We start from the raw sequence: 55634 nt of genomic DNA, 5'->3' as shown, positions 1-55634 counted from the left end.
TCGGGACGATCATGAGCGGACGGCCTTTCGGGCGAGTGGGCTGGGACGCCGGCACATTCCCCGCGCCCATGCTGCGGCGCAACGCTGCTTTCGTCGCAGCGGCGCTAGCGCCAGCGGCCCATGCTCCACATCCACTGCTCGGGCCGCTCGCGGATCCAGCGTTCGAACAGCGCCGCCACCGCCGCGGTGGTCGCCAGCACGTCGGCGTCGCGGTCCCCGGTCCGGACCACGTCGATCCGCTCGCACAGCATCTCGAAGCGCACGCCCTTCGTCCGGACCACGCGGCCTGCGATCAGGGGCGCGTCGAGCAGCCGCGCGACGATTGCGGGGAAGGGGGTGGAACGCGAAGGGCGCCCGAGGAACGGGACCTCGACGCCGCGTCCGTCGCGCAGGTCCGCCATGATCACCACCGCCTCGCCCGACCGGGCGTGGCCGATCAGCCTGCGCGGCGCCTCGGGGCCCTTCGCCACGAGCCCGCCGAGGTAGAGCGGCTCCCGCATCCTGCGGACCAGCGCGTCGACGTGCGGGTTTTCGATCGCCCGGTAGACGCCCATCGGCCGGAAGCCGGCCTCGACCACGGACTTCGCGCCGAGCTCCCAGTTGCCGTAATGGGCGGAGACGGCGACGAGGCCGCGCCCCTCGGCGCGCGCGGCGGCGAAGATGGGGACGGCGCGGTCGTCGAAGCGCTCGGGCGAGGCGAGCAGGCGGTCGAGCAGGAAGCCTTCCGCCATGTTGCGCCCGAGGTTCTCCCAGGCGGCGCGGGCGATGCGCTCGCGTTCGGCCGGGGTTTTCTCGGGAAACGCCTTCGCGAGATTGTCGAGCGCGCGCCGGTGGCGGCGATTGAACGGCCCGAGCGTGCGCCAGACCGCGCCCGACACGGCCGACGCGGCGTCGAGGCCGAGCAGCCGGCACAGGCCTGCGATCAGCCGCACGCCGGCGGCCTCGAGCGCGTTGCGCAGGCGGCCGCGACGCTTCCGGCGCGTGCGCCCGCGGGAGCTCTCAGGCGAGGACGGCGGGAGCGCGGGGGGCTGGATGTCTGACATTCGTCTCGCGGCGTTGACCCCTCTTGGCAAAGGCGTTAGCCGCACGTCAAGCGGCCCGCCGGGCCGCACCGAGCCCTGTTGGACCGCATGGCGGACGTCGCCGGCCTCGCCCTGCCGTTCTTCGGGCTGATCTTCCTCGGCTTCGCCTGCGGCCGCCTGCGCAAGGCGCCGGTCGAGGGGCTGGAGTGGTTCAACGTCTACATCGTCTATGTGGCGGTCCCGGCGCTCTATTTCGTCCTGATCTCGCGCACGCCGTTCGAGGAGCTGGCGAACGTCGGCTTCATCGTGGTCACCACGACCTCGACCTTTCTCGCCTTCGCGCTGTCCTTCGGCGTCGGGATGATCGCCGCCCGCGGCAAAATCCCCGAGGCGACGATCCAGGCCATGGGCGGCAGCTACTCCAACGTCGGCTACATGGGGCCGGGGCTCACGCTCGCCGCGCTCGGACCGACCGCCTCGGCTCCGACGGCGCTGATCTTCGTGTTCGACTGCATGCTGTTCTTCACGCTCGTCCCCTTCCTGATGTCGGTGGCGGCGAGCAAGCGAGAGAGCCTATGGGCGACGGCGGCGCTGGTTGTTCGGCGGGTCGCGCTGCACCCGTTCAATCTGGCCACGCTCGCCGGCGGGATCGCGGCCTACCTGCACTACGTCCCGCCCAAGCCGATCGACGAGATCGTCCGTCTGCTCAGCGGCTCCGCCGCGCCCTGCGCCCTGTTCGTGCTGGGCGTCACCGTCGCCCTGCGGCCGCTGAAGCGCATCCCCGGCGAGCTTCCGGCGCTGCTTGCGATCAAACTGCTGGTTCACCCGCTGATCGTGTTCACGCTGCTGACGCTGGTCGGCGGCTTTGATCGCATCTGGGTGTCGACGGCGGTGCTGATGGCCTCGCTGCCGCCCGCGCTCAACATCTTCGTGATGGCGAGCCAATACCAGACCTACGTGGAGCGCGCCTCGAGCGTGATCCTCGTCGGCACGGTGCTGTCCGTGCTGACGGTGACGGGCATGCTCTACCTCGTAGTCCACGGCATGCTGCCGTAAGCCCTCACGCCGCGCCGCCGATGCCCTGGCGCATGACGAAGCGCCGGAGCGGGCCGATCGCCTGAAGCGCCGCGAGCCCTGCGCCGCGCAGCGCGTGGAGCGAGGGATGCGCCGAGGTGAGGGTGCGGTTCAGCCCCTCGGTGGCGAGCGTGCGGGACCAGACATCCGCCGCCCGGTCGCGCATGTAGCCGGCGAGCGTCGGAAGGCCGCCGACGTCGCGGCCTGCGGCTATGGCGCGCCGGACCTGATCGGCCGCGGAGACCGCGTCGCGGACGCCGAGGTTCAGCCCCTGCGCGCCGATGGGCGGCAGGGCGTGGCCGGCTTCGCCGACGAGAAGCGTGCGGCGGGCCGCGAGCCGTGTCGCCGCGCCGACGGCGATGGGGAAGGCCCCGACCCGGCCGACCGGCGACATCGCGCCGAGCAGCCGTCCGGCGCGATGGGTGGCGGCCTCGCCGAAGGCTTCGGGCGACAGCGCCTGAAGGTCCCCGGCCTCAGCGGGGCGGACGACCCACACCACGCTGGAGCGGACGCCGCCCGGCATCGGCACGAGCGTGAACGGGCCTTCCTCGAAGTGGATCTCGGTCGAGACGCCGCCGTGGTCCCGCTCATGGTCAGCGGTGAAGGCGAGGGCGGTCTGCGGCCGCGGCGTCAGCGGCAGCGCAAGACCGGCCGCCTCCCGCATCAGGGAGCGCTTGCCGTCGGCGGCGATGGCGAGAGCGGCGCGCACCACGCGTCCGTCGGCCAGCTCGATCTCGACGTCGTCCTCGCCTGGGCGGCTGGCGACCGCCGCGGCGTCGATCAGCGTCGCGTTCGGTTCGGCGGCGAGCGCCTCCCGGAGCGCGGCCGCGAGGGCGACGTTCGGCACGTTCCAGCCGAAGGCGTCGAGGTTCAGCTCCGCCGCGTCGAACAGCACTTCCGGCGCGCGCACCAGCCGCCGGCCGCCGTCGATGACCCGGAGCTTCCGGAGCGGGGCCGCGACCGCCGCAAGCGGCTCCCAGAGCCCGGCGTCGCGCAGCGCGGCCACCGAGCGGTCCAGCAGCGCGGTGGTTCGGGCGTCGGAGGGAAGCGGGGCGGCGATCAGCGCCGTCGAAGCGCCGGCGCGGGCGCAGAGCAGCGCGGCGAGCAGGCCTGCGGGACCGCCGCCGACCACGGCCACGTCGGCTGTCATGGCGTCTTTCATGGCTGCGTCCCGTCCCTTCGCGCGTCGCGCGGTTGCCCCACTTAAATGGCGCGGGGTCGGCCGAAAGTCTCGCTCGCCGAGTTGTCGGACGAGAAATTTCGCGTCCGGTCCGAGGCCCGTCGACGCCGTTGTGATCGGCCGACGTGTCCCTCTTCGCCTTGCGCTGGGTCATGGCGGGTGTATGTCGCTCCACGACGGCGCGTCTGCGCCGCGCGATACCCAAGGAACGTGAAGAGCGAAGCCGCTCGCGACGTTCGGCAAAGGCGAGGGCGCTGCAGTGAACGACCAAGGTAAGGTGTTGATCGTCACCGGCGGCGGCCGCGGCATCGGCGCGGCGGTCTGCCGGCTCGCGGCGCGGGACGGCTGGGACGTCGCGGTGAACTACGCCCGCGACAAAGCGGCGGCCGAGAAGGTGGCGGACGAGGTTCGCGCCTTCGGCCGCAAGGCGACCGTCGTGCAGGGCGACGTCGCGATCGAAAGCGACGTGCGCAACCTGTTCGACAGGGCGCAATCGGCGCTCGGGCCCGCCAGAGGCGTCGTCAACAACGCCGGGATCACCGGCGCGCCCGCCGGAAAGCTCGCGGACGCCGCGGCGGACATGCTGAAGGACGTCGTGGCGCTGAACGTCACCGGCGCGCTGCTTGTGGCGCGGGAGGCGGCCCGGACGCTCTCCACCGCCCGCGGGGGGCAGGGCGGCTCCATCGTCAATCTGTCGTCGGCGGCGGCCAATCTGGGATCGCCCGGCGAGTTCGTCTGGTACGCCGCCACCAAGGGCGCGATCGACAGCCTGACGATCGGGCTGTCACGGGAGCTCGCCGCCGAGGGGGTCCGCGTGAACGCCGTGTCGCCCGGGCTTATCGAGACCGAGATCCACGCCGCCGGCGGCCAGCCCGACCGCCTCCAGCGCCTCGCCTCGAGCATCCCGATCGGCCGGGCCGGAACGGCGGAGGAGACCGCCGAGGCGATCGTCTGGCTGCTGTCGGACGCGGCCTCCTACGTTACCGGCGCGAACATACGGGTCACCGGCGGCCGCTAAGGCGCGCTATAGCTTTCAACCGACGACACCTGCCGGAGATTTCGACGTGCGCAATCCGAAGGGCGGCCTCGCCGCCGTGATTCTCGCGCTGTGGAGCGCGGGCGTGGCCCTCGCCGCGCCGGCCGCGGCCAGCGACGCGCGGGCGCTGGTCGAGAACCGCAGCCATCCCACCCAGTGCGCCGAATTCGACAACGTCTACTACACGATGACGAGCGCAGACGTGCGCCGCTTCGCCATCGAGGTCACGCCTCCGGTCTATCTCGACGCTCTGGAGAAAGACGACACCGCGCCGAACTTCGACCACTGCGACGCGATGAAGGACGACCCGAAGTTCAAGTTCGAACCGAAAACGCTGACGCTCTACGAAGACGCCGACACCAAGATCCTGGGGTTCACCCACGAGGTGAGCTGGCGCGCGCGCGGCGCGGAGGTCGTCGTCGGCGGGGTGGACGAGAGCGACATCCACCTGATCCAGGCGCTGAAGAAGGTCGACGGCAAGTTCGTCGAATATCTCGTGTTCTACCCCTTCGACGGCTACTGGCGCGCGAAGCCGATCCCGCCGGTGAAGTTCCCCGAGGCCGCCTACGGCACCTCGTTCCTGCTCGGGCCGATCGAGGAGCAGCACCGGCCGATCGTGGACGTCTCGAAGCTCGAGATCGATCCCAAGACGCTGACCTTCCGCATGACCTACGCCCGCGGCGGCGTGGGCGAACTCAAGGTCGCGAAGGCGGAGCGGGACGGGGTCACGCTCGAGGTCAAGCTCGACGGGCTGCCGGCCGGCGACAAGCTCGCTCCCTTCGCCGGCATCCGCTCGATGTTCGTGACGTCCGACAACGCCGACACGGCGCGGGTGAACTGGCGGATGGAAGGCGGGCTGTTTGTGGAGCCGGTGATGGACTTCAAGAGCGCCAGCACCACCGAGGTGCGCTTCGACCGCGTCGAGCCCTCGAAGCACAACACCAGCGCCCCCGACGTGACCTTCAAGGGCTTTTCGGACGGGAAGTGACGACGCTCAGGCGAGCAGGGCCGCCAGCCAGTCGGGGATGCGTCGCGCCGCGCGCGGCGCGCTCCGCTGGTCGGCCCGGAACGCCTCCGCCGGCGGCTGGCCGAGGAAGAACTTCGGTTCGAACAGATAGATCGCGTCGAGCCGGGCTGGGTCCTCGTTCGCGATCGTGATCCAGGCGTGGTGCCACAGGCCGACCCCCGGCGTGCGCTCCGCGCCTTTCCGGCGCAGCGCGGCGAGGTGCGGCAGGAGCGCGTCTTTCTCGGGCACAGCTCCATGGCCGGCCGATGCGTTCACGATCTCAACGTGGTCGCCGGCCCAGCCCACGGAGAGCGTCGTCACGTCCCAGGGCGCCGCCGAAGCCGGAGGCCGGTAGCGTTCCAGCAGTTTTGTTATCGCCTGCGTATCGGGATCGTGCGCGAGATCCGTCTCGGGCTCACGCGCACCCGTCAGATACCAATCCCGAAACGCGTCGGGTTCGCCCGGCCGCGGCCGCTTCAGCCGATCTGCGCCGGACGCGCCCAGCCGCGCGCCAAGCCACGCGGCGAGGTCTCCGCGGAGGTTCGGATCGGCGTCGTCCGGGCTCGGCATCAGGTCGCTCGCCGGGCCGCTGTCGTCGAAGTCGGCGGTCGCGAGCCGCACCAGAAAGCTCGGCAGATCAGGGGCCCAGGTCTCGGCCTCGCCCTCCGAGCCGAGCAGCACGATGGGCGCCTGCTCCAGCGGTCGGTCGTCGCGCAGCCAGTAGCCGGCGCGGGAGCCGTCCGGCAACCGGACGACGAACGCGAACTGGCGGAAGAAGCGTTCGCCGCCGAAGATCATGTGGTCCGACCAGCCGGGCGAGAGGTCGAAGGCGCCGACCGAGCCCCAGGGACGCGCCGCGAGCCAGTCCGCGAAGGCGAGCAGAAGCGCGGGCGGCGTCGAGATTCGCTCCGGAAAGGCCTTGATGAGTTCGTCCGTGCGCGGGGAATAGTTCGTCATGCCGTCTCCCTCGTGGTCGCGTCAGCCGTCCCGCCAGTCGTAGATCCAGTCCAGCCCGCGGAGCAGCGCGCTCGTCGGCGCCGCGGCGAGCGCGAGGTTGCGCGCGCGCGCCGCGAGGCCGCCCATGTGGTCGATCGCGATCTGGCGGCGGGAGGCTTCGGGCAGGCGCATGGCGCGCATGATCCGGGCGGTCTCGTAGGCGGCCAGCGGATCGGGTCCGCCTTCGCCGATCACGCGGGCGAGCGTCGCGGCGTCTTCGATCGCGAAGGCGGCGCCCTGGCCGAGCGAGGGCAGCGTTGCGTGGGCGGCGTCGCCGATCAGCGCGACCCGCCCCCGCCGCATGCGCGCCGCCGGAGCGCGGTCGAACAGCGGCCACTCGGTCCAGCGCGGGGCGGCCGCGACCAGAGCGCGGGGGGGGGCCGCCCAGCGCGCGACCCGCTCCCCCGGCGTCGTCGCGCCGAGCGCTCCGATCAGGACGACATTGGCCTCCCGACCCGCGCGGACGGGATAAACCACCATGTGCGCCCCGGGCGCGAGCCAGACGCTGACGTGCGTGAGCGGGAAGGCGTCCGGCAGCGCCTCGGCGGACAGCACGGCGCGAAAGGCGACCAGGCCGGTCTCGCGGACGGCCTCGGGAAGCTTCACGGCCTGCCGCACGACCGAGCGGAGGCCGTCCGCGCCGACGACGAAGGAGCCGTCGACCGTCCTGCGCTCGCCCGCGGTCTCGACCGCGAGGGACGCGCCGGCGGGGGCGTCGTCCGCCCTCAGAACCCGCGCGGCGAGCGTCATGCGAATGGACGACGTCGCGCAGACGGCGTCGCGCAGCGCCGCCTGCAGATCCGCGCGATGGATCACGCGGTAGGGCGCCCCCCACCGCCGTTCGGCGGCGGCTCCGAGCGGGATCGTCTTGAGAGCGCGGCCGCTCGGCGCGTCCGAGATCACGACGCCCTCCGGCCGACAACATACGGCGTCGAGCGCCGGCCCGAGGCCCAGTTCGTCGAGGATGCGGCTGGCGTTTGGCGCGAGCTGAACGCCGGCGCCGACCTCGTCGAGCGCGGAGGCGCGTTCGAAGACCTCGCTGGCGAGGCCGCGCTGCGCCAGCGCGAGCGCGAGCGTCAGTCCGCCGATGCCCGCGCCGGCGATCAGGACCGGGCGCGTCACGGCCGCGTCAGGCCGCGGCGGGCGCCTTCCACAGGCAGGCCGCCGGATCGGACTGGTCGGCATGCAGGTCGGCGCGGAGCTTGTAGAGCGTCGAGCAGTAGGGGCAGATGATCTCGTCGTCCGAGCCCATGTCCAGGAAGACGTGCGGGTGGTCGAACGGCGGCTTCGCGCCGATGCACTGGAACTCCTTCGCCCCGATGTGGATGACGCTCACGCCGGCGTCGTTGGCGAAATGCGGGGTTCCGTGGTCGGCCATGGGCGCGGGTCCTCGATCGTCGTGCAGCCTGCGCTTCGGATTAGGCCGTTTGCGCGGCGCGGACAAGCGGTCCCACGGCTTTCGTCTAACCTCGGCTGCGGTTAGGGTCGCGGCCCCTCGACGCCTCGCTCTCCCCCCGCACGACCGGAGCCGCCATGCCGACCTTCTCCTCCGACGGGCTCGACCTCGCCTACCGCGACGAGGGCGAGGGCGATCCCATCCTGCTGATCCACGGCTTCGCCTCAAACCTCGACGTGAACTGGGTCGGCCCCGGCTGGTTCGACCTGCTGAAGGCCGACGGCCGCCGCGTCATCGCGATCGACAACCGCGGCCATGGCGCGAGCGAGAAGCTCTACGACCCGGCGTTCTACAGCTCCGACCTGATGGCGGAGGACGCGCTGCGGCTGCTCGACCATCTCGACATCGCCCGCGCGGACGTCATGGGCTACTCCATGGGCGCCCGCGTCACCTCGCTGATGGCGATCCGGAACCGGGAGCGGCTGCGGAGCGCGATCATCGGCGGCATGGGGGAGGGGCTTCTGCGCGGCGCGCCCTCGGCGGACGAAATCGCCGAAGGCCTGCTCGCCGACAGCGTCGACGACATCGTGAACCCCACCGCCAAGATGTTCCGGCGCTTCGCGGAGGCGACCAAAGCGGATCGCCGCGCGCTCGCCGCCTGCATGCGGGCGCAGCGTTCGCTGGTCGACCCGGAGAAGCTCGGGACCATCACCACGCCGGTGCTGATCGCGGTCGGGACCGAGGACGACGTCGCGGGCGATCCGCACGCGCTCGCCAGGCTGATCCCCGGCGCGGAGGTGCTCGAAATCCCGCGCCGGGACCACAACCGCGCGGTCGGCGACAAGGTCTACAAGCAGGGCGTGGTCGACTTCCTGTCGAGGCGCCCCTGAGGCGCATGGGCGGCGCGCCCTTTCTTCAGCGCGCGCCGAGACCATGTGTGGTAGAGAACCGCGATACGGAACGACGGTCCCCCGGAGTTTTACGCCATGGCCAAGCTCGCGCGCGCCGAGAGCCATAACCTGCTCACCCTCGATCCCGTCTGGGCGCGTGTGCGCTCCGAGGCCGAGGAGGCTCTGCGTCGGGAGCCGGAGCTTGCGAGCTTCCTGATCGCGACGGTGATCAATCAGGAAAAGCTGGAGCAGGCGATCGGCCACCGCATCGCTTCGCGCCTCGGCCATGAGGACCTGTCGTCCTCCATGATCTCCCAGACCTACGACGAGGCCGTCGCCGCCGATCCCACGATCGGCGCGGCGGTGCGCGCCGACCTTGCGGCCGTCGTCGAGCGCGATCCGGCCTGCACTCGCGCGCTGGAGCCGCTGCTCCACTTCAAGGGTTTCCACGCGATCCAGACGCACCGGCTCGCGCACTGGCTCTGGACGCAGGGGCGGCATGACTTCGCGCTCTATCTGCAGAGTCGCTCGTCGTCGATCTTCCAGGTCGACATCCATCCGGCGACCCGCATCGGCCGGGGCCTTTTCTTCGACCACGCCACCGGCGTCGTGATCGGCGAGACGGCGGTGATCGAGGACAACGTGTCGATCCTGCACGGCGTGACGCTGGGCGGCACGGGCAAGAGCACGGAAGACCGGCACCCGAAGATCCGCCACGGCGTGCTGATCGGCGCCGGCGCGAAGATCCTCGGCAACATCGAGGTCGGCCATTGCTCGCGCGTCGCGGCGGGCTCCGTCGTGCTGCAGGACGTGCCGGCCAACACCACCGTCGCCGGCGTCCCCGCTCGCGTGGTCGGCGCGTCGCCCTGCAAGGAGCCGTCGCGGACCATGGACCACATCTTCTACGACGCCGGTCTCTGACGCGGTCGTCGCTCGCGCCGCCTTGCCTCCCGCCGCCGCCCGTGGCAAGGCGTGCGGCCTCTCGCGCCGGCCTTCCGCGTCGGCGCGTCAAGCCAGTCCACTCTGGGAGGTGACGTTGGAAAAGCGCGAAATCGAGCGCGTGCAGAGCTACATGCGCCGCCTGTTCCAGAACCAGACGGTCCGCGTCGTGGCGCGCCCGCGCAAGGACGACAGCGCCGAGGTCTATCTCGGCGAGGAGTTCATTGGCGTCGTGTTCCGCGACGACGAGGACGGCGACCTGTCCTACAATTTCCAGATGGCGATCCTGGAGACCGACCTCGAGTGAGGTCGGCCGGGTCGCGTCCCAATCAGGGACGGCCCGGATGTTGCTGGCGTCATGCTTCGGACGGCGGCCCCCGCCGTCGTCGGGAGAGGCCCATGTCGCCCTTCGTCGCCAGCCTGTTCACTCTCTGCCTTGGCTTCGCCCTGTCGGCGCTCGCGGCCTCCGCCTTCGAGGCGGCGACCGCGCGTCGGGCGAGTTTTCGGCTGCTGCGCTCGCCGGATTCGACGGCCGTGGTCGCGGTGCCGCTTGTGACCGTCGCCGCGCCGTACATGATGGCGCGCAACCTGATCGCCCTTCGCGCCCGCCGACGGTCGGCGATCGGGGTGGCCATAGGCACGGTGCTCGCCGGCCTGTGGAGCCTCGCGCTCGGCTCCGTCGCGCTCTCGGGGGCGGCGGCGCTGGGCATGTGACGTTTGGAAAAGGGGAGCCGGTCATGGCCCTGTACGAACTCGACGGCGAACGCCCCCAGACGCCCGCCAACGGCCGGTACTGGGTGGCGGAGACGGCGGTGCTCGTGGGCAAGATCGTGCTCGAGGAGGACGCCAACATCTGGTTCGGAACCGTGATGCGCGGCGACAACGAGACGATCACCGTCGGCGCCCGCTCCAACGTCCAGGACGGCTGCATCCTCCACACCGACCCCGGCTTTCCGCTCGACATCGGGCCGGACTGCACGGTCGGCCACGGCGCGATCCTGCACGGCTGCACCATCGGGGCCGGAAGCCTGATCGGCATGGGCGCGACCGTGCTGAACGGCGCGAAGATCGGAAAGTCCTGCCTCGTCGGCGCCAACGCGCTCGTGACCGAGGGCAAGGAGTTTCCGGATTTCTCGATGATCGTCGGGTCGCCGGCCAAGGTCGTGAAGACGCTCGGGCCGGAGTGGGAGATCAAGTTGCTCGGCACCTCCGGGCGCTACGTCGCCAACGCCCGCCGCTTCGCCAAGGGCATGAAGCGGGTGGATTGAGGGGGCGCTGTCGCTCCGGCTGAAGCGCAGCGAAATGCCGGAGCCTATAAGCCCGCGGATGACGATCATCGGTGAGGTGTGTCGCGCCTTGTTGGCGGCGGGCTTATAGGCTCCGGGACTTTGCCCGGAGCGACGGCGGCGGCGTCACGCCGCTGCGATCGCGCCCGCGGCCTCCTGCAGCATCGCCAGCGCCTCGATCACGGACCGACGACGGATCTCGGCGCGGCCGAGGTCGCCGAAGCGGCGCTCGCGGTGCAGGGTCGGACGGCCGGCGCGCGCCGCCGCGAAATGCACCAGCCCGACGGGCTTGTCCTCCGACCCGCCGCCGGGGCCTGCGACGCCGGTGATCGCGACCGTTAAGCTTACGCCGGCGGCCGCAAGAGCGCCCTCGGCCATGGCGCGGGCGACGGGCTCGCTGACAGCGCCATGCGCGGCGAGCAACTCCTCGGACACGCCGACCAGCGCCGTCTTCGCCGCGTTCGAATAGGTCACGAAGCCGCGGTCAACCACGTCGGACGAACCCGGCACTTCGGTCAGCGCCGCGGCCACCAGCCCGCCGGTGCAGGATTCGGCGGTCGCGATGGTGAGGCCCGCGCCGCGGGCGAGGCGCAGCGTCTCCTCGGTGAGATCGTAGAGGGTCGGGTTCATGCCAGGTCCTCCCGGAAGGGCAGTCGGATCGTGGCCGAGGCCATGGCGGCGAGGCCTTCGCGGCGACCCGCGAAACCGAGCCGCTCGGTCGTGGTCGCCTTGACCCCGACGCGGCCCACGGCGACGCCTGCGATCTCGGCGATGCGCGCCCGCATGGCCTCCCGGTGCGGCCCGACCTTGGGCGCTTCGCCGATGACCGTCACGTCGAGATGGGCGATGACGCCGCCAGCCGCTCTGACGCGCGCCACGGCGTCCTCCAAAAACTGCGCGGAGTCGGCGCCCTTCCAGGTCGGGTCCGACGGCGGGAAATGGGCGCCGATGTCGCCGTCGCCGAGCGCGCCGAGCACCGCGTCGGTCAGCGCGTGCAGCACGACGTCGGCGTCGGAATGGCCGGACAGGCCGAAGCCGTGCGGGACCTTCACGCCGCCGATCGTCACATGGTCGCCTTCCGCGAAGGCGTGGACGTCGAAGCCTGTGCCGGTGCGGAGGTCGCCGCGGGCCAGGAACTCGGCGCCGGCGCGCCGGAGCAGGTCGTCGTCGAATTGCTCTGCGGTCGTGAGCTTCACGTTGCGGACCTCTCCTTCGAACACGACGACCCTATGCCCCGCCCAGGCGTACAGCGCGCCGTCGTCGGTGAAATCCTCGCGACATTCCGCCGCCGCGCGGGCATGGGCGGCGAGGAGCGGCGCGTGGCGAAACGCCTGCGGGGTCTGCAGCGCGCGGGCTCCGGCGCGGTCGATCGTGGCGCCGCGTTCGCCGTCGGCCGCGACCGCGCAGACGGTGTCGACCACCGCGACGCCCGGAACAGCGCCGCCATGGGCGCGGCCGGCGGCGATCGCCCGGGCGACCAGCGCGGCGCTTGCGAAGGGGCGGGCGGCGTCATGGACCAGGACGACGTCTACGTCGCGGTCGAGCGCCTGCAATCCGGCGTGGACCGAAGCCTGGCGCGTCGCGCCGCCGAGCACGGGCTCGCCAAGCTTCGGGTGGCCGAGCCACGGCGCCATCGCCTCATAATAGTGGTCGTCATGGCCGGGCCCGATGATCACCCTCAGTTCCGCCACGTCCGGATGGTCAAGGAACAGGCGCGCGGCGACCGCGAGCATCGGCTCTCCGCCAAGCAGGCGGTACTGCTTCGGCGCGCCGGCGCCGGCGCGAAGTCCGCCGCCGGCGGCGCAGATCAGGGCGACCGTCCGGCCGCTGGAATCTGTGGACAATGCCATCGCTTTTCGCTTGATGCCGGCGCGACGGGCGCCGAATTTCCCGCCGTCTTCTAACGAAGCGCGGCCTCGATGTCGCGCGGCGACCGAAACACGCGTTTTGCGGCGTTGTGTCCGATCGCAATCTGTCTAATATGTGTGCACACAAGACGCCGGCCAATTTTATGAGCAGCATCGCCCCCGTGCCTCTCGCCCAAAATTTCGTCGTCGGACGCGTGTCCCCGGCCAATCCGGTGCTTCTCGCGCCGATGTCCGGCGTGACGGATCTCGCGTTCCGCCGAATCGCCGCGCGTCTCGGCGCAGGGCTCGTGGTGTCCGAGATGGTCGCCTCCCGCGAACTCGCCACGGCCGACGACGAAGCGCGGCTGCGCGCCGAGGGCGACGGTCTGGGCGTGCATGTGGTTCAGCTCGCCGGCCGCGATCCCTCATGGATGGCGGAGGCTGCCCGCGTCGCGGTCGGCGCCGGCGCCTCGATCGTCGACATCAACATGGGCTGCCCGGCCAAGAAGGTCGTGGGCGGCCACGGCGGCTCCGCGCTGCTCAAGGATCTCGACCTCGCGACGCGCCTGATCGCCGCCACGGTCGCGGCGGTCGACGCGCCGGTGACGGTGAAAATGCGGCTCGGCTGGGACGCCGCCTCGATCGTCGCGCCGGAGCTCGCCGCTCGGGCGGAGGCGGAGGGCGTCGCGATGGTGACGGTCCACGGCCGGACCCGGGCGCAGTTCTACGAAGGCCGGGCCGACTGGGGCGCGATCCGCGCGATCGTCGATCGCGTCTCGATTCCCGTGGTTGCGAACGGCGACCTCATCAAGGTCGAGGATGCGCCTGCGATGCTGCAGGCCTCCGGCGCGGACGCGGTGATGATCGGCCGCGGCGCGCAGGGGCGGGCGTGGTTCCCCGGCATGGTCGCCGCCTATCTCGCCGGCCGCCAGGTCGTAGCGCCGGATCTCGACGTGCAGCGCGATCTGGCGCTCGAGCACTACGAAGGCCTCCTCGCGCTCTACGGACGCGACGTCGGCGTGCGGCACGCCCGCAAGCATCTCGGCTGGTATCTCGACGCCGCGGCGGCGAGCGCCGGGACGCCCGTTCCGGCGACTCTGAAGGCCGCCGCCCAGAGCGCTCCCACCGCGGACGAGGCGCGCTCCGCCTTCGTCGCCGCCTACGACGAACTCGGCTGGAGGGCCGCGGCATGAGCCTCGCGCCGAGCGATCGTCCCCGCACCGGCGCCGGCGCGCCGGAAGCGGTGCTGAACGCGCTGCCCCATCCCGTCATCTGCGTCGCGGACGCCGGCCGGATCGTGGACGTCAACGTCGCCGCCGAAGCCTTCTTCGAGGCGAGCGCCAACGTGCTGCGCCGGCACGACATCCGCGAGTTCGTGCCGTTCGGCTCGCCGCTGATCTCGCTGATCGAGCAGGCCCGCGACCGCGGCGCCCCGGTCAACGAGTACCGCGTGGATCTGGGAACGCCGCGAAACGGCGGGGAGCGCATCGTCGACATTCACGTCGCGCCCCTGCACGAGCGTCCGGACGTCCTGGTGGTCGTGCTGCAGGAGCGCACGATCGCGGACAAGATGGACCGCCAGCTCACGCACCGCGGCGCGGCGCGCTCGGTGACCGCGCTCGCCGCGATGCTCGCGCACGAGATCAAGAACCCGCTGTCCGGCATCCGCGGCGCGGCGCAGCTTCTGGAGCAGTCCGCCAGCGACGAGGACCGCGTCCTCACCCGCCTGATTTGCGACGAGGCCGACCGCATCGTGAAGCTGGTCGACCGCATGGAGGTGTTCTCCGACGAGCGGCCGATTGAGAGCGAGGCGGTGAACATCCACGCCGTGCTCGAGCATGTGAAGCGCATCGCGGTTTCGGGCTTCGCGCGCGGGATCCGGATCATCGAGGAGTATGATCCCTCGCTGCCGCCGGTGCTCGCAAACCGCGACCAGCTGGTGCAGGTGTTCCTGAACCTGGTGAAGAACGCCGCGGAAGCCATTGGCGACGCTCAGGACGGCGAGATTCACCTCACGACCGCCTTCCGTCCCGGCGTGCGGCTGTCGGTGCCGGGTTCCAGCACGCGCGTGAGCCTGCCGCTGCAGTTCACGGTGCGCGACAACGGACCGGGCGTGCCGGAAGACCTGCTGCCGCACCTGTTCGACCCGTTCGTGACCACGAAGCCGACCGGCTCCGGCCTCGGCCTTGCGTTGGTCGCCAAGATCGTCGGCAACCACGGCGGCATCATCGAATGCGAATCCCAGCCGCGGCGGACGACCTTCCGCGTGCTGATGCCCATGTTCACGAGCGGCGACAGCCGCCGCCAGCGGAGCTGATCGCCCCATGCCGCAAGGCAGCATTCTCGTCGCGGACGACGACGCCGCGATCCGCACCGTCCTCAATCAGGCGTTGAGCCGCGCCGGCTACGAGGTGCGCTCCACAGGCAACGCCGCGACGCTGTGGCGCTGGGTCTCCCAGGGCGACGGCGACCTCGTCATCACCGACGTGGTGATGCCGGACGAAAACGCCTTCGACATGCTTCCCCGCATCAAGAAGGCGCGCCCGGAGCTTCCGGTCGTCGTCATGAGCGCGCAGAACACCTTCATGACGGCGATCCGCGCCTCGGAGAAGGGCGCCTATGAGTATCTGCCGAAGCCCTTCGACCTGAAGGAGCTGATCGCGATCGTCGGCCGCGCGCTGACCGAGCCCAAGGGCAAGGACCTGCGCCGCAGCGACGACGCGGAGGTCGACGAGATCCCGCTCGTCGGCCGCTCGCCCGCGATGCAGGACATCTACCGCGTGCTCGCGCGGCTGATGCAGACCGACCTCACCGTGATGATCTCGGGCGAAAGCGGCACCGGCAAGGAGCTCGTCGCCCGCGCCCTGCACGACTACGGCAAGCGCCGCGCCGGCCCCTTCGTCGCGATCAACATGGCGGCGATCCCGCGCGACCTGATCGAGGCCGAGCTGTTCGGCCACGAGAAGGGCGCCTTCACCGGCGCGCAGGCGCGAAGCTCCGGCCGCTTCGAGCAGGCCGAGGGCGGCACGCTGTTCCTGGACGAGATCGGCGACATGCCGATGGAGGCGCAGACGCGTCTGCTCCGCGTGCTGCAGCAGGGAGAGTACACCACCGTCGGCGGCCGCACCGCGATCAAGACCGACGTCCGCATCGTCGCCGCCACCAACAAGGACCTGCGCCTGCTCATCCAGCAGGGCCTGTTCCGCGAGGACCTGTTCTTCCGGCTGAATGTGGTGCCGATCCGGCTGCCGCCGCTGCGGGAACGCGCGGAGGACGTGCCGGACCTGACGCGCCATTTCTTCACGCTCGCCGCCCGCGAGGGTCTGCCGCCGAAGCAGATCGACGCCGCCGCGATCGACCGTCTGAAGCGCTACCGCTGGCCGGGCAACATCCGAGAACTCGAGAACCTGATCCGGCGCCTCGCCGCGCTCTACCCGCAGGAGATCATCGGCGCGGCCATCATCGACGCCGAGCTGTCGCAGCCGCCGGCCGCGACAATCGGCGACGAGGCCGGCGGCGCCGAGACGCTGATCAACTCGGTGGAGCGCCACCTCAACGCCTACTTCGCCGAGTTCGGCGAGAACCTGCCGCCGCCGGGCCTCTACCACCGCGTGCTGCGCGAGGTGGAGTACCCGCTGATCTCGGCCGCGCTCGCGGCCACCCGCGGCAACCAGATCAAGGCGGCGGAGCTGCTCGGCGTGAACCGCAACACGCTGCGCAAGAAGATCCGCGACCTGGACGTGCAGGTGGTGCGGCTCTCTCGGTGACTGGCGTCTGAACGGGCCGGCGGCGGGACTTTCGGCCATCAGTCCCACGTGACGCCGGCGCCCCGGCCTTGCGCCGGGGCCCATAAGCCCGCCGGTCGAGCTTACTCCTCAAGCCGGGGGGGCATGGGGTCCGGGACTTCGCCCGGACCGACGCGAGCGTGCGGCGCGCGGCGATTCGGTCCGCTTCGCTCACGGGAACTCTTCCAGCAGCCGGTCCACGATCGGGGCCACCCCGAAGCGGATTGGATCGCTGGCGGGCAGGCCATGCTCCGCCGTCGCCGCGTCGAGCGTGGCGCGGGCCTCGGCCTCGGGCAGCGCCGCGGTGTTGATCGAGATTCCGACGCAGCGGATCTCCGGATTGGTGAGACGGCCGGCGGCGACCGTCGCCTCGATCACCTGGCCGATCGTCGGCAGCGGATGGGAGACGTTTCGCATCGTCGTGCGCGTCGGCTCATGACAGACCACGAAGGCGTCGGGCTGCGCGCCATGCAGCAGGCCCAGCGTGACGCCGGCGAAGGAGGGGTGGAACAGCGAGCCCTGGCCTTCCACCACGTCCCAATGCCCGGGGTCGTTGGCAGGCGTCAGCCACTCCGCGGCGCCTGAGATGAAATCGGCGATCACGGCGTCTACCGCGACGCCGCGGCCGGCGATCAGGACGCCGGTCTGGCCGGTGGCGCGAAACTCGGCGTCGAGCCCGCGGGCCCGCATCTCGGCCTCCAACGCAAGAGCGGCGTATTTCTTCCCCACCGAGCAATCGGTTCCGACCGTCAGCAGCCGCCGTCCGGGACGCTTGGTCCCCTTGCCGGTCGCGAAGCGCTCCGTGGCGTGCCGGAGGTCGTGCAGCGCCCGGCCGGCGCGCTCGGCGGCTTCGGCGATGCGGGGCGTGTCGTTCAGGCGGCCATGCAGGCCGCTGGCGACGTCGAGGCCCGCCTCCAGGGCGGCCACGATCTCGTCGACCCAATGGTCGGGCAGCACCCCGCCCGCGTTCACGACGCCGATGACGAAGGTCTTGGCGCCTGCGGCGACGGCCGCCGGGACATCCATATCGGGCAGGCCTACGTTCGCGCCGCAACCGGGAAGACGCATCTGGCCCACGCACCAGTCTCGCCGCCAGTCGACCACTCCAGCCGCCGTCTTCGCCGCCAGCGCGTCCGGGGCGTCGCCCAGAAACAACAGGTAGGGCTTTGCAATCTCCACAACGCGCTCCGCCTCTCGACGCCGCCTCGACACGCGGCTGATAGCCTGACTATTAAGGCTAGGGTCTTGTCGGGCAAGCGGTCGAGTCTCCGGGAGCCAACAGCGAGCGCACGTGCAGGTTGAAGCCAAGACCGGCGATCTGAAGATCGAGACCTTCGACGAAGGGCTCGTGCTGAGCCCGCTGGGCGCCTGGACCGCCGAAGGCGTCGACGCGGCCGCGCGCCGCGCCGAGAAGGTCGATCTGTCGGGAGCGAAGGGCAAGACGCTCGCGTTCGATCTGGGACAACTGGATCGCCTCGACACCGTCGGCGTCCTGGTGCTGCATCATCTCGAGGCGCGTGCGGCCGAGATCGGCGCCAAGGTCGAGGTCCACAACGCCAAGCCGCCGCACCAGCGCCTGCTCGACGCGCTGAGCGACCGCGGCCGAGGAGATCCGCCTGAGAAGGCGAGCGAATCCGGACCTATCGCGTTGCTCGCCGATGTCGGCGAGAGCGTCGTCGAGATCGGCCAGGACGCCATCCGCGCCACCTCCTTCCTCGGCGCGGTGGTGGCTGCGACCGGCAAGCTCTTCCTCGCCCCATGGCGGTTCCGCTACACCTCGACCGTGGTGCATCTGGAGCGCGTCGGGCTGCGCGCCGTGCCGATCATCGCGCTCATCTCGTTCCTCGTCGGCGCGATCGTCTCGCAGCAGTCGATCTTCCAGCTGAAGAACTTCGGGGCGACGCTGTTCGTCGTCGACCTGCTCGGCATCCTCGTGCTGCGCGAGCTTGGAGTCCTGCTCACCGCGATCATGGTCGCCGGCCGCTCGGGTTCGGCCTTCACCGCCGAGATCGGATCCATGAAGATGCGCGAGGAGATCGACGCGCTGAAGACCATGGGCCTCGATCCGATCGAGATCCTCGCGATGCCGCGGTTGGTCGCGCTCGTGATCGCCATGCCATTGCTCGCTTTCATCGCCTCCATGTCGGCGCTGCTCGGCGGCGGTCTGGTGGCCTGGCTCTACGGCGACGTGACGCCGGTCACCTTCCTGCAGCGGCTCAAGGACGCGCTTTCGCTTCAGACTTTCTTCGTCGGTCTGGTGAAGGCGCCTTTCATGGCGATCGTGATCGGCCTGATCGCCTGCACGGAGGGCATGAAGGTCGAGGGCTCGGCCGAATCGCTCGGCGCGCGCACCACCTCTTCGGTGGTGAAGTCGATCTTCATCGTGATCGTGCTCGACGGCGTGTTCGCGATGTTCTTCGCGGCGATGGGGATCTGACCATGGCCGAAGGAAACGGCGCGGCCCCCGACAACATCATCAGCGTGCGCGGCCTCGTCGTGGGCTTCGGCGACCGCAACGTCATCGACGGCTTCGACCTCGACGTCCGCCGCGGCGAGATTCTGGGAGTCGTCGGACCGTCCGGCGCCGGCAAGTCCGTCACGCTGCGCGCGGTGATCGGGCTGTTGCCGAAGAAGGCCGGGACGGTCGAGGTGCTGAACGTCGATCTCGACCAGGCGACGGCCAAGGAGCGGCTCGCGGTGGAGCGGCGCTGGGGCGTGCTGTTTCAGCAGGGCGCGCTGTTCTCCTCGCAGACCGTGTTGCAGAACATCCAGATGCCGCTGCGCGAGCACACCTCGCTGTCGCCCAAGCTGCTGGACGAAATCGCGCGTCTCAAGATTGATCTCGTCGGCCTCAAGCCCGAGGCCGCGGACCGTTTTCCCTCCGAGCTCTCCGGCGGCATGATCAAGCGTGCGGCGCTTGCTCGCGCGCTTGCGCTCGATCCGGACATCGTCTTCCTGGACGAGCCGACCGCCGGCCTCGACCCGATCGGCGCGGCCGACTTCGACAAGCTCATTATGACGCTGCGGGACACGCTGGGGCTCACCGTCTACATGGTGACCCACGACCTCGACAGCCTGACCACGGCCTGCGACCGGATCGCCGCCCTCAAGGGCGGCAAGACGCTGGCGGTCGGCCCGATGTCCGACATGGTCAAGAACGACGACCCTTGGATGCAGCAGTATTTCCGTGGCGAGCGGGCCCGCGCGGCCGGCATCGGCGCGACGGCCGCCTGACGGGGGCAAGGAGCAGACCGGATGGAAACCCGCGCCAATCACGCCCTCGTCGGCGCCTTCACGCTCCTCGTCGTGGCGGCGGCCTTCGCCTTCGTCTGGTGGTTCACCTCCGCCGGCCAGCAGCGCGAGCGGGCGATCTACCGCGTGCAGTTCCAGGGCGCGGTGTCCGGGCTGACGCCCGGCTCCGGCGTGCTGTTCAACGGCATCCGCGTCGGCGACGTCACGAATCTGAACTTCGATCCCCTCGACCCCGCGAAGGTGGTCGCGCGGATCGAGGTCTTCACCAACACGCCCGTGCGCTCGGACACCAAGGCGCGGCTCGAGATCACCGGCCTCACCGGCGGCTCCGTCATCCAGCTCGCCGGCGGCTCCTCGACCGCCGCGCCGCTGCCGAAGGTGACGACGGAGTCGGGCGACCCGAACAACGCGCCCGTGCTGGTGGCCGAGCCCTCCGCCTTCCAGGACATCCTCGAAGGCGCGCGCAGCGTGCTGGAGAAAGCGCAGCTGACCTTCAACGACGTCCAGGGGCTGGTGGCGAACAGCCGCGGCTCGGTGGAGCGCTCGCTGCTCAACGTTGAGCAGTTCACGGCGGCGCTCGCCGCGAACTCTGACGACCTCAAGAGCTTCATGCAGAACACCGGCATCGCCGCGCGCCAGATCGGCACCCTCGCCGACAATCTCGTGCCGCTCGTGACCGACGTTCAGAACCTCGTGCGCGCGGTGGACGTGGCGAAGGTCGACAAGACCATGTCCAACGTCGTCGCCTTCTCGGAGTCGCTGAAGAACGGCGCGCCCCAGATCGAGACGGCCCTCAAGGACGTCGCGGCGCTGGCCACCCAGCTGAAAGCCTCCGGCGGCCGCATCGATTCCGTGCTGGCCGGCGTCCAGGAGATCGTGCGCGGCGTCGATCCGCAGAAGGTTTCGGGCGCGGTCGATCGCTTCGCCGCGCTGCTGAACTCGGTCGATCCGCAGAAGGTCTCGAACGCGGTGACCTCGGTGGAGAACGCCGCCCGCAACGCGGACCGCGCCATCGCGGCGATCGATCCCGAGAAGATCAATCGCGCGGTCGACGGCTTCACCAGCCTTGCGACCTCGATCGACGGCCCGACGATCAGCCGCACGATCGCCAACGTCGACCGGGTGATCTCGGCCGTCGACAGCGAGAAGGTGCGCTCCACCATCGACAACGTGAACAGCTTCGCGGCCGCTCTCGGCCGCAGCACGAACGACGTCGACCAGATCGTCGCCGACGCCCGGCAGATCTCGGGGCGGCTCACGGGCACCGCCGACAAGCTGGACGCGGTCATCACCGACGCGCAGCGCGTGATCGGCAGCGACCAGACGCAAGGGGCCATCGCCGACTTCCAGAAGACAAGCCAGGCGATCCGCGAACTCGCGCAGCGCCTCGACGGCCGCACCGCCGACATCACCGCGAGCGTGAACAAGCTCTCGACCTCCGGCGTCCGCGACCTTCAGGGCTTCGCCGCCGACGGCCGCCGCACGCTGAACGAACTCGACCGCGTGCTGCGCGGCCTCCAGAGCAACCCGCGCCAGTTCCTGTTCGGCGACACGGGCGGCGTGCGCGAGTACAACCGCCGATGACCAGCCGATCCGCCGCATCGCCCCGTATCCCGACGAGCTCGGAGAGAGCCGTGACCGCACCGCGTACCCGTTCAATCCGCGCCAAGACCTTGAGCGCCAAGACCTTGAGCGCCACGGCCCTCCTGCTCGCGGGCGTCGCGCTCGCCGGCTGCTCCAGCCTGCTCGCCGGCAAGCCGCCGGCGACCTACGACCTCACGGCCCCGACCGACCTTCCGCGCGGCGGCTCGCAGAAGGGCAACCTCGTGGTGGGCGAACCGGTCGCCGTCGCCGTCATCGACGGCCAGCGGATCGTCGTGAAGCCGGACGCGGGGCAGGTGACCTACCTTCCGGATTCGCAGTGGTCCGACCGCCTGCCGAAGCTCGTGCAGGCCAAGATCATCGAGGCCTACGAGAACGCCAACCGGCTGAAGAGCGTCGGTCGCCCCGGCGATCGGCTCGCCGTCGACTACCAACTCGTCACCGAGCTCCGCGCCTTCGAGATCCGCGCGGGGCAGGGACAGGCCGTGGTGGAGCTCACCGCGAAGATCGTCAGCGACAAGACCGGCAGGATCGTCGCCGGCGAGGTGTTCCAGGCCCGCCAGCCGCTTCCCGGCGCCGTCGACGGTCCGACCGCCACGCGCGCGCTGAACGCCGCGCTCGCCGACGTGCTGCGCGGCCTCGTCGCGTGGACCGGCCAGCGCCTCTGATCCCTCACGCAGGCGTCATCCGGAACCCGCTCGACCGGCCATTCGGGCGCGCCACCTCCCTGTGACGAACACGGGAGGTGGCGCCGATGAAAGCGACGATCGTTCGAGGACTGACGCTGGCCGGCCTGATGGCGACGCCGGCGCTCGCGCACCATGGGTGGTCGAGCTACGACTCGACCAAGCTGGTGACGCTGCAGGGTCCCGTCCTCGAGTCCCGTTTCGGCAATCCCCATGGCTCCCTGACCATCGAGCATGAGGGCAAGCGCTGGGAGGCGGTGCTCGCCCCGCCCTCGCGCATGACGGCGCGCGGCCTGACCGAGTCCGACATCGCGGTCGGCGCGACCGTCAAGGTCGAAGGCTATGTCAGCACCCGAGTCGCGACCGAAATCAGGGCGGAGCGCATCATCGTGGGGTCCAAGACCGTCGAACTGCGCTGACGGGATGGATGCCGACGGGGTCACGCCGGGCTGGGCAGCCGCGCTCGAGGCGTCCGCGCTGGGCGCGTTCATGCGCGGCGCGTCCGCGGCCTATCCCATCGTAAACCTCGGCCATCTGCTCGGGCTGGTGCTGCTCGTCGGCTCGGTGCTGCTGCTCGATCTCCGCTTGCTCGGCGCGGGCCGGCGGCTCGCAGCCCACGCCGTGGCGCAAGCCCTTACGCCGACGATGCTCTGCGGCGCGGGGCTGCTCGTCGTCACCGGCGTCCTGCTGTTCGCCGCCGACGCCCGGGCGCTGATCGGCAACGCGGCCTTTCTTTGGAAGCTCGGCCTTGTGGCGACGGCCTGCGCCAACGCCGTTTTGTTTCGCGCGGTGTGGAGCGGCGCGCTGAAGAACTGGGACGCGGCGGCGCCGCTCGCCGCCCGGGTTCAGGTCGCCGCCTCGCTCGCGCTGTGGCTGACCGTCGCCGCGCTCGGCCGGCTGATCGCCTACGTCTGACGACATTGCGCGGCCAGAGCTCGCCCACGAAAAAGCCCCGGCGCGCGTGTGCGGCCGGGGCTTTTTCGCGTCAACCAGGCCTTCAGCTCGGATCGAACTTTCCGGCCGCGTGGGCGAGCATCGTGTAGACCTTGCCCGTCTCGGAGGTGAGATAGGTGTTGGTCAGCATGTTGTCGCGATCGTCTTCGCCGACCTCTTCGAGCAGCCGCTCGAACTCGGAGATGTAGCGCTCGACCGTCGCCCGGAACTCGGGCTCCGCGCCGTACTTGCGCCGGATCTCCTCGAAGGTCTGCTGGCCCTGCAGCGTGTAGAGCCGGCGCGTGAAGACGTTGCGCTCGCCGCGGCGGTAGCGGTCCCACAGGTCGGTCACGGCCTGATGGTCGATCATGCGGGCGATGTCGACCGAGAGGCTGTCGAGGGACTCGATCGCGTGCAGCGGCGAGCGCTGCTGCGGGGCCGCCGGCGCGGGCTTGCGCACCGCCGTCGGCGAAGGAGCGCCCGCCGGGGCGTCGTCGCGCGAGGCGCGGGCGAGCAGGCCGGAAATCCAGCTGCCGTTGTCCTCCGCGGGGGCGGCGCCGCGGGCGGTCGCGGGCGCGGCTGGCTTCGGCGCCGCGGGACGGGGGGCCGAAGCGGCGGGGGCGGGCGCGCGAACCGGCGCGGGAGCGGCCGGTCGCGGAGGCGTCGAAGCCGGCTTCGCCGCCGCCACACGGGCCTGGGCGGGCTCGGCCACGTCGAACGACGCGCCCTGGCGCGCGGCGATTTCGCCGAGCGCGGTCAGGGCCCGGATCTGCTCCGCCATCACGCGGCGCAGCTCGGCCGCGTTCTCCTCCGCCTCCTTGGGCATCTCCAGGACGCCGCGACGCAGTTGCTCGCGGGTCGTGTCGAGTTCGGCCTGGATGGAGGAGGTCATGCCGCGCAGCTCGCGGGTGATCTCCGCGAAGCGCCCGGTCGCCGCGCCGAGGGTCTTGGCGATGTCGCGCGCCGCCTCCTCGTTCGCGGCCTTGAGCGCCGTCGCGGTCTTCTCGCGCTCGGCCTCGGTGGTCTGGCGGACCTTCTCGAACTCCCCGGCGATCTGCTGGGCGGTGGCGCCGACCTGCTGCGCGAGGCTCTCGGCGACCTTCTGCGCCCGCTGCTCCGACTTCGACAGCGCGCCGTCGATCGAGACGGTGAAGCCCTCGATCACGCCGCCGAGCTCGTCCGCCTTGGCGACGAGAGCCCCGGACAGCGTCTCGAGCGCGGAGCGGCGCTCCTCGAGCGCGCCGGCCAGGCGGCCCTGCGCGCCGTCGAGCGTCGTCGTGACGGCCGCGATCGCCTGGGTCTGGTCGTCGAGCTTCTTCGACACCTCTGTGACGCGCTGAAGCACGCCGGAGGAAACGTCGCGGAGCGAGGTGACTTGGGCGCCGACCTTCTCGCCGGTGCGGGTCGTCGTCTCCGCGATGTCGGCCATGATCTCCTCGAAGGCCGTGACGCGGCCCGAAAGCTCGCTCTCGACCGCGCCGAGCTTCTGCCCGGCGTTGTCGAGCAGCGTCTGCAGGCCGGCGTTCGAGTCCGCGAGCTTGGTCAGGACGTCCGCCATCTCGCCGGTGAGGGCGGTCTGGGTCCGGGACAGGTCGGCGACGGCGCGCTTGCTCTCCCGGGCGACGGTGGTCGCAAGCGTCGAGGTCGCCTCGACGACGGCCTCCTGGAGCTTGCGGCTCGAGCCGTCGAGGTGCTCGACCGCCTTGGAGGTCTCGAGGCCCATGGTCTCCGACAGGCGATGCGACACCACCCGCAGGCGGTCCGCGACCGAGTTCAGGCTTTCCACCGTCTCGGCGCCGCGGGTCTCGAAGGTGCGCACAAGGTCGCCGTTCAGCGCCTCGAGGGTTTCCTTCAGCGTGTCGCTGCGCGAGGCCAGTCCGTCGATCAGGGTCGCCGAACGGCTCTCGATCTGGGTCGAGACCGCGTCGCCGGCGGCTGCGATCTCGCGCGTCACGGCCGCGCTCTGGGCGCCGAAGCGCTCGACGAGGCCATAGCCCTGCCGCTCGAGCGTCACCGTCAGCTCGCCGATCCGCGCGACCAGCGCTTCCGTCACCTCGCCCGAGAGGCGCGACATGTCGCCCTCGGCGCGTTCGGTCGCCTCGGCGATCGCGCGCGCCAAGGCGTCGGTCTTGAGCGCGAGCTCGGAGGTGAGCGCGTCGCCGCGGGCGCCGAGATTGGCGCTGACAGCGTCGAGCCCGGCGGAGACCACGGACTCGAAGCGGCCGATGCGGCCCTCGAGCTCGGACGCCACTTCGAGCGCGCGTGCGCCGAGCGTCGCGCCGACCGTCTCGGCCTTGCCGTCGAAGGAGGCGATCAGCTCGTCGGTGCGCTCGCTGAGCGTCGCGGCGAACTCGGCGGCGCGGTCGGCGAGGGCGGCCGCGACCCCGGTCGAGCCGTCGCCCAGCGTGCGCGCGAGCTCCAGCGTGCGGGCGGCCAGCGTCTCGTTCAGCGCGCGGGTGCGCGCCTCGAGGCCGTCGTCGATGCGGCTGATGCGCCTCTCGAGCGACAGCGCGAGGTCGCCGATGCGCCCCCCTAGCTGCTCGTCGAAGGCGCCGAAGCGCTGGGCCAGAACGCCCTCGAGCTCGGTCGTGCGCGTGTTTACGCCGTCCGCATGGGCGGCGATGGCCTTCTCGAACTCCGTCGCCTTGGCGTCGAAGACATTGATGCGGGAGGCAACAGCGCGGTGGAGCACGTTGGCGCGGTTGTCGAAGGTCTCGAGGCTCTTCGTCAGCGCCTCGCCGATGCCGGTCGCCTTGTCGTCGAAGGACGCGACGCGCTCGCTGAGCGAGTCGTCCAGCGCGGCGACGCGGCCCGCGAAGCTTTCGAGGCGTTCGCCGAGCGAGCCGTCGAGCGTCGTCACCCGCGCGTCAAAGGCGCCGAGGCGCTCGCCGATCACGCGGTCGAGCTGCGCGACCTGGTCGTCGATGCGTCCGACCTGGGCGCCCACCGTCTCGTCGATGGCGCCGATCTTCTCGTCGATCGATCCGACGCGCAGCGCGATGGTCTCGTCGAGCCGCAGGATCTGGCCGTCGAGCGCGGTGATCCGACCGGCGAACAGCTGGTCGAAGGTCGAGATCTTCTCGTCGAACTGCCCGACGCGTGCGCCGATGGTCTCGTCCAGCCGCTCGATGCGGCCGTCGACCGCGCCGAGGTGGCTTCGAGAGGCGAGGTCGATCGCCGAAAGGCGGTCGTCGAAGCCCGCGAGCCGGTCGGCGATGGCGCCGTCGAACTCGGACATCTTGCCGTCGAACGAGGCCAGCCGGTCAGCCATGGAGGTCTCGAGACGGCCGGCGGTCTCGCCGATCGATTCGGCCAGGCGTCCGCCGTCCTCGCGCAGCACGCGCTCCACGTCGCCCACGTGCGACGCGACGCTTTCGGCGAAGCTTTCGCTCGCCGCGCCGATGCGGTCGGCGAGCGCCGGGCCACGCTCGTCGAGCGTTTTGTCGAGCGCGGCGAGCTGGGCCGCGAAGGCCTCGTTCACGGCGCCGCCGCGGGTCGCGATCTCGTCGGCGAGCTGGCGCGCGGTCGCCGCAAGCGCCTCGCTCAGGGTCTCGCCGCGGCTCGCGATGGCCGCGCCGATCTCGTCGCTGACGCGCTCCAGCTGGCTGTTGACCTCGGCGACGCGCCCGTCGAGGGCGACGCCGAAGCCTTCGACGGACGCCTGCAGCGTCGCGCCGGCGTTCTGGGCGCCGTCGCGCAGGCGCAGCGCGACGAGGCTCGCGGCCTCGCCGAGCAGGCGCTCCGCGCGGGCGACTTCACCCGCGAGCCGCTCGCCGAGCGCGGAGCCCGCGCCGTCGAAGCGCTGCTCGAAGGCGCCGAGCCGCTCCTCGAAGTTCGCTCCGAGGCGCTGGCCGGCGGCGTCGAAGGCGCCTTCGGCCGCGAGAGCCCGGGCGTCGATCGTCTCGACGAAGCGGATCTCCGCGGAGGCGAGGCGGGTCTGGAGATCGGCGCCGCGGTTGACGATGGCGTCGTGGATCCGCTCGGCGGTGTCGCCGATCGTCATGGTCAGCTGGCCGCCGCGTTCGGCGATGACGTCCGCCACCGAGACGCCTGTGGTGGCGAGGCGCTCCTCGAAGGCGCGCAGGCGGTCCTCGACCGTGGTGGAGATGCGGCCGGTGGCGGCGTCGAACGCGGCTTCCGCCGCGGCCGCCCGCTCGTCGATCTTGGCGCCGAGGCCGTCGCCGCTCGCCGCAAGCCGGCGCTCGAGTTCGTCGCCGCGCAGCACGACGACGTCGTGGATCCGCTCGGCGGTTTCGCCGAGCGAGGAGACCAGGGCCCCGCCGCGCTCCGCGATGATTTCGGCGATCACGCCGCCCGTGCTGGTGATCTGCTCGTCGAAGGCGCGCAGGCGCTCGTCCGAGCCGGTCGCGACGCGTTCCGCCGCCGCGCCGAACTTGGCTTCGATCGCCGCCGCACGCTCTTCGAGCGCCAAGCGTAGGGTCTCCGCGCCGGCTTCGAGCCGGTCGCCGAGCGCGCCGCCGCGGCCCGCGAGCAGCGAGTCGATCCGCTCGGCGGTGTCGTCGAGGCGGGTCGCAAGGTCGCCGCCGCGCTCGGAGATCACTTCGGCGATCACGCCGCCCGCGCCCGTGAGGCGCTGCTCGAACGCCGCAAGGCGTTCGTCGAGGCCGGAGGTGGCGCGTTCGGACGCCGACGCGAAGATCTCCTCGACCGCCGCCGCGCGGCCGTCGATGGCTTCGCCGAGCGAGCCGACGACCGCGACGAGGCGGCCCTCAAGCTCGCCGCCCCGGCCTGCGATGCTCTCGTGGATGCGCGCCGCCGTCTCCTCTATCGAGGAGGCGAGGGCGCCGCCGCGGTCGGCGATGATCTCGCCCGCCGCGCCGCCGGCAGCCGCAAGGCGCTCCTCGAAGGCCGACAGCCGTTCGTCGACGCCCTGGGTCGCCCGGTCGGAGGCGGCCGCGAAGGCCTCCTCCGCGGCGGTGGCGCGGCTGTCGATCGTGCGGCCGAGGGCGCCGGTCGCCGCCGTCAGGCGGGTCTCCAGCTCGCCGCCGCGCGAAACGATGGTCTCGTGGATGCGCTCGGCGGTCTCCTCGAGAGTGGAGGCGAGGGCGCCGCCGCGGTCCGCGATGATCTCGGCGACGGAGCCGCCGGTGGTCGAAAGCCGCTCCTCGAAGGCGCGCAGGCGCTCCTCGACGCCGGAGGAGATCCGTCCGGCCGCCGCGTCGAACGCCGCCTGCGCCGCGACGGCGCGGGCCTCGATGGTCTCGCCGAGGTGGTCCCCGGTCGCCGCTAGGCGGCTTTCGAGGTCGGAGCCGCGGACGACGACGACGTCGTGGATGCGCTCGGCGGTGTCGCCCAGCTGGGTGACGAGGATGCCGCCGCGCTCCGACAGCACGTCGGCGATCGTGACGGTCGTGGCCTCGATGCTCTCGCGCACTTCGAGGGCGCGGGTCTCGATGGCCGCGACGATGCGGGCGCCGGCCGCGTCGAATTCGCGCTCGACCTCGCCCGAACGGCCGACGACGGCCTCGTGGACGCGGTCGCTGGCCGCCGCGATGCGGGTCGCGACGTTGTCGCCGCGCTCCTCGAGCAGGGCGGCGATGCGCTCGCCGTTCTCGCCGAACCGGCGCTCGAGCTCGCCGCCGTGGACGACGATCGCCTCGTGCATCCGGGCGCTCGCCTCGGACAGACGGTCCGCCAGCTCGCCGCTCTTCAGCGAGATGCTCTCCGCAAGGCGTCCGCCGGTCTCGTCGAGCTTGCCGGTGATTTCGGAGCCGCGCAGCGACAGGTCGAGCACGACGCCGTCGCCGGCCGTCTTGACGGCCTCGGTGACTTCGGCCGCGCGGACCGCGAGCACGCCCTGGAAGTCCTCGCCCACTTCGCGGAGCGCCTCGGACACCGCCTCGGCGCGCTCCGAGAGGCTGCGCAGGATGAGGTCGGCGCGCTCGGTGAAGCCGCCGGTCACGTCGTCGCCGGCGCGCTGCAGCGTCTCCGCGGCGCGGTCACCGCGGGCGGCGAAGTCGTCGGACAGGCGCGTGGCCACGGTCTCGAGCTGCTCGGTGACGCGCGCTCCGCGTTCGCCGAACGCCTCCGTGACGGAGGCGGCGGTGGAGGCGAGGGCTTCGGTCAGCTCGCCCGCGCGGGCGGCGAAGCCTTCGCCGAGATCGGCGCTGGTGCGGTCGAGCGCGACGTGCAGCTCGCCGAAGCGCTCCGAGATGCGGTCGAGGACCGCCGCGCCGGAGCGCTCCAGCTCGTTCGCCATCTGGTTGCCGCGGCCGTCGAGCACGCCGACGATCTGTTCGCTGGTGCGCGCGAGCCGCTCGTCGAGGTCGAGACCGGTCGCCGCCAGCCGGTCGGTGAGCAGCGCGGTGCGCTCTTCGAGCGAGCGGGCGAGGCTCTCGCCGCTGTCCGTCATGGCGTCTCGCGCCGCGTCCGCGCGGGCGGCGACGGTCTCGGCGAGCCGCGAGCCGGTCTCGTCGAGGCTGCGGGTCACGGCGTCGCTGGTGCTGGAGAGACGCTCGATCAGCTCCGCGCCGCGTCCGCCGACGGCGACGAGCATGGCCTCGCCGGCCTCGGCGATCGCCGCGGACAGCTCCATGCTCTTGGCGTCGAGATGTTCCGTCACCCGCGCGCCTGACTCGGCGATGTTCGCGGTCAGCAGCGTGGCGGCGGCGTTGAGGTCGCGGGCGAGCAGCTCGTGCGCCCCGGCGATGGTCTCGCGCAGGCGCTCGGCGTTGCCGTCGATGGCTTCGCGCTCGCTCTGCAGCTCGGCGATGAGGTTGCGGACCCGCAGTTCGTTGTCGTGGAACGAGCGCTCGAGCGAGGAGACCTCGCCCCGCACCAGCGACTCCAGATCGCCCGCGCGGTTCACGGCGCGCTCGATGCCGTCGCCCATCGCCGCGACCTCGCGGCGCACGGCCTGGCCGAGCGAGGTGACGGAATCGGTCGACGAGGTCTCGGGCTCCGCAAGGCGGAGCGCGACCTCGGTCATCGAACGGGCGACGAGGCGCATCTCCTGCGAGCGCCAGGCCATCATCGCGAGCATGAAGAAGAACACGATCGGCGCGAAGGTGCCGACGAAGGCGGCGGCCAGCTGCGCCTGGATCGCGCGGTCGGCGAGATCGACGCCGCCCTGGCCCAGGCCGACGACGCCAAAGACGTAGAGCGCGCCGAGCGCGGCCCAGGCCACGGCGGCGGCGGTCGCCAGCACGAAGGGGCCGTTCGAGGGCTTGCGCTGCAAGGCGTAGAGGATGTGCGCGAAGGAGCGGGCGTCGTCGTTCGCGGGCGCGCGGCGGCCGGACCGGTCGGGCGTCGGCGCGACGCGGCGTTCGGGCGCCGCGGCCTGGAGCTGCGGCTCGACCATGGGCTCCGTCACCGTGGGCTCAGGCGCCGCCTTGCGCGGGGCGACGACCGCCTTGGCGCCGGGAGCGACGAGATTCAGCGCCTCCTCGATGGCGGACAGGGCCGCTTCCGCGGGATCCTTGGCAGGATTGGGATTCGCCATCGTCTGAAGCCTCGCGTCCGTACACTGCACACATCGGTCGCTTCGGACCCGCCGGCCTCACGCGAGACTGACAACGTCCTCTGCCGGATCGTGTCCCCACACAGACACGGCCCGTCTCGCCGTTTGGAGCCGTCACGCCATCGCCACGAAAACGCCGCGGCGTCGTCAGGCATGCGTCTCCACGCTTCTGATGGTACCGATGATCCCGCATCTAGAGAACCGCGGAATCCATCCGTTGGCAAACGTCGTTAACGGGTTGTTCACCATCTCAAACGATTCGGCCGGCCCCGCGTCATGTTCCTGAGGTTTTTCGAGGCGCTGCGCAGCGCCGGCGTGCCCGTGTCCCTACGTGAGCACCTCGCGTTCCTGGAGGCGCTGGACCGCGGACTGCGTCCGACCGACGCCGACGGGCTCCATGCGCTGGCCCGCGCCTGCCTCGTCAAGGACGAACGGCACTTCGACCGATTCGACCGCGTTTTCGCCCAGATCTTCGCCGGGGCCGAGAGCCTGGCGGAGGCCCTCGCTGGAACGGACATACCGCCGGACTGGTTGCTGAAACGCTTCGAACGCCTGCTGTCGGATGAAGAGAAGGCGGCGATCGAGGCGCTCGGCGGGCTCGACAAGCTGCTCGAGACTCTGCGGCAGCGTCTCGCGGAGCAGAAAGCGCGGCACGAGGGCGGCAACAAGTGGGTGGGCACGGGGGGCGCGTCGCCCTTCGGCGCCTACGGCTACAATCCGGAAGGGATCCGGATCGGGCAGGAGGGCAACCGCAACTTCAAGGCGGTGAAGGTCTGGGACAAGCGGGAGTTCCGCGATCTCGACGGCGAGGTCGAGATCGGCACGCGGGCGATCAAGGTGGCCCTGCGGCGCATGCGGCGCTTCGCCCGCGCCGGCGCGGCGGAGGAGTTCGATCTCGACGGCACCGTGGGCGCGACCGCGCGCCAGGGTTTTCTCGACGTGAAGCTGCGCCCGGAGCGGCGCAACGCGGTGCAGCTTCTGCTGCTGCTTGACGTCGGCGGCTCCATGGACGGGCACGTGCGCGCCTGTGAGGAGCTGTTTTCCGCCGCGCGGTCCGAGTTCAAGCGGCTCGACCACTTCTATTTCCACAACTGCGTCTACGAGCACGTGTGGCGCGACAACCGTCGCCGGCGCGCCGAGCTCACGCCGACGCTCGACCTGCTGCGCGGCTATCCGCCGGAGTGCCGGGTGGTGATCGTCGGCGACGCGTCGATGAGCCCCTACGAGCTGCTGTCGCCCGGCGGCGCGGTCGAACACATGAACAAGGAGGCGGGCCGGGTCTGGCTGCGACGGTTCGTCGATCGCTTCCCGAAGCTCGCCTGGGTCAACCCCCTCCCGGAGCGGAGCTGGTCGTGGACCGAGTCCATCGACATCGTCCGGGACGCGGTCGAAGGGCGCATGTACCCGCTCAGCCTCGACGGCCTCGATCGGGCGACCCGGGCGCTGGCGCGCTGAGAGTTCGGTTGGCGCCCTAAAACACGTTCGCCACAGTCTGAGTTGCGGCGAACGGGCGCCAGATGGGCGCGAGAACGGACATCTTGGCCGTCAGGCGCCCGCGAGCTTCTTCTGCAGGGTGGACGACGAGGTCGAGTGCTGGAAGACCATCCGGCGCTCTGGATGCACGCGGCGGGCGGCGGCCTGGGCCATCAGCGCGGCCTCGTGGAAGCCCGAGAGGATCAGCTTCAGCTTGCCGGGATAGGCGTTGACGTCGCCGATCGCGAACACGCCGGGCGTCGTCGTCTGGTAGCTCTCGACGTCGACCGGGATGAGGTCTTCGCTCATGTTCAGCCCCCAGTCCGCGATCGGGCCGAGCTGGGCCGCGAGGCCGAAGAACGGCAGCATGGCGTCTGCGGCGATCTCGTGGAGCGACCCGTCCTCCGCCTTGGCCTTCACCGCCTTCAGCATGCCGTTCTCGCCGATGAGGGCGGTGGCCTGGCCGATGAACAGGTCGACGACGCCCTTGTCCACCAGCGCGCGCATCTTGTTGACGGTGTCCGGGGCGGCGCGGAACACGTCGCGCCGGTGGATCAGCGTCACGCTCTCGGCGATCGGCGCGAGGTTGAGCGTCCAGTCCAACGCGGAGTCGCCGCCGCCGACGATCACCAGATGCTTGGCCCGGAACGCATCCTTGGCGCGGACGGCGTAGAACACCGAACGTCCTTCGTAGGCCTCCACGCCGGGGATCGGCGCGCGCCGCGGCAGGAACGAGCCGCCGCCGGCGGCGATCACCACGACCTTGGCGTCGAAGCGGGTCCCGGCGTCCGTCGTCAGAAGGAAGCGGTCGTCGGGCGTCCGCTCGAGGGCCGCGACCATCTGGTTGAAGTGGAACCGCGGCGCGAAGGGCTGGATCTGGGCGAGCAGGTTGTCGGCGAGCCCCTGGCCGGTCACCTCCGGCAGCCCAGGGATGTCGTAGATCGGCTTCTCTGGGTACAGCTCGACGCATTGCCCGCCCGGCCGGTCGAGGATGTCGACGACGTGGGCCTCGACGTCGACCATGCCGAGCTGGAACACGGCGAAGAGCCCGACGGGGCCGGCCCCGACGATCACGGCGTCTGTGTAAATGATGTCGGTCATGGCGTCCCGGATCTGCGCGAAGCGTGAGGGCGCGCAGGTCTAGCGGAGGCGCGGGCGCGGGAAAAGGACCGGCGGCCGAACGGCGTCAGCCCTGACGCTGCGGCGTCGTCACCTTGAGGCCGTCGAGCGCCGGCGTGATCTTGATCTGGCAGGAGAGGCGGCTGGACGGCCGGACGTCGAAGGCGAAGTCCAGCATGTCCTCCTCCATCGGGGTCGGACCGCCGACCACTTCGCTCCAGGCCTCGTCCACGTAGACGTGGCAGGTCGCGCAGGAGCATCCGCCGCCGCACTCGGCCTCAATGCCGGGGACGTCGTTCGCGATGGCGACCTCCATCACGGTCTGGCCCTCTCGGGCCTCGACCGTGCGTTCGCCGCCGTCATGATCGATGAAGGTGATCTGGGCCATCGCCGCGCCGCCTCTTGCACAGACGGACCGGTCCGCCGTGCCGCGGCCGATCCTTCGGCGGGCTGTTTAGAGCGTTTCGCATCCACGCGCCAGACGACGGGCGGCCGCCGTCGTCACGCGGTCGGATCGCGGCCGGCTGATCCAGCCGGCCAAAACGTTCGAAGCCTGAAGGTTCAGCGGTCGAAACCGAAGCGCAGTTCGATCGCGGAGGTGGCCTCTGCGACGGACTCGGCGACTTCGGCGAGAGCCTTGCCGGTCGGCTCGCCGGCGTTCGCCGCGCGCTCAAGCTCGTCGGCCGCATAGGCCACGCGACCGGCGCCGACGCCGCGGGCCGAGCCCTTCAGCGTGTGCGCGATCTGGGCGCGCTCGGACGGGCAGGTCACCGCTTCGAAACGGAAGAGGAGGATGCGCGCCTGACGGCGGAAAAGCTCAAGGACCTCGCGCTCGAGGGTCCGGTCGCCAAGGGTCTGGCGGGAAAGGTGAGCGAGGTCGATCGCGGTCGCGAATTCCCCGCCGGTGCGTTGCTCGTACTGTTCCATGGTGCTCGACATGATGACTTTAACTCCAACCCCGCTGATACGCTGCGGGAGCCATTCTGAAGTGTGCGATGGCGATGGTGAAACAAAGGCGCCGAAACGTCTTGATCACCTTTCGGCGAAAGCTTTTCCTACAAAGTGACCTTTCGGCCACGGTGATCAGTTTCGCCGAGCGACGTTGAACTCGGTCCGAACGTGGCGTTCATCCGGCGTTCACCCTGGCGCCATCCATGAAAACGCCATGGAAGGTTTCCGAGTCGTGAACGGCGAGGCTTGAGAAAGGCGTTTGAGGCCCCCACCTCCTGCAGCGCCGCGGGATCGCCGCGGCTGTGAATTCCGGGGATCCATGCGCCGTCTCATTCTGTTCCGTCACGCGAAGTCCGACTGGTCGCTGGCCGCAGCCGCCGACCATGACCGCGGCCTCGCCACCCGCGGCCGAAAGGCCGCCGGGCCGATGGGGGCCTGGCTCGCGGGCCGGGGCTTCCGCCCCGACCTGGTGCTGTGCTCGACGGCGAAGCGCGCGAAGACCACCTGGGACATCGCGAAGGGCGCCTTCACGCCGGCGCCGGAGACGCGCGTGCTGCGCGAGGCCTATGAGGCGTCCGCCGACGGCCTGCTGGACGTGATCCGCTCCGCTCCGCCGGAGGCGCAGACGCTCATGGTCGTCGGCCACAATCCCGCCCTCGCGGATCTTGTCGACCTGCTGGCGGGCTCGGGGGACCCGGAGGCCCGGCGGCTGCTGTCGGTCAAGTTTCCGACCGCGGCGATCGCGGTGCTCGACCTGCCGTTCGACAGCTGGACCGAGACCGCGCCGCGCGCGGGGCGGCTCGACCGGTTCGTCACCCCCAAGAGCCTCGGCCTCGACGTCGCATGAATTTCGGCGACCTCGCCCACGAAGCCCGGATCGCGGCGCAGAGCCTGCTCGACGCCGCCGCGGGCACGCTCGATCCGACGCTCCGGCTGGGGGTGACCGGGCTGTCGCGGGCGGGCAAGACCGTCTTCCTGACGGCGCTGGTGAACGCCCTGACGCAGGGCGGCCGCCTTCCCGCGTTCCGCGCCTACGGCCAGGGCCGCATCGCCGGGGCGCGGCTTGCGCCGCAGCCGGACGACGCCGTGCCGCGGTTCGAGGTCGAGACCCATCTGAGGGCGTTGACCGGCGCCGACCGGCACTGGCCCGAGTCCACCCGGCGGATTTCCGAGCTGCGCGTCGTCGTCGATTTCGAAAGCCGCTCCGGCTTTCTCAGCCGGCAAAGGCCGGGCCGACGCCTCACCCTCGACATCGTCGACTATCCCGGCGAATGGCTGCTCGATCTCGCTTTGCTGTCGCAGGACTTCCGGACCTGGTCGCAGAAGACGCTCCACGCCTCTGAAGGTCCCACCCGCGCGCCGCTCGCCGCCGAATGGCGGGCCTATCTCGCGACGCTCGATCCCGCCGCCCGCGAGGACGAAACCGCGGCCCGGCAGGCGGCGGCGCTGTTCCGGGCCTATCTGATCGCAGGTCGCGCCGAACGCGTCGCGCTGTCGACGCTTCCTCCCGGCCGCTTCCTGATGCCGGGCGATCTCGACGGCAGTCCTGCTCTGACCTTCGCACCGCTCGACGTGCCGGCCGAAGGCGAGGCCCCGGCCGGGTCGCTGTGGGCGATGATGGAGCGGCGCTACGAATCCTACCGCAACCACGTCGTGAAGCCGTTCTTCCGCGACCACTTCGCGCGGCTCGACCGCCAGGTCGTGCTCGTCGACGCGCTGGCCGCGCTGAACGCCGGACCCGAGGCGGTCGCGGACCTCGAGGTGGCGTTGACCGACGTGCTCGCGGCGTTCCGGCACGGCCGGAACTCGTGGCTCACCAGCCTGTTCCGCCCCAAGGTCGACCGCCTGCTGTTCGCCGCGACCAAGGCCGACCACCTGCATCACACGAGCCATGACCGGCTCGAGGCGATCCTGCGGCGCCTCGTCGGACGGGCGATCAAGAACGCGGAGTTCGACGGCGCGGCGGTCGACGTGGTGGCGCTGGCCGCGGTGCGGGCCACCCGCGAGGCGACGGCGCGGCAGGGCCGGGACGATCTCCCCGTCATCGTCGGCGTGCCGGAGGCGGGCGAGCGCTCCGGAGGCCAGGTGTTCGACGGCCAGGAGGAGATCGCGGTGTTCCCCGGCGACCTGCCGGAGGATCCTGAAACGGCGCTGAGCGCCGGCGGCTACCGCGGCCGCGCGGTGAGCGACGACGGCGGGGACATCCGCTTCGTGAAGTTTCGCCCGCCGAGGCTCGCGCCCGAGCGCGGGGTCACGCAGCTTCCGCACATCCGGCTCGACCGCACGCTCGAATTCCTGCTGGGAGACGCGCTGCTGTGACCGACGCTCCGTCGAACGACCCCCTGCGACAGCCGCCCCGACGGCCGACCGCCTTCCGCCTGAACGACCCTTCCGTGGTGATGGCGGCGCCCGACGAGACGGTCGCCACCTCGCGCGGCGGCGTGGTCGTGACCTCGCAGCCCGATCCCTTCGAGGTCGAGGAGCCCGCGGCCGCGCCCGTCGCGCCGCGGCGCACGAGGCTGTCGCTCGGGAACCTGTTCTTCGGCGCGCTCGGGGGGCTGGTCAGCCTCGCGGTCGGCCTGTGGGCGACGCGGGTGGTCGAGGACCTGTTCGCACGCTCGGACTGGCTGGGGTGGGTCGCGCTCGGTCTCGCCGGGCTCGCGGCGCTGGCCGGCCTCGCCATCATCGGCCGGGAGGCGGCGGGGCTGATGCGCCTGTCGCGGATCGAGCACCTGCGGGAGGCGGCGGACGCCGCGCACGCCAGCGACGACGCCAAGGCCGCCAAGCGCGTGATCGCGGACGTGGTGGCGCTCTACGCCGCGCGGCCGGAGACGGCGCGGGCGCGCCGCGCCATCGTGGAGCACGACGACGACATCATCGACGGCTCGGACCGTCTGAAGATCGCCGAACGCGAACTGCTGGCGGCGCTCGACGCCGAGGCGACGCGCGCGATCGCGTCGTCCGCCAAGCGGGTGTCGGTGGTGACCGCGGTGTCCCCGCGCGCGATCGTCGATCTCGCCTTCGTGGCGGTCGAGGCCATGCGGCTCATCCGGCGGATCGGGACGATCTACGGCGGCCGCCCGGGGTCGCTCGGCTTCTTCAAGCTTGCGAAGCACGTGCTCGGCCATCTCGCCGTGACCGGCGGCATGGGGGTCGGCGACGGGCTGCTGGAGCAGGTGCTCGGGCATGGCCTTGCGGCGAAGCTCTCGGCGCGGCTGGGGGAGGGCGTGCTGAACGGCCTTCTGACCGCCCGCGTGGGCCTCGCCGCGATGGCGGTCTGCCGCCCTCTGCCCTTCGTCGAGCGCCGTCCCCCGACGGTCCGCGAGGTCGCCGGCAACCTGTTCGACACGCAGCGCCCCTAGACTCAGTCCTCGGATCGGCTCGTGGGGTCGCGATCGCCGGCGTAGCGGCGCGACAGCGGAAACGGCGGCAACCAGGATTCGCGACGGACGGTCCAGCTTTCGTAGGTGGGGCGCAGTTGGTCGGGCGCGTCCAGAGACCCGAGGTTCACTTCGACCTCGTCCGCCGTGCGCGCGAACACGGACGAGCCGCATCGGGGGCAGAAAAACCGCCCGGCGTAGGAGCGCGGTTCACCGTGGACCGCGACCGCATCCTTGGGAAACACCGCGGAGGCGTGAAACAGCGCCCCATGATGCTTGCGGCAGTCGAGGCAGTGGCAGAGCCCGACCCGGTAGGGTCGTCCCGACGCCACGATCCGAACGTCGCCGCACAGGCATCCGCCCGTCACTCGCTCCATGGCCGCAGCCCTCCGTTCAAGATCGGCGGAGGCCGCGATACGCCGCCTGCGCCGACCGTCAGCTTGGACCATGGGAGGCGGTGGGCGAAAAAACCGCCGGCTCGGGGACTGCTTACCGGCCGGCGGGTTTCTCAAGTTGAAAACGCGGCCCCGAGGGGATGCGTCTATGCGGTCTCGTACGGCGCGTTCATGACAACGGATTTACCTCGCCGCGGACCAACCGCGCCTTCGGTTGCGTCGCCGAAATCGCCGTCTGGACGCGCCCCGGTTTCGGGCCGCTCGCGCGACGCGTCAAGCCCTTGATCAGCCGCCGGTCTGGCCGCGATGTCGCAGGACGTGGTCCGCGAGCACGCAGGCGACCATCGCCTCGCCGACGGGCACGGCGCGGATGCCGACGCAGGGGTCGTGGCGGCCCTTGGTCGAGACGTCGACGTCGGCGCCTGAGGCGTCGATCGACCGGCGCGGCGTGAGGATCGACGACGTGGGTTTCACGGCGAAGCGCGCGACGATGGCCTGGCCCGTCGAGATGCCGCCGAGCACGCCGCCTGCCTTGTTCGATAGGAACACCGGCTTGCCGTCGTTCCCGGCCCGCATCTCGTCGGCGTTTTCCTCGCCCGTCAGGCGCGCCGCGGCGAATCCCGCGCCGATCTCGACGCCCTTGACCGCGTTGATGCTCATGAGGGCCGCGGCGAGGTCGGCGTCGAGCTTGCCGTAGATCGGCGCCCCGAGGCCCGCGGGCGCGCCGTCCGCCTCGACCTCGAGCACCGCCCCAACGGAGGAGCCTGCTTTGCGGATCCCGTCGAGATAGGCCTCCATCTCCTTTGCTGCGACGGGATCGGGGCAGAAGAACGGATTGCGGTCGACCTCCGCCCAGTCCCACCGCGAGCGGTCGATCTCGATCTCGCCCATGGCGACGAGCGCGGCGCGGATGGTGACGTTCGAGAGAACGAGGCGCGCGATGGCGCCGGCCGCCACGCGCATGGCGGTTTCGCGCGCGGACGACCGCCCGCCGCCGCGGTGGTCGCGGACGCCGTATTTCACGTCGTAGGTCACGTCCGCATGGCCCGGTCGGTAGCTCTGGGCGATGTTGGAGTAGTCCTTCGAGCGCTGGTCGACGTTCCGGATCAGCAGGCCGATCGGCGTGCCGGTGGTCGTGAGCAGACCGTCCTCGGCCTCCAGCACGCCCGACAGGATCTCGACCTGGTCCGGCTCGCGCCGCTGGGTGGTGAAGCGCGATTGGCCGGGGCGCCGGCGATCGAGCGCGGCCTGCACGTCGTCCCGCCGAAAGGTCAACCGCGGCGGACAGCCGTCGACCACCGCGCCGATGGCGGGGCCGTGGCTTTCGCCGAAGGTGGTGACGCGGAAGAGGTGGCCGAAGGTGTTGTGCGACATGGGCGGAGCCTATGCCACGCTGTGATCTTGGCGAAAAGCTTCTGGCGACGCTCTTTTCGATACCGTAGGAACGTTCCGTTAACGTCCCGCCGCACCGCGCCAGTCGAGTCCCGATCGGAAAGAGATGTCCACGCCGCTTGAACGCATCGCCGCCGGCGAAAGCCGCTATGTCTTCTTCGACCTCGAGACGACGGGCCTGACGCCGAAGCGGGACCGCGTGATCGAGATCGCGGCCCTCAAGTTCGACCGCGCCAGCGGCGAGCTGTGGGCCTTCCAGTCGCTGGTGAAGCCCGACCGGGCGATCCCGGCCTTCGTCCGCGCGATGACCGGCCTCGACGACGCCGCCTTCGCCGAGGCGCCCGAGCCAAAGGACGCCTTGGCGAGCTTCTTCGCCTTCGTCGGCGAGGATCCCCTGGTCGCCTACAACATCGGCTTCGACCACGCGTTCCTCGTCGCCGAGGCGGAGCGCGCCGGCTTGACGGCGCCGTCGACGACTGTGTGCGCCATGCGCTTCGCGCAGGGCCGCGTGAAGGACCTCCCGAACCACCGCCTTGAGACGGTCGCCAAAGCCCTCGACGTGCCGCGCCCCCGCGCCCGCCGCGCGATGGAGGACTGCCTGACGGGGCTCACCGTGTTCGAGAAGTCGCTGGCGCTCGCCTGACGTCCCGCGGCGAGGGCGCTACCGCCCTTCGCGCCGCATCATGAAGGCCATGCGTTCGAACAGCTGGACGTCCTGCTCGTTCTTCAGCAGCGCGCCGTGAAGCGGCGGGATCGTCCGGCGCGGATCCTTCGCGCGCAGGATCTCGGGCGCGACATCCTCCGCCAGCAGCAGCTTCAGCCAGTCCAGAAATTCGCTGGTCGACGGCTTCTTGCGCAGACCGGGCGCCTCGCGCACCTCGTAGAACAGCGCTAGCGCCTCCGACAGAAGGCGCTTCTTCAGCCCGGGAAAATGCGTCTCCACGATCGCGGCCATGGTGCCCGGGTCGGGGAAGCGGATGTAATGGAAGAAGCAGCGGCGCAGGAAAGCGTCCGGCAGCTCCTTCTCGTTGTTCGAGGTAATGATCACGACCGGCCGGCGCGCGGCCTTCACCGTCTCGCCGGTCTCGGGCACGTGGAACTCCATGCGGTCGAGCTCGAGCAGCAGGTCGTTCGGAAACTCAATGTCCGCCTTGTCGATCTCGTCGATCAGCAGCACGGGGCGGCGCTCCGCCGTGAAGGCGGTCCAGAGCGGGCCCTTTCGGATGTAGTTGGCGATATCGGAGACGCGCGGGTCGCCGAGCTGGCCGTCGCGCAGCCGGGCCACAGCATCGTATTCGTAAAGCCCCTGAACGGCTTTCGTCGTCGACTTCACGTGCCACTCGAGCAGCGGAGCGTCGAGCGCCTGGGCGATTTCACGGGCGAGCACGGTCTTGCCCGTGCCGGGTTCGCCCTTCACCAGCAGCGGCCGCTCCAGCGTCACGGCGGCGTTGACGGCGATCTTGAGATCCTCCGTCGCGACGTAGGCGGTCGTGCCTTCGAATCTCATGCGTCCGGCGCCCGTCCGTGCGTGGTTGCGTCGCAGGACAGATAGCATCCGCCGGGCGTGCGCGTCAGGCGCTCGATCGCCGCGGCGGTCCGCTGTCGCGGACGAACTTTAGATCTATTCTATACTTTGCTGTGCTGCCGCTTTCGTTCTCGCGGATCGCAAAGGACTTACCTCGCGCGGCGCCCTTGGTGTAAAGGGGCCTGCATCCACCGTTCGATGTTTTGGAAGAGCCCCCGTCATGCTCCGCTTCAGCGCCGCCCTCCTTCTCGCCGCCGCCGCGTTGGCGGCCGCTCCGGCCGCCTTCGCCCAGCAGCCGACCGCCGAGGAGATGAAGGCCGCCACCGACCGGTTGCGGAAGAACGACCGCACGACGCAGCCGCAGCCGACCGACGCCCAGGCCGCGAAGGCGCAGACGCCGGGCCAGCCCGCCGCCGCGTCGCTCCCGAACGGCGCGGGCTCCGTCAACGAGACCTACGGCGACTGGACCGTGGACTGCCGGGTCGCGGACAGCCGCAAGAGCTGCCTGCTGTCGCAGGCGCAGGGCGACAAGCAGTCCGGCCGCCGCGTGTTCGCGATCGAGCTGCGGGTGCCGGCGGAAGGGAAGACCGAGGGCGCCGTGCTCATGCCCTTCGGCCTGAAGCTCGACAACGGCGCCATCCTCACCCTCGACGACAAGGATTTCGGGACGGGCCTGCGCTTCTCCACCTGCGTGCCGCAGGGCTGCGTGCTGCCGGTGTCGTTTCCGGCGGCGGCTACGGACGCCATGAAGAAGGGCCAGCGCCTGACGGTCTCCTCGCTCAACCAGAGCGACGGCCAGGTGACGAGCTTCAGCGTCTCCCTCAACGGCTTCTCCGCGGCGCTCGACCGGCTGGCGGCGCTGGGAAGCTGACACTCATAGAGTTCAATCGACGATCGGGACCTCGCGGTCGAGCTGGACGCCTTCGAGCGTGACCGTCGCGCTCCAGCAGTGCGCCTCGACGCCGCATGCGCGGGCGAGGTCGAAGGCGCGGCCGTAGACGGGGTCGAGGTCGCGGGCGATCGCGAAGCCGGCCGCCGGGCCCTGCACGATGAACAGCATCGCCGCGCGGCCTCCGGCCGCGACTTCGTTCGAGAGCTCGACCAGGTGCTTGGCGCCCCGAGCGGTCACCGCGTCCGGGAACTCGGCCAGCGCGCCGCGCCGCCACAGGTGGACGTTCTTGATCTCGACGAAAGCCTTCGGCCGGCCGGCGCTTGCGAGCAGCAGGTCGATCCGGCTGTTGACGCCGTAGCGCACTTCGCGCCGGACGCTGTCGTAGCCCGCGAAGGCGGGCAGCAGGCCGGCGCCGACCGCCGCGAGCCCGAGCTTGTTGGGCGCGGCCGTGTCCACGCCCACCAGCGTCGGACGCCCGTCGATCTCGACCTCGACCACCGCCCACGACCACGGCAGGGATCCGCTGGTCTTCGGGCAGAGCCAGACGCGCATGCCGGGCGTCGAAAGCCCCATCATCGAGCCCGAGTTCGCCACATGGGCGACGACCTCCCGGCCGTCGTCCAGCCGGACGTCGGCGAGGAAGCGCTTGTAGCGGCGGATCAGCCGGCCCGGAACGAGCGTGGCCGGGTAGGGCAGCACGGGAAAGGCGGCCGCGGCGACGTCCACGTCAGAGATCATCGGCCGCCGTCGAGATCGCGCCGTACCCGTCGCCGTGGAACTGGATGAGGCAGAAGCCGTGGCCGAAGGGATCGGACAGCGCGGCGAGGGAGCCCCAATCCTCCACGGCGATCTCGCCCTCGACGATCGCCCCGGCCGCCACGGCGCGGTCACGGGTGGTCCGGATGTCGTCGACGACCACGTCGAGGTGCAGCGGCGTCCAGTGCCGGGCGTAGGAGCGGCGCGCGCGTCCGGCCGTCGCCGTGTGCTCGGCGCGTTGCAGGAGGTAGACGGGCGTCGGCCATCCTGCGAGCTCCACCGCGGCGTCGCCGATCCGGCGCGTCGGCGTCAGCCCGAAGGCCGCGCGGTAGAACCGCACGGCGGCGGCGAGATCCGGAACGTCGATGTTGATGAGCGGCGTCACGGCTGTCTCCTGCGGGCGAAGGCCCCCTAGGCGGCGCCTGGCTTGTTCGCCGCCGATCGCTCCTCTATCTCCGCGACGTCCTCCCATCGCAAGGCCGATCCCATGTCGAACACGCCCGCCACCGCCGCCGTCCTCGTGATCGGCGACGAGGTGCTCTCGGGACGCACGCGGGACAGCAACAGCGGCTACATCGCGCAGTACCTCACCAACATCGGGATCGACCTGCAGGAGGTGCGCGTCGTGGCGGACGACGAGGCGGCGATCGTGGAGGCGATCAACGCGCTCCGCGCCCGCAACACCTACCTGTTCACGACCGGCGGCATCGGACCGACGCACGACGACATCACCGCCGACTCGGTGGCGAAAGCCTTCGGCGTCGGCATCGACCACGACCCCCGCGCCGTCGCGATGCTCCGCGAACGCTTCCCCAATGCGGCGGACCTCAACGAGGGGCGGCTGCGCATGGCCCGCATTCCCTTCGGCGCGGACCTCATCGCCAACAAGGTCTCGAAGGCGCCGGGCTTTCGGCTCGAGAATGTCTTCGTCTTCGCCGGCGTCCCCTCGATCATGCAGGCCATGCTCGACGAGGTCGGGCCGACGCTCGCGGCGGGCGTGAAGGTGCTGAGCGAAAGCCTGCGCGCCGACGCCAGGGAGGGCGACATCGCGACGCCGCTCGGCGCCGTGCAGAAGGCCCATCCCGGCGTCGCGATTGGCAGCTATCCCTTTATGGACGAGGGCGGCTTCAACACCAACATCGTGATCCGCTCGCGCGACCCCGAGGCGCTCGCCGCGGCGAAGGTCGCGGTCGAGGCGATGCTGACCGGCTTGCGCTGACGTCTCGATAGGACGACCCCCATGGCGGCTCCGGGCCCCGAGAAGATCTATCCCGTCTCCTGGGAGCAGTTTCACCGCGACGCCCGCGCGCTCGCCTGGCGCCTGACGGCGGACGCGGAGGCGGTCGGCGGCTTCAAGGCGATCGTCAGCGTCACCCGCGGCGGGCTGGTGCCGGCGGCGATCGTGGCGCGCGAGCTCGACATCCGGGTGATCGAGACAGTCTGCGTCGCGAGCTACCACGACTACGACACGCAAGGCGCGATGACCGTGCTGAAGGAGGTCGCGGCGTCGGTGGCGGCGCTCGGCGGCGGGCAGGGGCAGGGCGTGCTGATCGTCGACGACCTGGTCGACACCGGCGGCACCGCGCGCTGCGTGCGCGCCATGCTGCCCGAGGCGCACTTCGCCACCGTCTACGCCAAGCCGCAGGGACGGCCGCTGGTCGACACCTTCGTCACCGAGGTCAGCCAGGACACCTGGATCTATTTCCCCTGGGACATGGGGCTCGCCTTCCAGCCGCCGATCCGCGAGGGGGCCGCCGGGTGAGTCGGACTGTTGCGATTGTGTGAAAGCGGGCCAAGGGAGTTATGCGAAAGTAGCATGCCTCCGTCGAGGACAACGCGCATTGTGCGATGCGGCATCGGGCTTATCTTGAGCGCCAGGAACCAACGGGTTCCAGGAACTTTGGAGATCGAACGTGGCTCGCAATCTTTCCGTCGCGATGGGCCGCCCTCTGCCGGCGCTTCGCATCCGCAACATGGCTCGTGAGGTGATGGAGACCATCGGTCTCGTGTTCGCCGCCGGCCGCGTCGCATCGGCGGTCGAGTCGCACCGGACTCCGAACGCCGCCGACCTCGACCGTCTCGGCATCTCCGACGCGGCGACCCAAGTCCGTCGTCCGTTCGGCTCGTAAGCCTACCTCGTTATCGATTGCTCGAAGGCGCGTCGCAGTTGCGGCGCGCCTTTTTCGTGTCCATACCTCGCCGCTCGGGCGGACGTGGCGAAACCGGTAGACGCACGAGACTTAAAATCTTGCGCCGCAAGGCGTGCGGGTTCGAGCCCCGCCGTCCGCACCATCGATTCATGTCTTGATCGCGGTTCGGCTGCGCCAGCGTTCCGCGAGCGCCGCGCCGAGATCGAGCATCTCGGCGGGGTCCCGCGCCGCGTCGGCCCGCGCGACCAGGGCGCTGAGGTGCCGCGGCTTGATGGCCGAGAACAGGCACAGGCCCGAGGCGTTGGTCGCCAACGCGTAGTCGGTCAGCATCTCGGCCGGCGTCGTAGGGGCCGCCGGGTCATAGCCCGCGTCGGCGAGGCGACGTCGCGTCGCCGGATCCTCCGCGAGCAAAGTCCGCAGACGCGGCAAGGCGCCGAACACGTTCAGCGCTCCGTGCGCGATCGTCAGGCGGCCGGCGGATCGCCAATCCGCAAGGCGGCGGTCCTGCAGGCGAGATTCGAACGGGTTGTTCTCGGTCTGGAGGGCCGCGAACAGACGCGGTCGTTCGGCGCCGGCCGCGACCGCCTCGAGATCCCCCGCCACGCCGACCGCCCCGACCTTGCCGGCCTCGATCGCCATCGTCAGCGCCTCCTCCACTGCGCCGTCGAGCACGTCGCGCGGCAGGGGGTCGTGGATCATCAGCAGGTCGATCCGCTCCACGCCCAGCCGGCGGAGGCTCTCGTCGACGCTCGCCGCGACCCCGGCGGTCGTGAGCGGCGTGGTCTCGATCGTCCGCACGCCTCGGGCATAACGGCGGAGCGCGGGAAATCGCCGGACGAGGCGGCGGGCGTGGGGTCGCAGCGCCGCTTTCCAACCGGTCGACACCGCGACGATCCCGACCTTCGTGCAGACGTTGACGGCGCCGGCGCGTCCGGCCAGGAAGCGGCCGAGGATGGTTTCCGCCGCGCCGTCGCCGTAGCTCGGCGCGACGTCGAACCAGGTCACGCCGGCGTCGAAGGCCCGCTCGAGCGCGCGCAGCCCCTCGTCGGCGGTGACCCACGAGCCGATCGAGGCGCAGCCGAAGCCGATCGCCGAGACGGGAGCATGACCGATCGTGGTGGACACCTGCCTCATGCGGCTCCCTCAAAGGGTTTTCGCAGGCGCCGCTGCATGGTGAGCGCACGGCACGATGGCGCGGAAGCCTAGGCCGGCGCCCCGCCTGAAATCGTCGTACGCAGCCGTCGGATGCGTCCTTGATCCCTCCCGCGGTACCTCGAGCGACGGTGTCAGACCGGAGGCGCAGTGCCGGCCTCATGCTCGCCGAGCAATCTGGCGCACGAGATTCTGAACAGCGCGGAGCGCTTCGGGCCCTATGTTCCGGCCTCACTTGTCGTTGAATGGTCCCCGATGCGTCGACGAACCTCCGCCGCCCTGACCTGTCTTCTCGCCTTCGCCTCCGCAGGCGCGGAGGCCCAGGGCGTCGTCGAGCGCAACCAGTCGGCCTGGAGCCCGGCGCTCGGGCGCGAGATCGAATACAACCTCTACCGGCCGGAGACGGCCCCCTCCGGCGCCGAGCGCTGGCCTGTGGTCTACCTCCTCGAAGGCCGCCCCAGCGTGTCGGACTGGCTGGACCAGGGCGGCCTGGCCGAGACCATGGACCGGGCGATCGCCGAGGGCGCGATTCCGCCGACGCTCGTGGTGACGCCGGTCGCGCCTTACAGCTGGTATGTCGACAACCCCGATCCCGGCGGCCACGGCCTGATGAAGACGGCGATCGTCCGCGACCTCGTCGCCGCTGTCGACCAGCGGTTCCCCACCGCGGCCTGCCGCGAGGGACGCGCGGTCGGCGGCCTCTCGATGGGCGGCTATGGCGCGCTGTTGTTCGCGATCGACGCGCCCGAGGTGTTTTCGGCGGCGATCAGCCTCGCCGGCGCGGTCAGCCCGCCGATCGACCGTAGCGACGTCGCGCGGCTGAAGCGCGCCGACGCCTTCTACGACGGCGCCTTTGGGCGGCCGCTCGATCGCGAGCGGTTCAACGCCTGGAATCTCTTCACGCGTCTCCGCACGTTCGAAAAGGGCGCCGCGCCGCAGCCGGACGTCTACCTGTCGATCGGCGACCGCGACCGTGGCGGCCTGCTGCAGAACACGACGCGGCTGCATGTCGCGCTGCTGCGGGCGGGCGTCGACAGCACCTTCCGGATCGGCCCGGGCCAGCATGATTGGGAGACGTGGCGGCGCGCGTTCGCCACGTCCCTGACGTGGCTCGGGCCCAAGCTCGACCCCACCTGCGGCCACGACGTGGCCTCGAGCGGAGCGTCTGACGGGACCAGGCCGACGCCTTGAACGCATGCAAAAGCGCAAGGCGGGCGCCGACCATTTGGGCGTGCTTTTCGGATCAAGCGCGCAATAACATCGTGCCGGCTCCGACGACGCTCTGACGCCGCCCGCGCCGCTCCCGGTTGTCCGCCCGTCGGAGAGCGCTCGTTGATCACGCGCATCCTGTCCGCCAGCCTCGCCGCCGCGGCTCTGGTTCTGAGCGCCGCGACGCCCGCCGTCTCCGGCGGGGTCGTGGAGCGCGACCTCAAGGCGCCCAGTCCCGCGCTTGGCAAGCCGCTACGCTACAGCCTCTACAAGCCCGCCGGGGAGCCCGCGCCCGGCACGCGCTGGCCGGTGCTCTACCTGCTGCACGGCGGCGGGCCGGGCGAGGCCGACTGGCTCGACGCCGGCGGGCTCGCGACCACGATGGACAAGGCGATCGCGGAGGGGCGCATGCCCCCAACGGTCGTGGTCATGCCCTACGCCGGCAATAGCTGGTACGTCGACAATCCCGACGCGCAGGGCGAAGGCCTGATGGAGACCGCCATCACGCGCGATCTCGTCAACACCATCGACAGGAGCCTGCCGACCGCAGCCTGCCGCGGGGGCAGGGCGGCCGCCGGCCTGTCGATGGGCGGCTATGGCGCGCTGCTGTTCGCATTCGACAAGCCGCACCGGTTCGGCTTCGGCGTCAGCCTGTCCGGCAGTCTGACGCAGCCGATCGCGCCGCAGATGACCGGGCGGCTGAAGCGCGCGCGCACCTTCTACGACGGCGCCTTCGGAACGCCCTTCAGGGTCTCGCGCTTCAACGCCGCCAACCTGTTTCCCAAGGCGCCCAGGCTCGCGCTGCTGCGCGAGAAGCCGAAGATCTACATCAACGCCGGCGACCGTGACCCCGGCGGAATCGTGCAGGGCTCGACCGAACTGCACCTCGCTTTGCTGAGGGCGGGGGTCGACAGCAAGCTGACGATCGTTCCGGGCCGCCACGAGTGGCCGTTGTGGCGGCGCGAGCTGGGTCCGGCGCTCGCCTGGCTCGGCCCCCAGCTCGACACGACCTGCGGCGCGGCCGACGGCGTGGCCATCGTGAAATCGACCACCACGCAGTGAGACGACGAGGGCGGATCGGTGATCGCCAGACGCGCGAAAGGGCGCTTCGAGGAGCCGAAGCGCCCTTTCTTTAAGGGAAGCTCTCGTGCGCTTCGTGTTCGGCGTCGTCAGCCGTGGTCGGCCTGACGGCGATCGCCCTGCGGGCGACCGTCGCGACGCGGGCGGCGACCGCCGGGCTTGGCCCCGCCGCCGTTCGCCTTCAGGAAGCCGACGCCGGAGATACCGGCTTCGGAGCTGCGGCCGCCGTCGTTCCGCGCGCCCTGCGGGGCGGCGGCGTGCTGGCGGCGCGGTTCAGCGGTGCGGTTGCCGTTCTCGCCGCCGGGACGGCCGCCGTCGCGGCGCGGCTGCTGGTTGCGCTGGCCGCCGCCGGCCGGACGACCCTGGCCTTGCGGCCGGCCGCCGCCGCCGCCGCGGTTCTGCCCCGTCTTGGACGCGGCGCCCGAACCTTCCGGCTCGGCCTTGCCGGCTTCGGAGCGGCGGTCGGTCGAGGGGATCGACTGCTTGATGAGGCGCTCGATGTCGCGGAGATAGGCGCGCTCGTCGTTCGCGACCAAGGTGATGGCGAGACCCGCGGCGCCGGCGCGGGCGGTGCGGCCGATGCGGTGGACGTAGGATTCCGCGACGTTCGGCACGTCGTAGTTCACCACATGGCTGACGCCGTCGACGTCGATGCCGCGGGCGGCGATGTCGGTCGCGACGAGGGTCTTGATGTGGCCGGTCTTGAACGACCCGAGCGCGCGCTCGCGCTGCGCCTGGCTCTTGTTGCCGTGGATCGCCGCGGCGGCGATGCCGGCTTCCTCAAGCTGGCGCACGACTTTGTCGGCGCCGTGCTTGGTGCGGGTGAAGATCAGCGCGCGGCCAATGTCGGGCGAGCGCAGCACGTCGACCAGGACGGTCTTCTTGCCGGCCTGCTCCACGAACACGACGCTCTGCTCGACGCGGTCCGCGGTCTTGGCGACGGGCGTCACCTGGACCATGGCCGGATCGGTCAGCATGGCGTCGGCGAGGTCCTTGATGGTCTTCGGCATGGTGGCCGAGAAGAACATCGTCTGCCGGCGGTGCGGCAGCATCGGCAGGATGCGGCGGATCGAGTGGATGAAGCCGAGGTCAAGCATCTGGTCGGCTTCGTCGAGCACGAAGAACTCGACCTGGTCCAGCCGCAGCATCTTGCCGTCGATGTGATCGAGCAGGCGGCCCGGCGTCGCCACGAGGATGTCGACGCCGTTCGAGAGCTTGCGGACCTGCGGGCCGGCGGCGACGCCGCCGAACACGACCGCGATCGAAAGCTTCAGGTTCTTGGAATAGGAGCGGAACGAGTCCGCGATCTGGCTGGCGAGCTCGCGGGTCGGCGACAGGATCAGCGCGCGGCAGCCGCGGCGCGGGGCCATGCGCGGGTTCGCGACGAGCTTCTCGATGATCGGCAGCGCGAAGGCGGCGGTCTTGCCGGTTCCGGTCTGGGCGATGCCCATCAGGTCGCGGCCGGCGAGCAGAGCGGGGATCGCCTGCGCCTGGATCGGGGTCGGGGTCTCGTAGCCGTCGGCGGCGAGCGCCTGGAGAATGGGCTGCGACAGGCCGAGATCGGTGAACTTGGTCAAGGTGCTAAAGCTTTCGAATGCAGCCGTGCGCTTGCGCGTCAGGCCTCGAAAAGGCGCGCGCGGCGACGGCGGGTGCGTTGAGACGCGCCCCGCGTGATCTGGGCTGTCGAGGAGGTTCGTGGGCGTCCGGCAGGTTCGGGCGAGGGGCCCGACTCACGCGGCCTGGACGCGAGGGCTCGCATCGTGTGCGATGCCGTCTATTCGCATGTGCGAAGAGGAAAAGTCAAGGCAGGCGGCGGGCGGCGCCGCGGGTGAGGCGCGATGAGCATACCGCCTAGGCCTCCCGCAGCCTCGCCAGATGCTCGACGAGCCCCTTGGTGGAGCTGTCGAGCTCCTCCGTTCCCCTCTCGCCCTTCACCACCGGGATCAGCCGGCTCGCGAGCTCCTTGCCGAGCTCCACGCCCCACTGGTCGAACGAGTTGATCCCCCAGATCGTCCCTTGCGTGAACACCTTGTGCTCGTAGAGCGCGATCAGGCGGCCGAGCGTGCGCGGGTCCAGCGTGCGGTAGGCGATGGTCGAGGTCGGGCGGCCGCCGGGGAAGGTCTTGTGCGGGGCGAGCCGGGCCGCCTCCGCCGCGTCGAGGCCGGACGCTTCGAGTTGCGCCGCCGCTTCCTCGGTCGTGCGGCCCTTCATGAAGGCCTCGCCCTGAGCCAAGCCGTTCGCGAGCAGCATGGCGTGCTGGTCGGCCACATGCTCGTGCGGAACGGCGCCGAGCAGGATGTCCGCCGGGACCACGTTCGTGCCCTGGTGCAGCAGCTGGTAAAACGCGTGCTGGCCGTTGGTGCCGGGCTCGCCCCAGACGATCGGCCCGGTCTTGGTCGCGACCGGCGCGCCGTCGAGCGCCACCGACTTTCCGTTCGACTCCATGTCGAGCTGCTGGAGGTAGGCGGGGAAACGCGCGAGCCGCTGGTCGTAGGGCAGCACAGCATGGGTGTCGTAGCCGCAGACGTTGCGGTGCCAGATACCGATCAGCCCCATCAGCGCCGGGATGTTCCGCTCGAGCGACGCGGTGCGGAAGTGCTCGTCGATCTCGTGGCCGCCGGCCAGGAAGGCGTCGAAGTTCTTGCCGCCGATCAGAATGGTCAGCGACAGGCCGATCACCGACCACAGCGAGTAGCGCCCGCCGACCCAGTCCCAGAAGCGGAACATGCGGTCCGCGCTCATGCCGAAGGCCTCGACCGCCCTGACGTTGGTCGAGATCGCCGCGAAGTGCGCTCCCACCGCCGCTTCCCCCAGCGCGCCCACGAGCCAGCGCCGCGCCTCATGCGCGTTCGCCATGGTTTCCATGGTGGTGAAGGTCTTGGAGGCGACGAGGATCAGCGTGCTCGTCGGGTCGAGATGGCGGAGCACGTCGGTGATGTGCGAGCCGTCGACGTTCGACACGAAGTGCCCGCGCAGGCCCTGCTGCATGTAGGGGCTGAGCGCGAGCGCGGCCATGGCGGGGCCGAGGTCGGAGCCGCCGATGCCGATGTTGACGACGTCGGTGAAGCGCTCGCCGGTCGCGCCTTCCAGCACGCCGGCGCGGACGGCCTCCGCGAAGTCGGCGGCCTTGCGGCGCTCGGCCAGCACCTCCGGCATCACGTCGACGCCGTCGACCAGGATCGAGGCGCCCTCGGGCGCGCGAAGCGCCGTGTGCAGCACCGCGCGGTCCTCGGTGACGTTGATCTTCTCGCCCGCGAACATCGCGTCGCGACGTCCCTCGACGTCGGCCGCTCGCGCAAGCGCGAGCAGAAGCTCGAGCGTTTCGGGCGTCATGTGGGTCTTCGAGTAGTCGAAGAGCAGATCGTCGAGCTTCACCGAGTAGCGGGCGAACCGCTCGGCGTCGTCGGCGAAGAGTTTTCGGAGCGTCAGGCCCTCGGTCTCGCGGCAAAGCTCGGCGAGGCGATCGAACAGGACGGCGACATCGGTCATGCGGGCGAATCTCCGAAACGCGCGTGCGGAACGTCGGGCCCGCACGCCTTGCGGAACATAGGGGTCGCGAGCGATTTGAACATCGTCGACCTGGGGCGCGGGAGCCGCAGGGCCGGCTTTCGTCCTAATAGATCCACTGCTCGGGCACGCGGACGACCACATCCGAGCCGGCCGCGACCTCGCCGACGCGCTCGACGCTCGCCACCACGCCCCTGAGGCGCTTGGCGATCTTCGGGAAGCTGAGCTCGTCGCCCGGCCGTCCCGTGTGGCCGGCGATGGCCCGCCCGGCGTGGCGGCACGGCGCGTTCTGCGCCTCGACCACCACGCAGGCCCCGCCCTCGAAGAACAGCCGCGTTCCCGCCGGCAGGAACGACAGGCTCGGCAGGCCTTCCATGACGAGGTCGGCGCCGATCCAGCCCGCCTCGACGACGGAATGCCCCATGGCGCTCGCAATCTCCGCAAGCTCCTCGACGGACACGATGGAGAGCTGCCGGCCCGAGCGAATCTCGGCTCCCCGCGGATGCCACGGCTCGCGCGGCCCGGCGCGGCGGGTGAAGCCGGCGTGCGGATCGCCGGGGACGCCCTCGAGCGTCAGCGTCAGCCCGGGGACCCGCTGGGTCTCGAAGCTCGCGGCGTCGACGACCGCGAGTGTCTCGGCGAGGCGCGCGGTCAGGCGGCGGCCGGGGTGGACGGAGATCGCGCCCAGCAGGTCGCGGCTCATGCCCGCGTCGCGACCATGAACAGCCGGGGAAAGCGCAGCAGAACCTTGCCGTCGGAGCGCGCGGGGTAGAGCCGGCGCGTCCGCTCCACGTAGGCCGCGACGAACGCCTCGCGTTCGCCGTCGTCGAGCGGGTCGAGGAACGGGCGCAGACCCGTCGCCTTCAGCCAGCCGGCGATCGCCTCCGCGCCGTCGAGCGGGTGGGCGTAGGTGGTGCGCCAGACGTCGACCTGCGCCGCATGCGGCCGCAGCATGTCGTAATAGGCCTCCAGCGACGGCAGCGTCGTCCGGGCGGCCGCGGCTCCCGCGAGACGCTCCCGCCAGCGCGGATCGAGCGCCTCCTCGCGCATCGCGCGGTGCGACGGCTCGTCGAGATTGTCCGGCATCTGGATCGCGAGAGCGCCGCGCGCGGCGAGCAGGCCCATAAGCCTCGGGAGCAAGGTTTCGTGGTCCGGCAGCCACTGCAGCACGGCGTTGGCGAAGATCACGTCCGCCGGGCGCTCGGGGGTCCAGGTCGCGAGGTCGGCTTCGACGAATCGGGCGCCGGGCAGGCGCTTGCGCGCCGCAGCGAGCATGTCCGGTGAGGTGTCCACGCCGATCGCGTCCGCTTGGGGAAAACGGCGGGCGAGCAGCTCCGTCGAGTTGCCCGGTCCGCAGCCGAGATCGAGGACGAGGCTGGCGCTCGTCAGCGGAACGCGCGCGAGCAGGTCCGCCGAGGGCCGCGTGCGCTCGTCTTCGAAGCGCAGGTAGGTCGCGGCGGACCAGTCTTCCTTGAGCGTCATGCCCAGATCACCGGAACGCCGTAGTCTCCGAAGGCGCGGTCACGGGTGACGATCGGGAGCCCCCGGCGCTTGGCTTGCGCGACGATCATGCGGGCGAAGGGGTCGCGATGATGAAGGGGGAGGGCGCCTGCTTCGACCGCATCTTCGATTTCGACTGGTAGCAGGATCAATTGATCTCGGAGCGTTTCATGCCAGTCGATATCGGCCAGAAGCTTTCCCAACCCTCGCTTGATCTCAAGCGCCCAAACGCTTGCAACGCTTAACGAGAGAGACGGCGCCGAGATGAGGGCTTCCTCCGCGCCTCTGCTGATACGGCTGAGTCCGAGATTCCAAAACAGCAGGACATTGCTGTCAAGAAGCATCGAAATCTTCCGGCAACACCTTGCCACTTTCAAAGAGATCAGCGAGTTCGTCGTCCGGCTTCCACCAATCCGGATCGATGATCTTCACTTTGCCCCTCCAAATCCCCCGCAACCGCTTTCCAGGCGTATCCTGCTCCGGATCATCCGCGATCGACGGAGTCACCGGCACAATCCTCACCGCCGGCTTGCCGTTGCGGGCGATGATCACTTCCTCGCCGCGCTCGGCAGCCTCGATCAGCTTCGAGAGGTTTGTCTTCGCCTGATGGATGTTGGTGACGCTCACGGGCGCGCTCCTGCCTAGCTAAGCTAGCTAGCACAGAGCGCGCCGGCGGTCATGTCAGCGCGCGAACTGGCGGTACTTGATGCGCTTCGGCTCGACCGAATCCGGCCCGAGGCGGCGCTTCTTGTCTTCCTCGTAGTCCTGGAAGTTGCCCTCGAACCATTCGACGTGGCTGTCGCCCTCGAACGACAGCATGTGCGTCGCGATGCGGTCGAGGAACATGCGATCATGGCTGATGATCACGGCGCAGCCGGCGTAGTCCTCGAGCGCCTCTTCGAGCGCCCGCAGCGTCTCGACGTCGAGGTCGTTGGTCGGCTCGTCGAGCAGCAGAACGTTGGCGCCGGACTTCAGCATCTTGGCGAGATGCACGCGGTTGCGCTCGCCGCCCGAGAGGTCGCCGACCTTCTTCTGCTGGGCCGCGCCCTTGAAGTTGAAGGCGCCGACATAGGCGCGGGAGTTCACCTCGCGCTTGCCGAGGTAGATCACGTCGGTGCCGCCCGAGATCTCCTCCCAGACGTTCTTGTTGGGGTCGAGCGAGTCGCGCGACTGGTCGACGTAGCCGAGCTGCACGGTCTCGCCGACCTTGATCTCGCCCTTGTCGGGCTTGTCCTGGCCGGTGATCATGCGGAACAGCGTGGTCTTGCCGGCGCCGTTCGGGCCGATGACGCCGACGATGCCGCCGGGCGGCAGCTTGAAGGTCAGGTCCTCAATCAGCAGCTTGTCGCCGAAGCCCTTCGACATGTTCTCGAAGTCGACGACGTTCGCGCCGAGGCGCTCCGCGATCGGAATGACGATCTGGGCGCTGGTCGGGCCGGCCTCGGAGGCCTTGGCCACGAGGTCGTCGTAGCGCTGGATGCGGGCCTTGTTCTTGGCCTGGCGCGCCTTCGGGCTGTTGCCCATCCACTCCTGCTCGCGCTGGAGCGTGCGCTGAAGCGCCTCCTCGACCCGGTTCTCCTGGATCATCCGCTTCTGCTTCTGCACGACCCAGGCGGAGTAGTTGCCCTCGTAGGGGATGCCGCGGCCGCGGTCGATCTCGAGGATCCAGCTCGTCACCTTGTCCAGGAAGTAGCGGTCATGGGTGATGATCAGGATCGCGCCGGGGTAGTTGCGGAGATGGTTCTCCAGCCAGCTGACGGTCTCGGCGTCGAGATGGTTGGTGGGCTCGTCGAGCAGCAGCAGCTCCGGCTCCTCGAGCAGCAGCTTGCAGAGCGCCACGCGGCGCTTCTCGCCGCCCGAGAGCTTCTCCACGTTCCAGTCGTCCGGCGGGCAGCGCAGCGAGTCCATCGCCTGGTCGACCTTGCTGTCGAGGTCCCACAGGCCCAGCGCCTCGATGCGGTCCTGAAGCTCCGTCATCTCGTCCGCGGTCTCGTCGGAGTAGTTCATGGCGAGCTCGTTGTAGCGCTCGAGGATCGCCGTCTTCGAGGCGACGCCTTCCATGACGTTCTCGCGGACCGTCTTGTTGGGGTCGAGCTGCGGCTCCTGCGCGAGGTAGCCGACGCGCGCGCCCTTCGCGACCCAGGCCTCGCCGGTGTATTCCTTGTCGATCCCCGCCATGATCTTCAGCAGGGTCGACTTGCCGGCGCCGTTCGGGCCGAGGATGCCGATCTTGGCGTCCGGGTAGAACGAGAGATGGATGTTGTCGAGGGTCTTCTTGGCGCCGTAGGCCTTCGACAAGCCGCTCATGTGGTAGATGAATTCGCGCTGTGCCATGGGGTCTCGGGCTCGCGTGGAAGGCGCGCGCGGCGTTGAGACGGCCGGCGCTGGATGTCATGGGTCGCGCGTCTTCTAGCGCGCCGCTTCGAGGGGCGGCAAGGGGAGGGGCGTTTTCTTAAGGCGTGACGCCCTCCTGAGACGTCGCGTCGTCAGTTCATCTCCAAACCGCTCTCATGCTGAGGAGCGCCGAAGGCGCGTCTCGAAGCACGCACCTCGCTTCAGCCCCTACCGCTCCTTCGGATCGAACGCGTCGCGCAGGCGGTCGCCCAGCACGTTGAGGGCGGCGAGCGTCGCGACGAAGACGGCGGCGGGAAACAGCAGGAGGTGCGGCGCGCCCTGCAGGCTGCCGGCGCCTTGCGCGATCAGCGCGCCCCAGCTCGTCAGCGGCGCCTGCACCCCAAGTCCG

Annotated in this window: 55 protein-coding genes and 1 tRNA gene (2 of these 56 cut by a window edge); 29 read left to right on the top strand and 27 right to left on the bottom strand. The window is 70.7% G+C overall.

Features of this window, described 5'->3' with window-relative positions:
- Window positions 1–13, bottom strand: the 5' portion of a protein-coding gene (locus K244_RS0106985) for a CoA ester lyase (protein ID WP_020185537.1). The gene continues 1028 nt to the left of window position 1, outside the view; 13 of the gene's 1041 nt are visible here — the first part of the coding sequence; its start codon is at window positions 11–13; its stop codon lies off the left edge, out of view.
- Between the two features lie 91 nt (window positions 14–104).
- Entirely contained in the window at window positions 105–1043 is a 939-nt protein-coding gene (locus K244_RS0106980; RefSeq protein ID WP_020185536.1) for a hypothetical protein, read from the bottom strand.
- An 87-nt stretch (window positions 1044–1130) separates the two neighbouring features.
- Here K244_RS0106980 and K244_RS0106975 point away from each other — a divergent pair, with 87 nt between their 5' ends.
- A complete protein-coding gene (locus tag K244_RS0106975; protein ID WP_020185535.1) occupies window positions 1131–2078 on the top strand; it encodes an AEC family transporter in 948 nt (315 codons plus the stop codon).
- A gap of 4 nt (window positions 2079–2082) precedes the next feature.
- Here K244_RS0106975 and K244_RS0106970 read toward each other — a convergent pair whose 3' ends face one another.
- Window positions 2083–3258 (bottom strand): FAD-dependent monooxygenase, encoded by a 1176-nt coding sequence (locus tag K244_RS0106970; protein WP_020185534.1) that lies wholly within the window; start codon window positions 3256–3258, stop codon window positions 2083–2085.
- Window positions 3259–3535: 277 nt separating this feature from the next.
- Here K244_RS0106970 and K244_RS0106965 point away from each other — a divergent pair, with 277 nt between their 5' ends.
- Entirely contained in the window at window positions 3536–4294 is a 759-nt protein-coding gene (locus K244_RS0106965; RefSeq protein WP_020185533.1) for an SDR family oxidoreductase, read from the top strand.
- Between the two features lie 46 nt (window positions 4295–4340).
- Window positions 4341–5300 (top strand): hypothetical protein, encoded by a 960-nt coding sequence (locus K244_RS0106960; protein ID WP_020185532.1) that lies wholly within the window; start codon window positions 4341–4343, stop codon window positions 5298–5300.
- Window positions 5301–5306: 6 nt separating this feature from the next.
- On the opposite strand, the gene K244_RS22590 is transcribed toward K244_RS0106960, so the two are convergent.
- From K244_RS22590 to K244_RS0106945, 3 genes are read right to left on the bottom strand one after another with little or no spacing between them, the layout of a single operon-like run.
- Window positions 5307–6275, bottom strand: coding sequence for a hypothetical protein (locus K244_RS22590; RefSeq protein WP_020185531.1), 969 nt, complete (start codon window positions 6273–6275; stop codon window positions 5307–5309).
- 21 nt (window positions 6276–6296) lie between these two features.
- Window positions 6297–7436, bottom strand: a complete 1140-nt coding sequence (locus K244_RS0106950; RefSeq protein ID WP_020185530.1) for an FAD-dependent monooxygenase — start codon at window positions 7434–7436, stop codon at window positions 6297–6299.
- Window positions 7437–7443: 7 nt separating this feature from the next.
- Complete coding sequence (locus K244_RS0106945) at window positions 7444–7692, bottom strand: zinc-finger domain-containing protein (RefSeq protein ID WP_020185529.1); 249 nt, start codon at window positions 7690–7692, stop codon at window positions 7444–7446.
- A gap of 155 nt (window positions 7693–7847) precedes the next feature.
- Between K244_RS0106945 and K244_RS0106940 the strand changes: the two genes are divergently transcribed.
- The 5 genes from K244_RS0106940 to K244_RS0106920 all read left to right on the top strand — a co-directional run bounded on the left by K244_RS0106940 (window position 7848) and on the right by K244_RS0106920 (window position 10807).
- Window positions 7848–8600 carry an alpha/beta fold hydrolase gene (locus K244_RS0106940; protein WP_020185528.1) on the top strand — a complete coding sequence of 251 codons (753 nt, stop codon included), beginning with the start codon at window positions 7848–7850 and terminating at the stop codon, window positions 8598–8600.
- Between the two features lie 96 nt (window positions 8601–8696).
- The gene (cysE, locus tag K244_RS0106935; RefSeq protein ID WP_020185527.1) at window positions 8697–9521 is read left to right on the top strand and encodes a serine O-acetyltransferase; all 825 of its coding nucleotides are present in this window, start codon (window positions 8697–8699) and stop codon (window positions 9519–9521) included.
- A gap of 115 nt (window positions 9522–9636) precedes the next feature.
- Window positions 9637–9846, top strand: a complete 210-nt coding sequence (locus K244_RS0106930) for a DUF3126 family protein (RefSeq protein WP_020185526.1) — start codon at window positions 9637–9639, stop codon at window positions 9844–9846.
- 92 nt (window positions 9847–9938) lie between these two features.
- Window positions 9939–10253, top strand: coding sequence for a hypothetical protein (locus tag K244_RS0106925; protein WP_020185525.1), 315 nt, complete (start codon window positions 9939–9941; stop codon window positions 10251–10253).
- A 23-nt stretch (window positions 10254–10276) separates the two neighbouring features.
- Window positions 10277–10807, top strand: coding sequence for a gamma carbonic anhydrase family protein (locus K244_RS0106920; RefSeq protein WP_020185524.1), 531 nt, complete (start codon window positions 10277–10279; stop codon window positions 10805–10807).
- Window positions 10808–10951: 144 nt separating this feature from the next.
- On the opposite strand, the gene K244_RS0106915 is transcribed toward K244_RS0106920, so the two are convergent.
- Together K244_RS0106915 and K244_RS0106910 are read right to left on the bottom strand one after the other, a co-directional pair.
- Window positions 10952–11455, bottom strand: coding sequence for a CinA family protein (locus tag K244_RS0106915; RefSeq protein ID WP_020185523.1), 504 nt, complete (start codon window positions 11453–11455; stop codon window positions 10952–10954).
- On the bottom strand, window positions 11452–12675 hold the full coding sequence (locus tag K244_RS0106910) for a bifunctional 2-C-methyl-D-erythritol 4-phosphate cytidylyltransferase/2-C-methyl-D-erythritol 2,4-cyclodiphosphate synthase (RefSeq protein WP_036305565.1): 1224 nt from the start codon (window positions 12673–12675) through the stop codon (window positions 11452–11454). Before K244_RS0106910 ends, K244_RS0106915 begins: the two co-directional genes overlap by 4 nt.
- Before the next feature lie 161 nt (window positions 12676–12836).
- Here K244_RS0106910 and dusB point away from each other — a divergent pair, with 161 nt between their 5' ends.
- From dusB to ntrC, 3 genes are read left to right on the top strand one after another with little or no spacing between them, the layout of a single operon-like run.
- Window positions 12837–13865, top strand: coding sequence for a tRNA dihydrouridine synthase DusB (gene dusB, locus K244_RS0106905; protein ID WP_020185521.1), 1029 nt, complete (start codon window positions 12837–12839; stop codon window positions 13863–13865).
- Window positions 13862–14989: an ATP-binding protein gene (locus tag K244_RS0106900; RefSeq protein ID WP_020185520.1), complete on the top strand. Its 1128-nt coding sequence runs from the start codon at window positions 13862–13864 to the stop codon at window positions 14987–14989. The genes dusB and K244_RS0106900 overlap by 4 nt, the downstream gene beginning before the upstream one ends.
- Before the next feature lie 7 nt (window positions 14990–14996).
- Window positions 14997–16439, top strand: coding sequence for a nitrogen regulation protein NR(I) (gene ntrC / locus K244_RS0106895; protein ID WP_020185519.1), 1443 nt, complete (start codon window positions 14997–14999; stop codon window positions 16437–16439).
- Window positions 16440–16628: 189 nt separating this feature from the next.
- Here ntrC and dgcN read toward each other — a convergent pair whose 3' ends face one another.
- The gene (dgcN, locus tag K244_RS0106890; protein WP_020185518.1) at window positions 16629–17636 is read right to left on the bottom strand and encodes an N-acetyltransferase DgcN; all 1008 of its coding nucleotides are present in this window, start codon (window positions 17634–17636) and stop codon (window positions 16629–16631) included.
- 112 nt (window positions 17637–17748) lie between these two features.
- On the opposite strand from dgcN, the gene K244_RS0106885 reads away from it, so the two are divergent.
- From K244_RS0106885 to K244_RS0106860, 6 genes are all read left to right on the top strand, one after another.
- Window positions 17749–18894: an MlaE family lipid ABC transporter permease subunit gene (locus tag K244_RS0106885; RefSeq protein ID WP_020185517.1), complete on the top strand. Its 1146-nt coding sequence runs from the start codon at window positions 17749–17751 to the stop codon at window positions 18892–18894.
- 2 nt (window positions 18895–18896) lie between these two features.
- Window positions 18897–19691: an ATP-binding cassette domain-containing protein gene (locus tag K244_RS0106880; RefSeq protein ID WP_020185516.1), complete on the top strand. Its 795-nt coding sequence runs from the start codon at window positions 18897–18899 to the stop codon at window positions 19689–19691.
- 21 nt (window positions 19692–19712) lie between these two features.
- Window positions 19713–21293, top strand: a complete 1581-nt coding sequence (locus K244_RS0106875) for an MCE family protein (protein WP_020185515.1) — start codon at window positions 19713–19715, stop codon at window positions 21291–21293.
- 50 nt (window positions 21294–21343) lie between these two features.
- Window positions 21344–21979 carry an ABC-type transport auxiliary lipoprotein family protein gene (locus K244_RS0106870; protein WP_036305562.1) on the top strand — a complete coding sequence of 212 codons (636 nt, stop codon included), beginning with the start codon at window positions 21344–21346 and terminating at the stop codon, window positions 21977–21979.
- A gap of 86 nt (window positions 21980–22065) precedes the next feature.
- Window positions 22066–22416 carry a DUF6152 family protein gene (locus K244_RS0106865; protein WP_020185513.1) on the top strand — a complete coding sequence of 117 codons (351 nt, stop codon included), beginning with the start codon at window positions 22066–22068 and terminating at the stop codon, window positions 22414–22416.
- Window positions 22417–22420: 4 nt separating this feature from the next.
- A complete protein-coding gene (locus tag K244_RS0106860; RefSeq protein ID WP_020185512.1) occupies window positions 22421–22912 on the top strand; it encodes a DUF6644 family protein in 492 nt (163 codons plus the stop codon).
- Between the two features lie 82 nt (window positions 22913–22994).
- On the opposite strand, the gene K244_RS0106855 is transcribed toward K244_RS0106860, so the two are convergent.
- Complete coding sequence (locus K244_RS0106855) at window positions 22995–30392, bottom strand: hypothetical protein (protein ID WP_020185511.1); 7398 nt, start codon at window positions 30390–30392, stop codon at window positions 22995–22997.
- A 294-nt stretch (window positions 30393–30686) separates the two neighbouring features.
- Between K244_RS0106855 and K244_RS0106850 the strand changes: the two genes are divergently transcribed.
- Entirely contained in the window at window positions 30687–31865 is a 1179-nt protein-coding gene (locus tag K244_RS0106850; RefSeq protein ID WP_020185510.1) for a VWA domain-containing protein, read from the top strand.
- A gap of 90 nt (window positions 31866–31955) precedes the next feature.
- Here the strand turns inward: K244_RS0106850 and K244_RS0106845 are convergent, their stop codons facing one another.
- From K244_RS0106845 to K244_RS0106835, 3 genes are all read right to left on the bottom strand, one after another.
- On the bottom strand, window positions 31956–32984 hold the full coding sequence (locus K244_RS0106845; protein ID WP_020185509.1) for an NAD(P)/FAD-dependent oxidoreductase: 1029 nt from the start codon (window positions 32982–32984) through the stop codon (window positions 31956–31958).
- An 85-nt stretch (window positions 32985–33069) separates the two neighbouring features.
- Window positions 33070–33390, bottom strand: coding sequence for a 2Fe-2S iron-sulfur cluster-binding protein (locus tag K244_RS0106840; RefSeq protein WP_020185508.1), 321 nt, complete (start codon window positions 33388–33390; stop codon window positions 33070–33072).
- Between the two features lie 173 nt (window positions 33391–33563).
- Window positions 33564–33941: an Hpt domain-containing protein gene (locus K244_RS0106835; RefSeq protein ID WP_024816360.1), complete on the bottom strand. Its 378-nt coding sequence runs from the start codon at window positions 33939–33941 to the stop codon at window positions 33564–33566.
- A 331-nt stretch (window positions 33942–34272) separates the two neighbouring features.
- Between K244_RS0106835 and K244_RS0106830 the strand changes: the two genes are divergently transcribed.
- Genes K244_RS0106830 through K244_RS0106820 form a run of 3 tightly spaced genes read left to right on the top strand, consistent with a single transcriptional unit; the run spans window position 34273 to window position 37315 of the window.
- Entirely contained in the window at window positions 34273–34800 is a 528-nt protein-coding gene (locus K244_RS0106830) for a histidine phosphatase family protein (RefSeq protein WP_020185506.1), read from the top strand.
- Window positions 34797–36272, top strand: a complete 1476-nt coding sequence (locus K244_RS0106825) for a YcjX family protein (RefSeq protein ID WP_020185505.1) — start codon at window positions 34797–34799, stop codon at window positions 36270–36272. Before K244_RS0106830 ends, K244_RS0106825 begins: the two co-directional genes overlap by 4 nt.
- A complete protein-coding gene (locus K244_RS0106820) occupies window positions 36269–37315 on the top strand; it encodes a TIGR01620 family protein (protein WP_020185504.1) in 1047 nt (348 codons plus the stop codon). The genes K244_RS0106825 and K244_RS0106820 overlap by 4 nt, the downstream gene beginning before the upstream one ends.
- A gap of 2 nt (window positions 37316–37317) precedes the next feature.
- Here K244_RS0106820 and K244_RS0106815 read toward each other — a convergent pair whose 3' ends face one another.
- The gene (locus tag K244_RS0106815) at window positions 37318–37710 is read right to left on the bottom strand and encodes a GFA family protein (protein ID WP_020185503.1); all 393 of its coding nucleotides are present in this window, start codon (window positions 37708–37710) and stop codon (window positions 37318–37320) included.
- A gap of 303 nt (window positions 37711–38013) precedes the next feature.
- Window positions 38014–39102, bottom strand: coding sequence for a chorismate synthase (aroC, locus tag K244_RS0106810; protein ID WP_020185502.1), 1089 nt, complete (start codon window positions 39100–39102; stop codon window positions 38014–38016).
- A gap of 124 nt (window positions 39103–39226) precedes the next feature.
- Here aroC and K244_RS0106805 point away from each other — a divergent pair, with 124 nt between their 5' ends.
- Entirely contained in the window at window positions 39227–39763 is a 537-nt protein-coding gene (locus K244_RS0106805; protein WP_020185501.1) for a 3'-5' exonuclease, read from the top strand.
- Window positions 39764–39781: 18 nt separating this feature from the next.
- Here the strand turns inward: K244_RS0106805 and K244_RS0106800 are convergent, their stop codons facing one another.
- On the bottom strand, window positions 39782–40627 hold the full coding sequence (locus K244_RS0106800) for a MoxR family ATPase (protein ID WP_020185500.1): 846 nt from the start codon (window positions 40625–40627) through the stop codon (window positions 39782–39784).
- A gap of 238 nt (window positions 40628–40865) precedes the next feature.
- Here K244_RS0106800 and K244_RS21580 point away from each other — a divergent pair, with 238 nt between their 5' ends.
- A complete protein-coding gene (locus tag K244_RS21580; protein WP_020185499.1) occupies window positions 40866–41516 on the top strand; it encodes an invasion associated locus B family protein in 651 nt (216 codons plus the stop codon).
- Window positions 41517–41528: 12 nt separating this feature from the next.
- Here K244_RS21580 and sfsA read toward each other — a convergent pair whose 3' ends face one another.
- Both sfsA and K244_RS0106785 read right to left on the bottom strand, forming a co-directional pair.
- The gene (gene sfsA, locus K244_RS0106790; protein ID WP_020185498.1) at window positions 41529–42275 is read right to left on the bottom strand and encodes a DNA/RNA nuclease SfsA; all 747 of its coding nucleotides are present in this window, start codon (window positions 42273–42275) and stop codon (window positions 41529–41531) included.
- A complete protein-coding gene (locus K244_RS0106785) occupies window positions 42265–42678 on the bottom strand; it encodes a VOC family protein (protein ID WP_020185497.1) in 414 nt (137 codons plus the stop codon). The genes sfsA and K244_RS0106785 overlap by 11 nt, the downstream gene beginning before the upstream one ends.
- A gap of 102 nt (window positions 42679–42780) precedes the next feature.
- On the opposite strand from K244_RS0106785, the gene K244_RS0106780 reads away from it, so the two are divergent.
- From K244_RS0106780 to K244_RS0106765, 4 genes are all read left to right on the top strand, one after another.
- A complete protein-coding gene (locus tag K244_RS0106780) occupies window positions 42781–43512 on the top strand; it encodes a molybdopterin-binding protein (protein ID WP_024816358.1) in 732 nt (243 codons plus the stop codon).
- 21 nt (window positions 43513–43533) lie between these two features.
- Window positions 43534–44055, top strand: coding sequence for a xanthine phosphoribosyltransferase (gpt, locus tag K244_RS0106775; RefSeq protein WP_020185495.1), 522 nt, complete (start codon window positions 43534–43536; stop codon window positions 44053–44055).
- Between the two features lie 151 nt (window positions 44056–44206).
- Window positions 44207–44422 (top strand): hypothetical protein, encoded by a 216-nt coding sequence (locus K244_RS0106770; protein ID WP_103119779.1) that lies wholly within the window; start codon window positions 44207–44209, stop codon window positions 44420–44422.
- Between the two features lie 78 nt (window positions 44423–44500).
- Window positions 44501–44585, top strand: a tRNA-Leu gene (locus tag K244_RS0106765).
- A gap of 5 nt (window positions 44586–44590) precedes the next feature.
- Here K244_RS0106765 and K244_RS0106760 read toward each other — a convergent pair.
- On the bottom strand, window positions 44591–45577 hold the full coding sequence (locus K244_RS0106760; protein WP_020185493.1) for an aldo/keto reductase: 987 nt from the start codon (window positions 45575–45577) through the stop codon (window positions 44591–44593).
- 273 nt (window positions 45578–45850) lie between these two features.
- Between K244_RS0106760 and K244_RS22585 the strand changes: the two genes are divergently transcribed.
- Both K244_RS22585 and K244_RS22580 read left to right on the top strand, forming a co-directional pair.
- On the top strand, window positions 45851–46786 hold the full coding sequence (locus tag K244_RS22585; protein ID WP_020185492.1) for an alpha/beta hydrolase-fold protein: 936 nt from the start codon (window positions 45851–45853) through the stop codon (window positions 46784–46786).
- 141 nt (window positions 46787–46927) lie between these two features.
- Window positions 46928–47866: an alpha/beta hydrolase-fold protein gene (locus K244_RS22580; protein WP_020185491.1), complete on the top strand. Its 939-nt coding sequence runs from the start codon at window positions 46928–46930 to the stop codon at window positions 47864–47866.
- Between the two features lie 107 nt (window positions 47867–47973).
- On the opposite strand, the gene K244_RS0106745 is transcribed toward K244_RS22580, so the two are convergent.
- The 8 genes from K244_RS0106745 to K244_RS0106710 form a co-directional block, all read right to left on the bottom strand.
- Window positions 47974–49461, bottom strand: a complete 1488-nt coding sequence (locus K244_RS0106745; RefSeq protein ID WP_020185490.1) for a DEAD/DEAH box helicase — start codon at window positions 49459–49461, stop codon at window positions 47974–47976.
- A 274-nt stretch (window positions 49462–49735) separates the two neighbouring features.
- Window positions 49736–51373, bottom strand: coding sequence for a glucose-6-phosphate isomerase (gene pgi, locus K244_RS0106740; RefSeq protein ID WP_020185489.1), 1638 nt, complete (start codon window positions 51371–51373; stop codon window positions 49736–49738).
- A 124-nt stretch (window positions 51374–51497) separates the two neighbouring features.
- Window positions 51498–52094, bottom strand: coding sequence for a hypothetical protein (locus K244_RS0106735; RefSeq protein ID WP_020185488.1), 597 nt, complete (start codon window positions 52092–52094; stop codon window positions 51498–51500).
- A complete protein-coding gene (gene tam / locus K244_RS0106730) occupies window positions 52091–52873 on the bottom strand; it encodes a trans-aconitate 2-methyltransferase (RefSeq protein ID WP_020185487.1) in 783 nt (260 codons plus the stop codon). Before tam ends, K244_RS0106735 begins: the two co-directional genes overlap by 4 nt.
- Window positions 52870–53235, bottom strand: a complete 366-nt coding sequence (locus K244_RS23035; RefSeq protein WP_081761441.1) for a type II toxin-antitoxin system VapC family toxin — start codon at window positions 53233–53235, stop codon at window positions 52870–52872. Before K244_RS23035 ends, tam begins: the two co-directional genes overlap by 4 nt.
- The gene (locus K244_RS0106720; protein WP_020185486.1) at window positions 53225–53518 is read right to left on the bottom strand and encodes a type II toxin-antitoxin system prevent-host-death family antitoxin; all 294 of its coding nucleotides are present in this window, start codon (window positions 53516–53518) and stop codon (window positions 53225–53227) included. Before K244_RS0106720 ends, K244_RS23035 begins: the two co-directional genes overlap by 11 nt.
- A gap of 54 nt (window positions 53519–53572) precedes the next feature.
- The gene (gene ettA, locus K244_RS0106715; RefSeq protein ID WP_020185485.1) at window positions 53573–55225 is read right to left on the bottom strand and encodes an energy-dependent translational throttle protein EttA; all 1653 of its coding nucleotides are present in this window, start codon (window positions 55223–55225) and stop codon (window positions 53573–53575) included.
- Window positions 55226–55453: 228 nt separating this feature from the next.
- Window positions 55454–55634, bottom strand: partial view of an ABC transporter permease gene (locus K244_RS0106710; protein ID WP_020185484.1) — the 3' portion only. 938 nt of this gene lie beyond the right edge of the window; only the last 181 of its 1119 coding nucleotides appear in the window; its start codon lies off the right edge, out of view — the gene reads right to left on this strand; the stop codon is at window positions 55454–55456.

Source organism: Methylopila sp. 73B, assembly GCF_000526315.1.
Taxonomy (GTDB): domain Bacteria; phylum Pseudomonadota; class Alphaproteobacteria; order Rhizobiales; family Methylopilaceae; genus Methylopila.
This window is presented reverse-complemented; position numbering and strand designations above follow the sequence as displayed.

Coding starts and splice junctions, on each gene's coding strand:
- tam (WP_020185487.1), bottom strand. CDS start 52,873: ATGACGCTCAAGGAAGACTGGTCCGCCGCGACCTACCTGCGCTTCGAA.
- K244_RS0106780 (WP_024816358.1), top strand. CDS start 42,781: ATGTCGAACACGCCCGCCACCGCCGCCGTCCTCGTGATCGGCGACGAG.
- K244_RS21580 (WP_020185499.1), top strand. CDS start 40,866: ATGCTCCGCTTCAGCGCCGCCCTCCTTCTCGCCGCCGCCGCGTTGGCG.
- K244_RS0106975 (WP_020185535.1), top strand. CDS start 1,131: ATGGCGGACGTCGCCGGCCTCGCCCTGCCGTTCTTCGGGCTGATCTTC.
- K244_RS23035 (WP_081761441.1), bottom strand. CDS start 53,235: ATGCTTCTTGACAGCAATGTCCTGCTGTTTTGGAATCTCGGACTCAGC.
- K244_RS0106925 (WP_020185525.1), top strand. CDS start 9,939: ATGTCGCCCTTCGTCGCCAGCCTGTTCACTCTCTGCCTTGGCTTCGCC.
- K244_RS22590 (WP_020185531.1), bottom strand. CDS start 6,275: ATGACGAACTATTCCCCGCGCACGGACGAACTCATCAAGGCCTTTCCG.
- K244_RS22585 (WP_020185492.1), top strand. CDS start 45,851: ATGCGTCGACGAACCTCCGCCGCCCTGACCTGTCTTCTCGCCTTCGCC.
- K244_RS0106915 (WP_020185523.1), bottom strand. CDS start 11,455: ATGAACCCGACCCTCTACGATCTCACCGAGGAGACGCTGCGCCTCGCC.
- pgi (WP_020185489.1), bottom strand. CDS start 51,373: ATGACCGATGTCGCCGTCCTGTTCGATCGCCTCGCCGAGCTTTGCCGC.
- K244_RS0106855 (WP_020185511.1), bottom strand. CDS start 30,392: ATGGCGAATCCCAATCCTGCCAAGGATCCCGCGGAAGCGGCCCTGTCC.
- gpt (WP_020185495.1), top strand. CDS start 43,534: ATGGCGGCTCCGGGCCCCGAGAAGATCTATCCCGTCTCCTGGGAGCAG.
- K244_RS0106840 (WP_020185508.1), bottom strand. CDS start 33,390: ATGGCCCAGATCACCTTCATCGATCATGACGGCGGCGAACGCACGGTC.
- aroC (WP_020185502.1), bottom strand. CDS start 39,102: ATGTCGCACAACACCTTCGGCCACCTCTTCCGCGTCACCACCTTCGGC.
- K244_RS0106800 (WP_020185500.1), bottom strand. CDS start 40,627: ATGAGATTCGAAGGCACGACCGCCTACGTCGCGACGGAGGATCTCAAG.
- K244_RS0106830 (WP_020185506.1), top strand. CDS start 34,273: ATGCGCCGTCTCATTCTGTTCCGTCACGCGAAGTCCGACTGGTCGCTG.
- K244_RS0106760 (WP_020185493.1), bottom strand. CDS start 45,577: ATGAGGCAGGTGTCCACCACGATCGGTCATGCTCCCGTCTCGGCGATC.
- K244_RS0106805 (WP_020185501.1), top strand. CDS start 39,227: ATGTCCACGCCGCTTGAACGCATCGCCGCCGGCGAAAGCCGCTATGTC.
- K244_RS0106880 (WP_020185516.1), top strand. CDS start 18,897: ATGGCCGAAGGAAACGGCGCGGCCCCCGACAACATCATCAGCGTGCGC.
- ntrC (WP_020185519.1), top strand. CDS start 14,997: ATGCCGCAAGGCAGCATTCTCGTCGCGGACGACGACGCCGCGATCCGC.
- K244_RS0106860 (WP_020185512.1), top strand. CDS start 22,421: ATGGATGCCGACGGGGTCACGCCGGGCTGGGCAGCCGCGCTCGAGGCG.
- K244_RS0106970 (WP_020185534.1), bottom strand. CDS start 3,258: ATGAAAGACGCCATGACAGCCGACGTGGCCGTGGTCGGCGGCGGTCCC.
- K244_RS0106850 (WP_020185510.1), top strand. CDS start 30,687: ATGTTCCTGAGGTTTTTCGAGGCGCTGCGCAGCGCCGGCGTGCCCGTG.
- dusB (WP_020185521.1), top strand. CDS start 12,837: ATGAGCAGCATCGCCCCCGTGCCTCTCGCCCAAAATTTCGTCGTCGGA.
- K244_RS0106865 (WP_020185513.1), top strand. CDS start 22,066: ATGAAAGCGACGATCGTTCGAGGACTGACGCTGGCCGGCCTGATGGCG.
- K244_RS0106945 (WP_020185529.1), bottom strand. CDS start 7,692: ATGGCCGACCACGGAACCCCGCATTTCGCCAACGACGCCGGCGTGAGC.
- ettA (WP_020185485.1), bottom strand. CDS start 55,225: ATGGCACAGCGCGAATTCATCTACCACATGAGCGGCTTGTCGAAGGCC.
- K244_RS0106980 (WP_020185536.1), bottom strand. CDS start 1,043: ATGTCAGACATCCAGCCCCCCGCGCTCCCGCCGTCCTCGCCTGAGAGC.
- K244_RS0106900 (WP_020185520.1), top strand. CDS start 13,862: ATGAGCCTCGCGCCGAGCGATCGTCCCCGCACCGGCGCCGGCGCGCCG.
- cysE (WP_020185527.1), top strand. CDS start 8,697: ATGGCCAAGCTCGCGCGCGCCGAGAGCCATAACCTGCTCACCCTCGAT.
- K244_RS0106835 (WP_024816360.1), bottom strand. CDS start 33,941: ATGTCGAGCACCATGGAACAGTACGAGCAACGCACCGGCGGGGAATTC.
- K244_RS0106920 (WP_020185524.1), top strand. CDS start 10,277: ATGGCCCTGTACGAACTCGACGGCGAACGCCCCCAGACGCCCGCCAAC.
- sfsA (WP_020185498.1), bottom strand. CDS start 42,275: ATGATCTCTGACGTGGACGTCGCCGCGGCCGCCTTTCCCGTGCTGCCC.
- K244_RS0106735 (WP_020185488.1), bottom strand. CDS start 52,094: ATGAGCCGCGACCTGCTGGGCGCGATCTCCGTCCACCCCGGCCGCCGC.
- K244_RS0106815 (WP_020185503.1), bottom strand. CDS start 37,710: ATGGAGCGAGTGACGGGCGGATGCCTGTGCGGCGACGTTCGGATCGTG.
- K244_RS0106845 (WP_020185509.1), bottom strand. CDS start 32,984: ATGACCGACATCATTTACACAGACGCCGTGATCGTCGGGGCCGGCCCC.
- K244_RS0106825 (WP_020185505.1), top strand. CDS start 34,797: ATGAATTTCGGCGACCTCGCCCACGAAGCCCGGATCGCGGCGCAGAGC.
- K244_RS0106875 (WP_020185515.1), top strand. CDS start 19,713: ATGGAAACCCGCGCCAATCACGCCCTCGTCGGCGCCTTCACGCTCCTC.
- K244_RS0106910 (WP_036305565.1), bottom strand. CDS start 12,675: ATGGCATTGTCCACAGATTCCAGCGGCCGGACGGTCGCCCTGATCTGC.
- K244_RS0106940 (WP_020185528.1), top strand. CDS start 7,848: ATGCCGACCTTCTCCTCCGACGGGCTCGACCTCGCCTACCGCGACGAG.